The organism is Francisella hispaniensis FSC454, from assembly GCF_001885235.1.
GTDB lineage: Bacteria > Pseudomonadota > Gammaproteobacteria > Francisellales > Francisellaceae > Francisella > Francisella hispaniensis.
In genome coordinates, this window is record NZ_CP018093.1 from 1,326,446 (window position 1) to 1,384,116 (window position 57,671).

Sequence of the window (57,671 nt, forward strand, 5' to 3'; positions counted from 1 at the left end):
CTAAAAAAAATCATAATCTTATCTAATATAACTATTATCCTAACAGGATGTGCTGACTCTTATGAAAAAAACTTATGGAATAACTATCATAGAAAAACATCAACAAGCTCTGAATTACACTCTAAATTAGTGAAAGTACACAACCGTGACAGTCTAGGTTTTATATACTCGCCTTATCAAGCAGATTTTCGCAATAGATTATAAAATTTTTAATTGCCAGACTTACGATTAACCGCAGCGTTAGTAAGATAGACACCTAAAAATACTACTCCACCAAATAGTAAAGATAAGGTTGAAATAGTTTCACCATAGAAAAGAAAACCGATAAGAATAACTAAGAATGGTAGTGTATTTTGAAATACTGCTGTCTTATATACACCAATTTCTTCAAGAGCTCCTAGATACCACACATATGCTACTACAGTTGCAAAAGCTGCTATATAAAGCATACTTCCCCAGAATTTAAAATCGGTATGTGCTAACTGTGAAAAATCAGCCTTAAATAAACTTGTAATAGCAAACATTATCATACCAACTATAGCGCCATAGGTATTTATTGTTATCATATGTACACCTTCTCTAACACAACACTTACCTAAGATTGCATAAGCCGCAAAGCATACAACTGCCAAGACACTTAATACTTCACCTAAATTAATCTGTACGCCATTTAAGCATTCTGCTGCACCATTAGAAAACATAACCACACCAATCGTACCAAGCAATGCTACTAGTATACCGATTTTAGCTTGTTGATTTACTTTGAGATTAAAAATATAACTAGATAAAATTGTTATTAAGCAAGGAGTAAAAGCATAGATAATAGCAACAATATTACCCGAGATTAGTTTCTCAGCCCACAGGAATGCTATGTTATATAAAAACACGCCAAAAAAACCCTACAGCAATTACATATGCCCATTGCTTGAAATTAAGTCGCGGAAAAAAATGTTCTAGTAAAATAGTAATGCACTACAATAAAAATCAACGATGCAAAGGCATAGCGGATAAAGCCAACGAGATATATGTCAACATAACTAAGTGGTAAAGGAGCTATATGGTATAAGCTTGCCCAAAATACCAATGCCAAAACTATCTTTGCGTAGCCTTTTGTTAATGAAGAGTTCATGATTTTTATAGTTATCTATTTTTTATCAGATACTCTACTATATCTGGATTTAATAGTGTAGAGGTATCACCAAAATTTTCGAAATCTTTTGCGGCTATTTTCCTTAAAATTCGACGCATGATTTTACCTGAACGAGTTTTTGGTAATTCTGGAGTAAATTGGATAACTTCTGGAGTTGCAACAGGACCTATCTCTTGTCTGACATATTTTATCAGAGATTTTCTAACTTCATCTAAAGCTTCTTTAGTATCACTTTTACCCTCTTTAAGAATACAGTAAACATAAATAGCCTCGCCTTTAATCTCATGTGGCATACCAACAACTGCACTCTCTGCAACATCTGGATGAGTATTTAGCGCTGCCTCAATCTCTGCTGTTGCCATTCTATGCCCAGAGACATTAATCACATCATCCATACGCCCCTCGATCCAAATATAACCATCCTCATCTCTTCGCGCGGCATCGCCCGAAAAATAATAACCATTAAAACTAGAGAAATAAGTCTGAAGATATCTATCATGATCGCCATAAATTGTTCTTGCCATACCAGGTGTTGCTCTTTTTATACATAAAGCGCCTTTACCAACCCCAGTTATCTCATTACCATCAGTATCAAGCAATACCACTTCTACACCAAAAAAAGGTTTAGAAGCCGAACCAGGCTTAAGTTTATGTGCACCTGGTAATGGAGTTATCATATGTCCACCTGTTTCTGTTTGCCACCAGGTATCTACAAGTGGTGCTTGGTTATTACCAGCTTTCTCAACGAACCAATTCCAAGCTTCTGGGTTTATTGGTTCACCAACTGAACCTAATACTCTTAACGAATTTCTCCGAGTATTAGCTAAGAATTCATCACCAACCTTTAACAAAGATCTTATCAAAGTTGGTGCAGTATATAAGATACTTACATTATGTTGATCGACTTCTTGCCATAATCTTGAAGCATCTGGATAAGTAGGTACTCCCTCAAATATAACTGATGTTGCACCATTAGCAAGAGGTCCATAGACAACATATGTATGTCCTGTTATCCAACCAATATCTGCTGTACACCAGTAGACATCATGATCTTTATAATCAAAAACCAGTTTGTGTGTCATACTTGCATAAACTAAATATCCAGCTGAAGTATGTACTAAACCTTTAGGAGCACCTGTAGAACCAGATGTATACAGCATAAACAAAGGTGTCTCAGCAGCAAAAGCTTGTGGCAGATGCTCATTTGAAACTTTTTTTAGCTCTTGGGTATAGCAGATATCTTTACTATTATTCCAGCTAATATTATCTGCGTTAGTGTTACGCACAACTAAGACCTTTCTGATAAAATCAATTTCAGCAACAACCTTATCAACAGCTGCTTTCATAGCTATTCTTTTGCCTGATCTAACAGCCTCATCAACTGTTATGATAAAATCACTTTTAGCATTAAGAATACGCTGTTTTAGCGACTCTGCTGAGAAACCACCAAAAACCACAGAATGAATCGCACCAATACGTGCACATGCTAGCATAGCATATATCGACTCAGGTACTAATGGCATGTAGATAGTCACAACATTACCTTTTTTAACTCCATTAGCCTCAAGTATATTAGCCATTTCACAAACACGATGATATAACTCTCGGTAGGTTATTTTCTTAGATTTTTTAGGATTATCAGCCTGCCATATAAAAGCAACTTGATTTGTCCTTGCTGGTAGATGTCTATCAACACAGTTATAGCATACATTTAATTCTCCATCTTCAAACCACTTGATATCAACTGGAGCAAAGCTACTATTGTAAGCCTTAGTAAAAGGCTTATGCCAGTGTATACGATTAGCTTGTTTAGACCAGAAATGCTCTGGGTTTTCTAGAGATTCTTTATAAAGTTTTTCATATAGTTCTGAATTAATATGCGCTTGGTCAATAAAATCTTGAGATACTTGAAACTTAGAGTACGACATACGACTTGTCTTTAAATTTTATACTAAATCTCATATTAGCATATTTAGCTAAAATTGTAATATTTTGCTACTAAATAAAGATAGTTAATATTTAACAACAATTATTAATATTTGATAAATACTATCTATTTTGAAGGTATTCTTTGAATTTATGTCCTAACTCTTGATGCTGTAAAGCTATCTCATAATTAGCGATTAAAAAACCTAATTTACTGCCACAATCATAACGAGTGCCCTTAAACTCATAAGACAAAATTTTCTCATCCTGATCTAACAATTTAGCGATAGCATCAGTTAGTTGAATCTCACCACCTGCGCCCTCTGAAGTTGATTCTAAACATCTAAAAATCTTATTTGGTAATAAATATCTACCTACAACTGCATTAGTTGATGGTGCTTTATCTGGGGCTGGCTTCTCTACAATTGCTTTGATCAGATTATCATGATCTTTTGCTACGATACCATAAGAGTTAGTTTCTTGTTTCTTAACTTGTTGAGTTGCAATACAGCCTCTAATATCAGTACCTTCGACTGCCTTAACCATTTGCTTTAGCGTACCAGTACCACAATCATGATTGTAAATTAAATCATCAGGTAATATAACTGCAAAATCCTCAATTCCAACTAGTGGTTTTGCACATAAAACCGCATGCCCTAGTCCTAGCGCCTCTGGTTGACGTACAAAGAAAAAACTTACATCTTTGGGGATTATATTTTTTACTAAATCTAACAATTCATATTTTTGTTTTTTTTCTAGCGAGTATTCTAATTCAAAGTTTCTATCAAAATGATCTTCTAGAGACTTTTTATTTGAGCTAGTAACAAATATTATCTCTTTACAGCCTGCTTCTATAGCTTCTTCGACAGCATATTGGATTAGAGGTTTATCCACAACTGTTAGCATTTCTTTGGGACATGACTTAGTAGCTGGTAAGAATCTAGTTCCCCATCCAGCTACAGGAAAAACAGCTTTTCTTATTTTCATTTTAGTTCCTTGTAGATTAGCTATTAGCTAGATTACAATATAATGTAACACAAATATTATAGTGCTTGTAGGAGAATTTACTCAATTCTTGTGAGAGCCTTTTTAAATCATTAGATCTTTTGACATATAGATCTACCAAGATCTCATCGTCAAAATAATATATCGACATTTTCTTATCCAAAAGAACATTTTCACTGATATTATTTTCAGCAAAAAATTCTTTTATCTTAGTCAATATTTCAGCACGAGATGGTTCAAAATTATCTTGCTTAATAACCCCACTTTCATGATTTGTAACATCTACATGTACAGTTATATCTTTTATGTTATCAATATTGTGATAAATATTACTTTTAACTATTTCTGCAATATAGTGTCCTTCTGATGCAGTACTAAATTTGTCTACTAAAATATGGACATCTAGGACTATTTTTCCTGCCATTTTTCTAGTACGAAGATAATGAAAATCTTCAACTCCTTGAGTTTTTGCAATTATTGCTTTGATTTCTTGACGCGTTTGGTCATCAACACCTTCATCTATAAGCTCAGCAACAGCAGAGTATCCCCACTTGACCCCCATCTTGACTATCATAAAGCAAACTATAAATGCTGCTATAGTATCCATCCAAGCAAAACCTAAAAAAGCTCCAAATAAACCGACTAATACAACTACTGAAGACCACATATCAGAGCGACTATGCCAAGCATTAGCTCTTAGCAAATCAGAATCAATCTTGTTTGCAGCTCTCATAGTATATTGATAGATAAATTCATTACCCAAAATTGAGAAAATAGCCGCATAGACAGTAAATTTATCTGGTATAACATACTCACCACTAACTAAGCTTTCAAGAGAATGATAAACTATCATAAAACCAATAGTTATCAATAAACCTGATAATACTAATGTTGCTAAAGTTTCTAATCGCTCATGCCCATATGGATGATTATGATCCTCTCCTTTATTTGCATACTTAGCCGCAAATAAAACCATGAAATCACTTAAAAGATCAGAAAATGAATGTATACCATCAGCAAATAATGCTGGTGAACGCCCTATCACACCTATTGAAGTTTTAGATATAGCAAGCAAAGCGTTTATAAACATGCCAACAAGAGTAACTTTCTTGGTAATTTGATATCTGTTATCTGACATTTTTAACCTCGTATCGGGTTATAGATAGATTTTTAACAAAATAATAATACTTAGAATGATTAAAGTCTATTGATAATAGTAAAAATATGACTAATCTTTAGCCATTACAAATTTAAATAATAAAATATGTGCAACTATTGAAAATATTATGGTACCCAGCCACCATGCTATAGGATTATCTAACCCATGGACACTAACATAATATGCCGCAAATAGAGATATCACAAATTGTATAGATGCCATTACTAATCCTGGGTTCCAGCTCTTACGCTTAATACCTTCTGCAATATGTGTTAAACAATTAATAATACTAAAAATTATAATCAATAAACCAAAACCTAAATTAATAAAGCTCAAGGCACCAAAAACAGCAAATGCTAGCCATACCATAAGGATATTTATCCAAAATATCTTAATATCTGTAAGCTTCTCCTGACCTTGTGGTAGTGACATAACTGTACGATTCATAAAATCTTTGAAGCCACCGGGTATATAATGCTCTTCTGTCTGATGAAATAAATACAAAGGAATATTAATTAACCCCCAAAAATGTGGATCATATACAGAAAAGTTAGCAAATAATAATACTGTAAAAAATATCCCAGCCCATGGTGCTACTTTTGCCCAATTTTGATTTCTTGCTAAATAATCCACCATCATTACAACCTCTCTTAAATACTTTCATATTGATGATATACTATCGTTTAACAAAGTTGATATAAAAATCTCAAATATCTTTGATTTTTTGACTAAAATTGCCTTGCAAAACTTATAAATATTTGTATAATATACTTCATTAGTTCGGAGAAATGGCTGAGTGGTCGAAAGCGGCGGTCTTGAAAACCGTTGACTGTAACAGGTCCGGGGGTTCGAATCCCTCTTTCTCCGCCATTACTAAAAGCTCACAGCAATGTGTGCTTTTTTTATGTCTAAATGTTCGTTTATATTTATTATTTTTCTTTAGCATTTAGCTAAGAATAAAAACAGTTACTTGAGAAATGGTTCCCAAGTTTTTATACTCTAACAAAGCTAATTTAAACAAAGTTTTTATGACAGTATATAGAGCTAGTTCCTTGGAGTTTAACATCATCAAACCCACTAAACTATTAATCTATTTGAATGTTAGAAATGACTATTCTTGATGCAAATGTAGACTTAAATGGTAAAAATTAATAAGAATAAGACCTTCTCGCCTCTTTCTTAGCTCTACTTATAGCTGCTTTTTTAGCCATTTTTCTCTTCTGTGTTGGTTTTACGTAATGCTGTCTATCTCTAAGCTCTTGTTTGATACCTGCTTTTTCACAAGCCCTTTTGAAGTTTCTTAGACTAATATCAAAAGGTTTTTTAGGGTCAACTATTATTCTTGGCATATTATCCTCTCTTAATTTTAGAGTATTAAGAACTATTAGAGTTCTTTTAAGGTTAAAAATATTATTAGCAAAATAGCAATGAAGTATCTAAAGAAGATTTAGAGGCTTTATTTTATTTATACCTTACTAATAGTAATACAAAGTATCCTCTAAAGATACATATTACGTAACATATATGGATATAACTAAGATTATGCTCTTATTTAAGAGTATAATAATCATCTATTTAATAATGTTGATTTAGAATGATTAATCCAAAAAGTACATTCATTGATTTTGAAAATAATAAAATGTTAGAAATTATTTTTCATGATATAACCAATTTAGTTAAGAAAATAAGAAAATCAAAAAAAATAAGTATAGCTCAAGCAGCAGAAATGAGTATATTAAATACTGAAATTATGGAGCAGTTTATTAATTTGATAAACCATATGACAGATAGAGATTTTAATGATAATAAAGAATCATCGATGGTAGAAAGCTGTTTAGACTTTCAAGATTTATGCTTATATCTAAAAGATCTAGATAAGTATGAAGAAGATTTTGATTTAACTAAAATACCGAAATTTCATTAAAAAACTTTCAATTAACACTTTTATACTATATGATTAGTAACAGTTATTTATATTGTAACTTTATTTGACTACTACGAAACTAATATATCAGAAGTTTATTTCCAATATTCTATCCTTTATAAGTAAATCGTTAAAGTTTGAAACTAAGCCCAATGTGATTTAACTTATATAAACAACAAAACAAAAGGAAATAAAACAATGAGACAAGGTACTGTTAAATTTTTTAATACAGCTAAAGGATTCGGATTCATAGAGCCTCAGGATGGTGGCAAAGATGTATTCGTTCATATCAGTGCAGTTGAAAATGCTGGTTTAAGTTCTCTACGTGAAGGCGAAAAAATAAGCTTTGAACTTGAAGAAAACAGAGGCAAAATGGCTGCTGTTAATATAAAATCTATCTAATCTAATTATCCTTACGATTTATAATTATAAGGATATTCTTTTTCTCTTCTTTGAAATGAAATTATCTTTTTATTCTTAACTAAGCCCTCTTTTATATCTGTGGCATCTGATAATATTTTGCTCTTTGCTTTATTCTCTTTAACCAAAGTAATAGTCGATAAATAATCATTTATTACTTTAGATATAGATTGAGTAGCACTATCCCAAAGATATTTTGATGCATGACTGACTCCATAATAATCTATAGTCTCTACTTTAAACATAGGATTATTAAATGTGGTTGATTTGGCAAAAAAGAATCCCATACCTTCGTTACAACTAAGATCTATAATTAAACATTTAGGATTTATTTTCCCAAGATCTTTTTCTTTCATAAACATTGTTGGTTTTGTTAGATCTTGTGAAATTCCATTTACTACGATATCTGATTTATTAAGAAGCTCTACAAACTTCTTACTATCAGATATATTTTTTGGTGCTGTAATATATTTACATCCCTTAATTACATTCGGTAATGTTGCAATACTATAGCGTGTACATACGGTTATATCTTTATACCCTCTAGATAATAAAGCATGTATAGCTCCTTGGCTGACTGACCCAAAGCCTATTACTAATATTTTCTTTTGACTACCATATCTACCATCTATACCTTTTAAGCCAAGAGCATGTAACACAGCACCATAGCCTGCTAACTCATTTACCTCATGAAATACATTTTTCTTTATTTTTTCTTCATTATCACAGGAAATCATAGATTCAAAAGAAATAAGTGTTAATTTTTTATCAATAGCTAATTGTGCTATTTCTTTATCTCTAACACAATTTGTCCAACCCCAAATCGTACCACTCTCTTTAATTTTAGCTAAATCTTCGAAGGTTGGAGCTAGTAATATTACATTACCAATATTTTCTAATATTTCTTGGCGTGAAGCTACCCCTGCTGTTAAGCTAATAATTTTCTCATCAGAAACACCAAAAGATTCTCCATAACCAGCTTCAAATATAAGAGTATTTCTAATATCTCTAGGTATTTTTAATAATAGTTCTGGATTAATTGGCAATCTCTTTTCATTTTGATCACTTGAAGTTGCTATGACTCCATATAATTGTTTATTCATAACTAGTTCCTTGTATATTTATCAACACTATAAGACCTGTAGAAATATTTTCTCGTATCAGTGTTAAAGGTTTGACAGATCAAAAAAAGCTGATAATTAAAGGTCTAGCTAAGAATGAATTTTATAGAATTATCATCTAATATAATTCCACATACATACAGTATATACTATAAAATGGCTATATAGATAAAAATAGGATGGTCAGTTTTGTTATAAGTATATAGACTCAAACTTATTATAACTTACAAATAAGGATAAAAATTTATCTAAAAATCTAAAGATAAGAATGATTGATTCATTTGTTGTTATAAAATTTTAAAACATCAACACTTTTTTAATTAGCTATGAAAAGACAGCCATTTCTTTGATGGATATCCTGGAATTTCTTTGGTCAACACAGGCACCATAAACCCTGATGAAATTTCTGAGAGCTTTTTCATAATATCTTTAGCATTATCGACATTATAATGCTTAGTTCCCGAGACAGTATCTAATGAATGTATGTAATATGGAATTACTTTGGCTTTTATCAGTTTTGTACTTAAAGCATATAATACATTAGCATCATCATTTATATCTTTAAGTAATGTGCTTTGATTTAGGATAATTATGCCGTATTTATGTATTTCTTTTAGAAGATTAATAATATTATCATCCAATTCATTTGGATGATTAACATGTATCACCAATATAGTATCAAGTCTATGCTCTGAAAGGATCTTTAAAAGTTTTGTAGTCATTCGCTCTGGTAGCACTACAGGTATTCTTGAATGGATCCTAAGCCTTTTGATATGAGGTATTTGCTGGATATTCTCTACAAAAAATTCTAATATCTCATCGTTATTTAAAAGAGGATCTCCTCCGCTTAATATAACCTCCTCGATACTTTGATCATTTGCTATATATTCAAAGGCTTGCAGCCAATCTTTTCTACCAGGAATATTCTCTTTATAGTCAAACTCTTTACGAAAACAATAGCGACAATGAATATTAGCAGAACTCTTCCATGATATTTATGTTTTTTTCATCAAGTGGATCGCTACTATAGGCTTGATCTATCAACTCCTCATTGATAGTTGGCAAAACTTGTTTGAGCAATGGATCATTAATGTTACCTTTTTGCATTCTATCAGCAAAAGATCTAGGCACTATCATCTTAAATTTTTTGGTTATATTTAATGAAACTTTGGCTTCTTCACTATCTATTTCCAAAAACTCTAATAATTCTAAAGGTGAAGAGAAAGATTCTTTAAGAGCTTTTTTCCAATCATTAGTAGACATATATTTATATTTAATTAACTCAGTTTTATAAGATTTTCTAATGTTTGCTAATTCTCTCATAAAGGGTTTAATTGTCAATTTTTTAAATAAGAATAGACAAGAATTGAGCTAGACATTAAACAAATATAATAAATATTGATTTATGATAGTAATATAGCTATTTTAAAATGATATGCAAATGTTTATTGTGAGGTACAAGAATGTTTAAAAACAACAATAAAATAATACTTTTTATAATAATTGTATTGATAATAATGGGAATATTTATATATATAAAGTATAAAGCGAATAATCAGTATCAAATACTTCCTGATAATACTGGATCTAACTTAACCGATACCTCTTGGGTTAAAAGCAAATATCTAAATATACCTTATGCTTCATTGTCAAATGCACAAAAACTAGATATCTATTTACCTAATGATAAAAGTTTTGCTAAACCATATCCTGTTATAATTGCTATACATGGTGGTGCATTCTTAGGTGGAGATAAGGCTGACTATCAACTAAAACCTATGCTAGAGGGCATTAAATATGGCTATGCTGTAGTTTCAGTCAATTATCGCTTAGCTAATGAAGCAAAATTTCCAGCTCAAATCCAAGATATCAAAGCAGCTATTAGATTTATCAAAGCAAATGCTGGCAAATACAATCTAAATCCAAACGCTCTAGCTGTTTGGGGAGATTCTGCTGGGGCTAATTTAGCAGCTCTTGCTGCCACATCTGGAAATAAAATAACCGAGCTAGATGATTTAAGTTTAGGTAATAAAGAATATTCAGCAAATGTACAGGCTTGTGTTGACTGGTTTGGACCTACAAATTTTAGCAAAATGGATGATGAATTTAGACAGTCTGGTTTAGGTAAGCCAATTCATTCACAAGATGATTCACCTGAAAGTTTGTACATTGGTAGTAACGTAGGCAACAGTCCTCAAAAAGTCAAAATGGCTGACCCAGAAACATATATAAGTAAAGATACTCCTCCTTTTCTTATAGAACATGGTAGTGTTGATAATGTCGTGCCTGTCCAACAAAGTATAAATTTATATAATAAATTAGTTAAGACTATTGGAAAAGACAAAGTTGAATTAGTAATTATCGATGGTGCTAAGCATGGTGGAGAAAAATTTGAAAGCAAAAGTAACTTGGAACTTGTATTTAAGTTCCTTGATAAATATCTTAAATAAAAAATACTCTCTAAAGAGTTAGAAAGTTACTCACAAAAGTACTTAATTTTCTAGATTATTTAACTCCTATCTCATCTATAATTTTTGACTTAGTCTTTAATAACTCATTAACATAAAACTCTTTGTTTTTATCAAAGCGATGCTGGGGCGCAAGTATAGCAATCCCAAAGCTTCCTAAAAAAGTTTTTACTGCTACTCCTATAGTAACTACTCCTTTTACAGATTGACTGTAGTCAACATCTATACCCTCAACTCTTATTTTTGCAATTTTTTCAAATAATTCTTTATTATCGGAGATTTGCTCACCTAAAAGTTCAACAATTTTATCATCTGTATGTAAAGCTAGAAGAGCCCTACCTGCAGCTGTATTATGAATAGGTATCAGAGCCCCAATCCTTGGAGTTATTTGTAATTCTCTGTTTACAACAAATCTATGCAATACGAGGAGATTTTTATCGTAAGACTGTGTTAATGATACTGTCTCATGTACTTTTTCACTAAGCTTACTTAATGAATCTTGCGTTAATGTTATAATATCAGCATAACAAGAAGAAATTAACTTAAAGATTCCTTGACCGAGTAAGATTTTTCCTGCACCTTCAATTCTTATAAAACCTTCCATCTCAAGAGCTGCTACTATTCTTTGTACTGTAGAGCGTGGTAGATATATTTGTTTAGCAATCTCACCTAGACTCATACCATCTGGCTTACTACCTATACTTTTCAATACATTAACTGCTCTACTTATTACCTGAATCCTTTTGTCTTCACTCATAAGAATAATTACCCAACAATTTTTTTATATTTTAATGCTTATAATAACTTTTTTAAATGTAAAATGCCAAAAGATTATTGTATAATCTTACGGAAAAATTAAAAAATACTTAAATAAGAAGCCTATTTCATAAAAGTAAAAAATATTCTTATATCTCTAGTAATTATTTATTTTTTATTTGATATCAAGGAGCTTAAATATGCCAGTACTTACGTTTGATGGTTTACTATTCTCACCATTATTGTTATTTGTTACAATAGCGCTTATATTAACCATATTGACAAACTTAATTGCTCCTAAACTCATGTCAAAATACACTAATCTAAAGCTTTCTTGGCTGAATTTAGCTCTGTTTCTCTGTTACCTTGGGCTAGTTATACTTATATTTGGAGATTAATCAATATGCCAAACAAAAATACCAAATCTATAGTCAGTATAGCAATTGTTTTATTAGCTCTTTTTTCACTGTATGCGATGTGGCAATATTACCTTTATTCCCCTTGGACAAGAGATGGTAGAATCCGTGCAAAAATTATCACAATAGCACCTGATGTCTCAGGATTTGTAACCAAAATGTATGTCAGCGATAACCAAAAAGTTAAAAAAGGACAGTTAATTTTTACAATAGATGACCAAAGATATGCCGCGACCCTAGAAGGTAAAGAAGCAGAATTAAAGCATGCTATGATTGAATGGCATCTTGCTGAAAAGCAGTATTCAAGAAGAATAAGACTAGGCAGAGATGACTCAATAAGTAGAGAAGAGCTAGATGATTATGCAATGCAAGAAAAACTGAGAAAAGCTGATCTTGAGAAAGCCAAAGCTGAAGCTGAATTAGCTAAGATTAACCTAGACAGAACAAAGGTATATGCTCCTGCTGATGGAACTATCAACAACATTGACCTAAGACAAGGTAATTATGTTGTATCTTCTAAACCAGTGATGTCTTTAGTAAAAGCTGGTTCATTTTATGTCACTGGATATTTTGAGGAAACTAAACTACCACATATCAAAATAGATGACAAAGCCAAAATAATACTTATGAGTGGCGGATCGCCATTATATGGACATGTAATAAGTATAGGTAAGGCAGTCGCTGACAATAATACTGATGTAAATAATCAACTTTTACCTAAAGTACAAGAAACCTATGACTGGGTTAGACTATCTAAGAGAATACCTGTTGATATTGCTCTAGATAAAGTACCAAGCAATATAGAACTTGTATCAGGAATGAATGCAACGGTAACTATAAAATGATAAAAGAATTGATAGATGATATACCAACGATCTTCAATACACAAAACGCTTTACATACTTTTAAGGCATGTATAGCTATTACTCTAGCACTTGGAATATCAATGAGTCTAGACTTAGACAAACCAATGTGGGCAATGATTGCAGCACTATTTCTACAAACTCGACCTGAAACTGGTTTTATAATAGAAAAAGCTCTGGTTCTAATCTGCGGATCAATTATCGGAGTGGGTGTTGGATTTTTGATAGTAAATTTTTTCTTGCCTTATCCAGTACTAGCTTTATTAGCTTTATGTCTTTTTATAGCTGTAACAATGTTTTTCTCTGTTAATATGTCTCATCCAAATTTTATGTATGCGTTAGCTATAGCAAATACAACTTGTAATATCGTTGTTTTTTATGCTATTGCCGATCCTACATCTACTACAAGTGAAAGTGTTTTTCATACAGGATATTCTAGAGTTACAGAAATGGCAATCGGTAGCTTATGCTCATGTTTTGTAAACTATTATATTTTACCTTTTAAGGTTGAAAAAGCTTTGAAAAACAATGCAACCCAAGGATTTGATTTAACTGTAGCTTATATTAAAGAAATGTTCTCTACTCAAGACTTTAACAATAATAAAAAATATTATCTAAAAGTAGAAAATATTCTTAACAATCTTGTTACTCTTGATAATGATTTAAGTGCCGCAAAATATGAAAATATAGCTAAAACAAACTATGTCACCTTTTCAAATAAAGTAGTCGAACTAATCCAAACTGTTCATTTTTTGAGAAAAAACCTAGCAAAAAAAGACGATGATTCAGCTATCAAAAAAGATCTAGAAAACATAGTAACTAATCTAGACAAAATTGACTTAACTCAACACGCTTTAGTTAGTGATTCAAATAACTATCTGCTAAAAAAAGTTATTAAAAAAATCAACAGTTTAATTTATAGTTATCAAAAGTTGCTCTCTAACTCTAACAATATTGACAATACAGAATCATCCTACACCTTCATAAATTACACAAATCCAGCTGTTACTTTTATTGCTATTTCTAGGACAATTCTTCTATTACTGTGTATGTATTTAATTTGGATACACGTTAATGGTAACTCAAGTATACTGATGATGATGATATGTCCATGTTTATTATCACAATTATTTACTGCGGTTCCAAATCCAGCGGATATGGTAAGAAATGTCGTAATTGGTCTATTTCTGTCAATACCTATTAGTATCTTTATAACTTTGAATCTATTATCACAAGTAGTTGGTTACTTTGAGCTATTGATATTAGTTTTACTTGGGACTTTATCATTAGGAATAGCTATTTTGGCATTACCTAAATACCAAACATACAGCCTAGGATTCTGTATAGGCTTTATCTCGATAGTACAACCTAGCAACCATATGGATTTTGAAGTAGCAAAATCTATTACTATTGGAATGAGCACTATAGTTGGCTCTATCGGACTTTGGCTAGCATTTAAGTTATACCCTCAATCACCTTATATGATTAGTAGAAAAATCGCGATTAAATCAATAATTAAAGATATCCAAAAACTAAAAAAACGACAAATCTCAAAAGAACATTACCAAGCTGGTCTAATCAAAAAAATATTAAGTGTATATAGAAATAGAAAAAATGATCAAGCATCAGAGAAAGACATAGAATTTGCCCTACAAAGTCTAACACAAACTATTTAAAACCAAAAATCTCCTATATGTATATCTTCAAATTCAAGTTTGTAATTAGTTATAAAAAAGTTGAAACCATATCTGTAAATCTCATATAGTTTAAATCTATGCTGATAAGTTACACTTATAGCCACTAAATTTGCGGATATTTATCACACCACTATCAAAAATCAGATATTGCCCTTTTATACCAATAAGTTTTGCATCAATTAGACGATCTTTATCTAGATTGAAAGATTTTAATTTGGTTGGATATTTAAGGATAGGATAATTTATATTTTGTATCTCAGCTTCTACTGGCTCAATACTATTTTGACCATATTTAGTTCTTATCTCAGTTATTTTTTCATTAGACTTTTCGATAAGTTGGTCTCTTAAAGTCACAAAATCAATATTATTATCAGGCTCGCCTTGGAGCATTTTACGCCAATTTGTTTTATCTGATATATACTCTTTGATAGCAACCTCAACTAGACCTGATACTAGCCTACTTTCGACAGCAAAAATTGGAATAGCCTGGCTAGCGCCCTGATCTATCCAACGCGATGGGATATTTTTAAGCTTAGTAATACCAACTTTGATATCACCTGTATTTGCTAAATATACTATATGAGTTTTCATACAATTTTGCTCACCCCAGCTTGAATCTCTACATGTACCTGCGGCAAAGTGACACAACTCTGGCTTAACGATACAAATATCACATTCAGGTAATCTTCGCATACACATAAAGCAATAGCCTTGTGAGTAGCTTTTTTTAGTTTTAACTCCACAGGCGACACAATTAATTTCATCAAGAAACTCAAGTTTCAGCTGCTGACCAATATAATCATTAAGACAAATATCTTCTAATTCATAGCGAGCATTATTTGCTGCATCTAGAGAAGTTTTCATTTTATGTAAATTTATAGTTTTATTCATTTTTTTACTTTTCTAAAACATATTAAACTGCCTTTTAGGATAACAGACTTTAAAACTAGTTAAAATGCTAGATGTTATTAGTTATAATCAAAACTATCTTTTATATCAATATTTACAAAGATGAGTGTAAGACTAGATAAATGGTTATGGGCTGCTAGATTCTACAAAACCAGAGCCTTAGCAAAAAAAGCTATCGAAGGTGGCAAAATACACTTTCAAGGACAAAAAACAAAAGTAAGTAAAACTGTAAATATTGGCGATATCTATGAAATTCAACAAGGTTATATAAAAAAAACAATAATTGTTGAAGCTTTAGATGAGATTAGAAAGTCTGCAACAGAAGCACAAAAGCTCTATATAGAAACTCTACAAAGTATCGAAAAAAGAGAAAAAGAAGCTATTCTTAGAAAAACTGCTAACTTACTAAGTCATGAGAAACCCACAAAAAAACAGCGTAGACAAATAATTGATTTTAAGAGAAAAGATTAAGGTCATTATGAAAATTTATATGTATAGTATATTTTCTATCTGAATAAATTCAATACTTCACAAATCTCCTCAGCCACTATACTTGGCAACACACCAACATAGCCACCTAATTTTTTAGCAATACTATCACCAGCTAAACCATGCACATATACAGCTAATCTAGCAGCTGATAAAGTATCTAAACCTTGTGCTAAAAATGCTCCAATAATCCCAGATAATACATCGCCTTGCCCTGCTACTGCCATACCTTGATTACCTGTAGCATTTATATAGATTTCATCACCTTTGCAAATTAGACTTCCTGCTCCCTTTAGTACTACTGTAGCATTATATTTTTTAGCTAAAGCTCCAACTGCAGCAAATCTATCATCTTGAATTTCTTGGGTAGTACAGCCTAGTAGTCTTGCTGCTTCTGCTGGATGTGGAGTTATTATTTTGTTTTCTAACTGGATAAATTTTTCTCTAATTTGCTGATTAGTTGAGATTATATTTAAAGCATCTGCATCAAAAACTGCTGGTTGAGTTATATTATCTATTATCAACTCTAAGGTTTGTTGAGAGTCATTAGTTATATCAAAACCAACTCCAACAGCTAGAGCTGAAAAACTATTTGAGTTTTTTGAGATAGTATCTAATGATTTAGTCATTAATTCAGGTACGGATATATCAGTCCGAAAACCTCTATCTAGAGGAATCAACGAGACTTTACCACAACCACTGTATAAAGCACTTTTACCTGCTAGTTGTAGCGCACCATTCATGCCAACATTACCGCCGATTATAGCTAGATTGCCATAAGTGCCTTTACTAGTATTTTTCTTTTTTCTTAGGATATTGTCTAGATTTATGCTTTGAATATTATTTTTATAGACTTGATATTTAGACTTACTAAGTTTGATATTATCACGGCTAATAAGCTTAGCAACTATTACCTCACCAGCATAATCTAAACCCTCTCCGCTATGCAAACCTTGCTTATCTGCTAAGAATGTAATTGTCTCATTTGCTTGGATTGCCTCACCGTATACTTTAGCATTAAAAGCACCTAATCCACTTGGTACATCTATTGCTAGAATGTACTTAGCATTTTTATTTATAGTTTTGATAATTTCTAAAATATCTCCCTCTATATTTCTATCTAAGCCTATGCCAAATATTCCATCAATTACAACATCATAATTATTAATATCTGGTAATTTATCTAAAGGCGTCTTTAACTTTAAAAACTCTTGATAATAATTTTGATTATCTGGATTACCTTTTGGAAAAATTCGGTAAACATCAATATTATAACCTTTATTATAAAGCTTGATAGCTGCAGCAATACCATCACTACCATTATTACCAGCACCAACTACTACTAAAACTTTACTTTGTTTATCAAACTTAGTACAAATAAGTTTAACAATCTCATCAGAAGCATTTTCTATAAGGTTTAATAGTTGGGAAGTAGCATATTCTTCAATTTGACGATTTTGTTTTAATGTTAGAAAGTTCATGATAACTCAACTTATATCACTGAATATATCTATAATAAAATAAAACAATCTTCACTCTCAATATAAATCAGCTATAAAACTTCAAATTATATAAATTAAATTGATATATATTATAAAAATCATTAGGTTTACATATATAAAAATCAATGTGATAATAGCCACATAAACTCAAAGACTAAAAAATCAAAAGGTAATAAAATGAAAAAATTAACAGTAGCAGCAACTTTTATAATCAGCATAGTTTCAACAAGCTTCGCTACTTTTGCTCATCAAATAAACTCAAGAAATAATACTTCATTCCCAACACAAGATTTTATTTTAGCTTAATTGTATTTGATTGAATTTAAAATTTACCAGTTTCTAAAAAACAAGCTACTCTATTTAATGTATCATCATCATGATGAATCTCTCTGTGATTTTTGTTTAAGATAATTCTATCAGCACTATTTACCGCAAAAACAGATGCTACTTCAACCAAACCATCATGATCATTTTTTAGACAAAATTTAGCTAATAGATTAAATCGTGAATGTTTATTGCCAGCAATTAGACCTATTGGAATCCTAGCAGCAATTTTGTTACAAATCTCAAGATAATTATTAGTTACTTTTAGTTCTTTGTTTGGTTTGAGTACTCTAGAATAAAAGGGAATCCTATCGCCAAAATCAGCAACCTTTGAGCCTGCAAACGGTGTTGCTATAAATATACATTTTTCAACACTGGTAAGCTGTAACTTATCAATGGTCATACATGTTATTATACCGCCCATACTATGAGCTATAAAGATGATAGACTTTGTCTTTGGGATATTTTGTATAACTTGGCAAAGTTTGTTAACTGCGACATCTATAGTTACAAATGTAGTTGGCAAATCTACAGCTAAAATATCATCATAACCATCTTTCAAAAAATTAGCTAAAGATGACATGTCTTTACTATTTTTAATAAAACCATGTACTAAAACTATGACTTTTTCTGTTTTCATTTATAAATATTTCTAGAAACTAAAACCAAATCCTTTTAGATTATCTTTTAGGATAATATCAGGTTCATTAAATGTAATATAATCACTATACAAATCTTTAGCAACCCAATCTAACGGATCAAGATCAGCTACTGTGATACCCTCTGCTAATGCGAAACTTGCTGTAGCTAAGATACCTGCTGGCGACTCCATCATACAGCCAACCATACATGATATACCTGCGCTATCAGCTAGTTTTTTAATTTTCTGTGCCTCTAGGATACCACCACTTTTAGCAAGCTTAATATTTATCATATTACATGCTTGCTCATCTATAACTCGTTCTGCATCTTTGGCATCAAATACAGACTCATCTGCTACTACAGGAATATTACTAAATTTAGTAATCTCAGCCATTGCTTTTATATCATAATATTTAACAGGTTGTTCGATTATCTCTACATCTAAATTATATTTACTGATTTCTTCAATGAATTGTTTTGTTTGTGTTATATTCCAACCTTGATTAGCATCAAACCTAAATTTGATATTTTTGCTAAACTCACTATCAAGAGCTTTAAGCAACTGGACATCTCTATTAAAATCAGCTCCAGTTTTGACTTTGATAGTTGTAAAATTAGCCTCAACCCCATTTTGGATATTTTGTATAGTTTCTGCAACACTACCACAACTTATAGAAATATCTGTTTCGATAATATTATCTTTTGTGCCAAGTAGTTTGGCTACTGAGATATTTTGCTCTTTAGCCAATAAATCATGACATGCCAAATCTATAGCCATTTTTGCCGCAGAATTAAACATCACTTTTTTAAAAGCCCATTCTAAAATATCTTTGTAGTCAGATAAGTATGAGCCAACTATAACTGGAGAAAATATCTCACTAATAATATATTGCATGCCTTGTAAAGTATCACCAGTGATAGCAGTTGTAGCTGGCGCAACACCATAACCTTTAATTCCATTATCTAGAGTTAATTCAACAACTAAAGAATCAATATGATTTGTACTTCGCACCGCTGTTACAAATGTTCTCTTAAGAGGTATTTTAATGATAGATGTTTTTATATCAATTATCTTACTCATAATGCAAATCCTGAAAGTATCTTAGCTACAATTAGGCCACCTTGTGTACCTACCAAAAAACCAAGTAATGCCATAACCACAGCAATAGAAACCAAACTTCTAGTATACGCACTTGCCAAAATTGGCGCACCTGCTATCCCGCCAATATTAGCTAATGAAGCGATCGAACACATTGCTAAATTTAATCTAAAAATCTTGGCTATTATCACCATAAGTATAGCATGGATAACAAGTACCATAAGTCCACAAACTAGATATATTGGTGCTTGAGAGAAACCTTTGAAACTTGATCCTGAGGCTATAAGCGCTACTAAAAAGTACAAGAATATACTAGCAATAATACTATCACTCCTAATTTTAGCAATTGGTGTCATCGCTCCTAAAAAGCCAAATAATGTTACTAAAAGTATAGTCCATGTCTTAGCTGAAATTAGCTCCGTTGCTGGTAGGTAGTTAGAGAGTATCGTAGCAATATCTGTAGCGGTAAATGCCATTGCAATCAATAAAAATATTCCAACAAAATTAATTTCACCCTTAAGATGATAAGGATCGTGAATATTAACATTACTAATATGCTCTTGGATACAACCTGCTTTTGTCCATTTATCAAAGATATTTGCCCGTGATATCAGCGCAAATAAAAATGCAAACCAAATAGTATAACTAATCGAGTCTGTTAAAAGTATATAACCCATTTGATTATCAGGAGTAGCTAAAGCCTGTTTGACAGCAATCATATTACCAGTACCACCCATCCAACTAGCTGATAGTGCTGAGAAACCTTTCCAAGCATCTGGGGATATATATCTACCAATAACTAGATACATTATTACAAACGCAATAATTATACTTATACTTGCACCAAAAAATGCAATAAGTAGCTTACGTCCAAGCCTAATCACCATACGAATGTCACAGCGGATTAGCATCAAAAATAACATAATTGGTAATATTAAATCTTGTAGTTGTGATCTTGTCTGAATTATCTCTGGGGATTTGGTATCCCAAAAGCCACAAGCTGACAGTAATACAATTACAAAATAAATAATCACAATAGCTGGAAAATATTCAAATATTTTTGACTTAGATTTACTTGAAATTAATACAATTACACTACATAACAAAAGTAGCGATGAAATATAAGATAGTGAAGTAGTTATCATATTGCTTATTTCTTAAAAAATGAAATTTGTTTGATTATATTAGTTTTAGTCTTTTAGAAAGTTATCAATATCTGGTATTAAATCTTCAGGTATAGTTTTAGGTGCATACCTTACAACAGTCTCACCATCTTTCGATACTAAAAACTTAGTAAAATTCCACTTTATAGCTTCAGTTCCTAAGACTCCTTTTGCTCTTTCTTTGAGATACTCAAACAATGGTTCAGCATCTTTACCATTTACTTTGGTTTTTTTCATAATTGGAAATGTGACGTTATAATTAGTTTCACAGAAGTTCTTGATCTCTTCGTCACTACCTGGCTCCTGTCCACCAAATGAATTACAAGGGAATGCAACAATTTCCAAAGCTGGATATATTTTATGCAAATGCTGCAAACCTCGATACTGCTTAGTAAAACCACACTTACTTGCAACATTAACTATCAAAAGTACTTTATTTTTAGGTAGATGATATTCTGAACCATCATTAGCAATTAGCTTAAAGTCATAAATAGACATGTTATTTTTACCTCTTATATACTTGTTATTAAAAGCTTTGATCTGCTGGTTGCAAATTTTTATTATTTAAAATATCAAAAACTTCAGCGACCAACTTTGGAGAAACATCATACTGTATCGCAAATGATGTACGTGTATTAGTTAATGATTGATCTTTAAATGGATCATAACTTGGTAAATTTTGCTTTTTCTCAAGCTTTAACATTTTATCTCTCCAACCACGACGCTCAGCAATTAATTGTACAATTTGCTGATCAATATTCATAATCTTAGTCTTATAGTTCTCAACCGAAGGCTTAGCCACATTGTTTTGTGCCATCGCAAATGATGAACTGTATAAAGCAAACCAAACAGCTATTATGAGGTATTTTTTCATATTCAAACTTTATTATGCTGTAATTTTAATACTATAATGTTTTACAAAAATTTTTAAAACCCCATAATAGTATAAAAAATAAATAAATCTAACATATGTTGTTTAAAAGCAAAAAATCCGCTAACACATTCGAACTTGAAAATAATGACGAAGATACCACTAACACTATTATTAAACCTAAGTTATGGAAATTATTTAACTGGCTAATATTTTGTGCTTTCATATTGGTTTTAAGCTCTTATCTAAATGCGCGAATATTTTTATTAGCATTTATTTTTGTGATTTTAACAGCCTTAGCTATTAAAATGTATCTACTAAATAAACTACCACCATTAAACTTTAGAATTTATATTGTGGTTTTTCTACTAATTTTTGTTTTATGTGAATATAACCATCTAGAGATTGTCTACTTTAAATCATTTAAAATTAGCAATATAGACTATCAACATTTACTCACAAATCCAGGAATTTTTATTGGTGCATTATGCAATATTGTCTTTACTACAAAAATCCAAGTTGCGCCACAACTGTTTTTTAGCGAAGATTTTATTCAATGGGTTGCTAGCTACATTGATAAAACACCACAAAAAGCTCTAATCTATCTTGATGGAGTATATTTTGTAATATTTGGCTATATTGTACCAGTAATTATTAATTTTATCTATGCAATGCTGATTGGCGTAATCGCTGTAAGAATCAAACAACTTATAATAAGATCATAGAACTTCAACCTTAACAAAAGATTCTGACATAGCTTGTGGTTATAAGTAACTCAATTAACTTATCTTATGTTTATATGAACCTAATATACTTTTCTCTTCAAAACTATCCCTAGATAATTTAGTGATCTAGAATAGTCCCAAACATTTATTTAAAACTATGCTTGTACTCTGCCAAAGCTTTAAAAATCTCTTGTTCATGCTCCAACTGATTTAACTTCATGCGAAACTCTTTTGAGCCTGGTAAATCAGCAAGATAAAAACTTGCATGAGTACGAATTTCTTTTACAGCTACTTTGGCAGTTTTTAGTTTAATGAGTCTTCTTAGATGTTCTCCTAATACTTCAACACGCTCAACTGGTGTTGGTGGCGGTATTAGTTCTCCTGTATTCAGATATTCAGCAATTTGCCTAAAAATCCAAGGGTTACCACGAGATGCACGCCCCACCATCACAGCATCTACTCCTGTATGCTCTATCATAGCCTTAGCACTATGTGGACAAAACACATCACCATTGCCAATTACTACCGTGTCTACCGCTTTTCTAACATCACGGATAATATCCCAATTTGCCTTACCAGTGTACATCTGCTCACGTGTACGCCCATGTATAGCAATAGCACTTACACCTGCATCTTGACATGCTTTAGCCACCTCAATAGCATTGATATTTTGATCATCCCAACCAATACGCATTTTTACAGTTACTGGTTTATGTACTGCTTTAACAACCGCTGTAAGTATCTCATGGATTCTATTGACATCTTTTAGAAGTGCCGCTCCAGCTTGTAACTTCTTAGCAACTTTTGGCATAGGACAACCCATATTTATATCCAGAAAATCACATTCAGTATTCTCTGCGATATATTTTGTAGCACCAACAAAGCTATCAATATCTGTACCAAATATCTGTATACCTAATGGTTTTTCACTATTTTCCATATAGAGCATTTCCATGGTCTCCCAATTACGCTCTACTACAGCCTTATTACTAACCATCTCAGTATATATCAGCCCTGCCCCATGCTCTTTGCATATAGTACGAAACGCACTATCACAAAAACCAGCCATTGGTGCAAGTACAACATTATTTTCAATTTCTATATCTGCTATTTTAAAGCCCATATTTTACACCATCTAATAGAAACCATTGTCCCATTTGTTTGGATTTATCAAATTTTATACCGTATTTTTTAAACTCTTGTTGAACCTCATCTACTTGATTCTCTATAATTCCCGATAAAGCTAACCTACCACCCTGTTTTAGGCTAGTTGTAATGTTTTCAACTAAACTTATTAGCACATTTGAGAAAATATTAGCCACTACCAAATCAAACTGCTGTGTAGGAGAGTTATCACTAAAGTGAGTTTTATCAGCTACGCTATTTTCTTGAGCATTTTTAATAGATGATTCTATTGAGTTTGGATCGATATCTATACCTTCAGCATACTTTGCCCCTAGCTTAACAGCTCCAATAGCTAGCACTCCAGTACCACAACCATAGTCTAGCACTGTTGAATATTTGCTAACATGCTGCTCTAACCATTCAAGACACATTTTAGTTGTCTCATGATTACCACAGCCAAAAGCAATACTTGGATCAACTATTATATATGTATGCTTATTATCTTGTGGAGGCTGACGCCAATTTGGATAAACAACTATATTCTTACCGATCTCTATAGGTTCATAATCATATAACCAAGCTGCTTCCCATTGCTGATCTTTGATTATTTCGTAATTTATTTCACTTTCTATTATATTTTCAAACTTTTTTTGAATATTTTTAATAGTCGTATCTATATTATTATGATTCTCATACAATACTGTAACACTAATAATATCATCAGACTTTTCTATCCTTGTTACAGAACCTGCATCATTATCAAAAAGATAATTCTCAACTATATCAAAATATTTAGATTTTAGCGTAAACTCTAACTGGTGCCATTGTTGCATTTTATAAAAAACTTAAAAACTTATATAAATTAAAATAATACTAGATATAAACTGAGTTCGAAATAAAATTATGTGAAATTTTCTAAAGCATAGTTTTTTCATTTTTAGATAAATTTAAAGAAAACATAAGAAACTATAAGAATGAAGAATGTTCTTAACTTTATTACTTGTAGTCTCTATAATCTCTATCTTTATGAATTTAGCGATTTCAAATCATGAAGATTTAAATGAGGCTAGAAAATCTACAAAAAAGTATAAAATCTTATCAATTTATTAACCTACGATAAACAAAATAGATAAATAGTGGGCTTTAAAAGAAATGACTAATAATTAATTACAATATCAGTTGAAATGTTATTTAAATTTGAGATTCCTGCTAATGCCATAGTATTATCTATCTCTTTTTTGATTATATCATAAACTTTTTCTACACCTTTTTGACCAAATGCTGACAATCCATACAAAAACGGTCTACCAACTAAAGTGAAATCTGCACCTAAAGCTAAAGCTTTTATGACATCTTGTCCTGATCTAATACCACTGTCTAAAATTATTTTTGTATTGCCTTTTACTTTCTCAGCTATTGCTGGCAAAGCTTCTATAGTTGGTAACACACCATCAAGTTGTCTTCCTCCATGATTAGATACTACAATACCATCAGCCCCTATCTTTACTGCATTTTCAGCGCATTGTGTATTCAAGAGACCTTTTATTACCAAATTACCATCCCAAATACTTCTTAGCCACTCTATATCCTTCCAGGTAACACTTTGATCAAATTGTGAATCCATAAAATCTATGACACTTTTCATCCCTTTAGCACCAGTTGGAATATGACTACTTAAATTACCAAACTGTTTATTTTTACTTAATAAATATCCCCAATTCCAATTTTGTTTCGTGATAATATTAATTAGATCTCTAATGCCAAATTTAGGAGGAATTGATAAGCCATTACGCATATCACTATACCTAATACCACTTACTGGTAAATCTGCGTTAACAAAAATTGTCTTACAACCACTTACTTTTGCTCTTTCAAGTAGCGATTTAGTAAAACCTCTATCTTTCATAAGATAAACTTGAAACCAAAAAGGATTATTAACTTCATTTCTTACAGTTTCTAAAGAACAAATAGCCATAGTGCTCATAGTATATGCAATACCAAGCTTTTCAGCAGCTTGTGCTAATGCTATTTCACCTTTAGGCCAAAACATCCCAGCCAGACCTGTTGGTGCTATTGCAAATGGTACACTAGATTTGAAACCAAATATCTCTATAGCTTGATTTCTATGACTACAATCTTTAAATGCACTTTGATTTATTCTAATCTTTCTAAATGCTTGCTCATTCTCATATACTGTTTGTTGTTGATATGAACCACTATCAATATAGTCTAAAAAAACTCTAGGTAATCTTTTTTTGGCTGCTTTATGCATATCTGTAATATCGTAAATATTATTTATTTTCATAGCAGTTCTTCCTATATTTCAAGCCAAATAAAAATAGCAACTCATATCAGAATACAAAAAATAAATAACTAAGTGAAATACTTGTTACTGATTTTTTTATGATACTCGATTATCAATACTTGCTGATAAATAAAATTAGAGACTCATAGAAGCTATAAAATCTTAAATTCTCTACTTTTGGAATAACAAAAAACTATTTTAGTTATTGAGTTATTTAAATATATTTAAATTTAAATAATCTAATTACTAAACTTCTCAATCATTTTAAGTACTACATAAATTACTGCACTAATAATAGCTGAAATAACACATACTTTTATAGCTATAGGAAATAGGTGAATAAATATAGTTACAATAGTTACTATGATTAATACGCCAACAAATATTGATAAAAACTTATCCATCTTACACAACCCCTTATTTTATAATAATTTTCGCAAATTTACGCTTTCCTACTTGGAAAACATTATTTGTTCCTTTAGCAAAAACAATCTTACCATCACTAAACTTTTCACCATCAATTTTGACTGCACCTTGCTGAATCATACGGTTAGCTTCAGAAGTACTTGCAACTAAGCCTGCTTCTTTTAATAAGTTTGCTATCGGTAGCTCCTGGCTTAATTCTACAACATTTATATCATCAGGTATCTGATTTTTTTGGAATCTTTGGATAAAATCTTGATGAGCACTTTCAGCATCAACTTTAGAATGAAACCTCTCAATTAGTTCTTTAGCAAGCTCTATCTTAATATCGCGCGGATTAGCTCCAGCTGCAACATCTCGTTTTAATTTAGCAATAGTTTCTAAAGAATTGAAACTTAGTAATTCATAGTAGCGCCACATAAGTTCATCTGAAATTGACATTATCTTACCAAAGATTTCATTTGCTGGTTCTTCGATACCAATATAGTTTTGGCTTGATTTAGACATTTTTTTGACACCATCTAAACCTTCTAAAAGTGGCATTGTTATAATAACTTGTGGTTCTTGACCCTGCTGCTTTTGTAACTCTCTACCCATTAGTAGATTAAATTTTTGATCTGTACCGCCAAGCTCAATATCAGCATTCATAGCTACAGAATCATATCCTTGTACTAATGGATACAAAAACTCATGTATTGAGATAGACTGACCACCTTTGTATCTTTTTGAGAAATCATCTCTTTCAAGCATTCTAGCAACTGTTGATTTAGATGCTAGTTTGATCATATCGCTTGCAGACATTTTATCAAACCAATCGCCATTACGACGAATAACTGTTTTTTCTTTATCTAAGATTTTAAAGACTTGTTTAGTATATGTTTCAGCATTTGCAGCAACTTCTTCTGCAGTCAATGGAGGTCTTGTTGCATTTTTACCAGTAGGATCGCCTATCTGAGCTGTAAAATCACCGATCAAAAAGTGAATTTCATGTCCTAAGTCTTGTAATTGTTTTAACTTATTAATAACCACAGTATGCCCTAAATGAATATCTGGGGCAGTTGGATCGCAACCAAATTTAATTATTAATGGCTTATTTTTTTGTAATTTTTTGATTAGCTCTTCTTCGATTAGGACTTCATCCGTCCCTCTTTTGATAATTTCTAAAGTCTCTTTTATACTCGACATTATATTTATAATATTAAAAATTTCTCTCAATAAAGCAAAATTATAACACAAAACTCTTTTATAGAACCAATAAAACCTTATACTTATTAGAAAGTAAAAACATTTAATATCCCATGCATATATATATATCACAAAGTAATGATATTTATTTTAATTTAGCTTTCGAAAACTGGTTATTCCTGGAGAAGCTACATCAAGAAAAAATTTTATTTTTATGGCAAAATTCTCCTTGTGTTGTAATTGGCAGAGCACAAAATCCTTGGCTTGAGTGTAATCTTGAAGCTATGGATAATGATAAAATACCGATGGTGCGTCGTCAAAGTGGTGGTGGTACGGTTTATCATGACTATGGTAATCTTAACTACACGATTATCAGTACTAAAAAAGATCATGACATCAAAGCAAATTTAGAACTAGTTTGTAATGCTGTTAAAAAACTAGGTATAGATGTATATGCTAATCAAAGAAATGATATTGTCCTTGATCATCACAACTATACATATAAAGTATCAGGTAGTGCCTTTAGAGAAAAAAAAGATCGAGCTTTTCATCATGGTACTTTATTGATTAATGCAAATACAAAAAAGCTTTATGACTACCTTCATCAACCAATAGATAAATCTCTCGATACTAAAGGAGTTAAATCTCACCGTTCAAAAGTAATCAATCTATCTGAAATAAAGCATGATATACAAACTCAGGATATAACTAGATCTTTTATCAAAAGTTTTAGAAGTATTGACCTAAGTTTGATTAATGAGGAAACTCCTCTAGAAAATAGAGAGCTTATAGACAAAGAAATTGAAATCTTAAAAGACTGGAAATGGCGTTTTGGTAAAACTCTACCATTCACTAAGTCATATGTTAAAGGTAGTGAAGAAATTAAAATCAAAATTGAGTCTGGAATTGTTACAGAAGTTAGGAATGTTTATAAAAATACAAATCTTGCTGATAAAAATATTCGCTTTGAAAATAAATATGATTTTGATTTTTTAAAAAAAATCTTAGAACAACAAGGTATCAACCAGTTATAGATTTTATAATTTCAAGTCTTCAACAAAAACTATATTTGTTGATAGTCTTTTTATTTTAGGTTATTTTATTTTGAACTTGTTGCAAAAAATGTCGCAACACTAATAGCAAAAATAAAAGGTAAGATAAAAGCATCAACAACTGTCACGATAATATTCTGGATAGACATTTCAAATGAACTCATCTCTAAGCCAAAATTTTTCAATAAATATATTAATCCAAATGTCACTAATGGTTTAATTATCATAAGAGCCAATACAACTATAGATATTCTAAACATATAGAAAAAGTTATTTCTTATTATACTAAAATTGTTAGATATAGACTCAAATACTCCTTTTTGAGCTAGTAATACTGCCGGCATAACTGTCAAGAATAGTAATATTCCGAGAAAAATACCTAAATATTGTAAAAACATAGTAAATAGTGTCATAGCAATCATTGAAAGCAAGAATGCCCCAAGAAATACAAATACCCTTTTTGAAAATATCTGTAGAGCTATCTTTAGTGCATCAGATACGTTTAGTTCATGCTTAACCATAATACCTTGTAGAATTACTATCATTGCATAAACAAATATCGTAGCAACTACAATTACCAAAAACATAATTGCTATTATATTTCCTGATGGTAACTGAGAGATATCAGCTTCATTACCACTTTGAATATAATCAGCCATGCCATGATTCATCAAATATACAAAGCAAAACTCAGATACAAATGACAGCATAAAAGCCAATACAAACGTTATTTTAAAAGCTCTCTTATACATAGTTGCTGCTAAGGAAATAGTTTCTTTAAAATTTAAATTACTCATATTTAAAACACTCAGTTAATAAATAAAACAAGCTAAAATATAACATAAAAATTAGCGTTTTTGTGTTATAAAATCTAATCTAATATTTAAAGATATAAAAAATCATAATAAAAACTTGTAAAATTTGATATCAATACCATTTAATAATATTACATAGATTATTTTAACAACGCCTAATAAAGGAATAATTATGGAAGCAATCAAAGGAACTACTATTCTATGTGTTAGAAAAGGTGACAAAGTAGTAATTGGAGGTGATGGTCAAGCTACTCTTGGACATACAGTCGCAAAAGATAATATAGTAAAAGTTAGAAAATTAAATAATGGAAAAGTACTTACAGGATTTGCCGGTTCAACTGCTGATGCATTTACATTATTTGAAAAATTTGAACAGAAGTTAGAATTCTATCAGGGTAATCTTGAAAGAGCAGCTGTTGAAATGGTACGTGAATGGCGCCTAGATAGAATGTTAAGTAAACTTGAAGCTATGATTATTGTCGCTGATGAGAAGCTTTCTCTTTTAATATCAGGTGCTGGTGATGTAATGGCGGCTGATAAAAATGATATTATCTCCATAGGTTCAGGCTCAACTTATGCTCGTTCTGCAGCAACTGCGCTTGTTGAAAACACTGATTTATCAGCTGAAGAAATCGTTAGAAAAAGCCTTACAATAGCCGCTGATACTTGTATTTATACAAATCATAACTTCACAATAGAAAGTTTAGAAAATAAAAAAGGATAGTTATACAATGACACAAATAATGACTCCAAAAACAATTGTACACGAATTAGAAAGACACATAATTGGTCAAAATGATGCTAAAAAAGCAGTTGCTATTGCTTTGCGTAACAGATGGCGTAGAATGCAACTGGATAATGAAATGCGTCAAGAAGTGACTCCTAAGAATATTCTTATGATTGGTCCAACTGGTGTAGGTAAGACTGAAATCGCACGTAGACTAGCAAAATTAGCTGATGCTCCGTTTATCAAAGTTGAGGCAACTAAATTTACTGAAGTTGGTTATGTTGGTAAGGATGTCGAATCTATTATTCGTGATTTAGTTGAAACTGCTGTAAAAATGAAGCGTGAAGAAGCAAAACAAAAAGTCACAGAAAAAGCTGCTAAATTAGCAGAAGATAGAATCCTAGATGTGTTAATCCCTCCTGCAAGAGCTTCTGAATCAAAAGTTGGCTTTGCAAATGAACCAGCAGAAGATGCTGCAACTAAAAAAGAAAAAGAAAATAAGACTCGCGAAATTTTTAGAAAGAAAATCCAGAATGGTGAGCTTGATGATAAAGAAATTGAGATTGAAGTAGCTGTAGCTCCAAAAACTATAGGTGTAATGGGCCCTCCAGGAATGGAAGATATGACAAGTCAATTGCAAGATCTTTTCTCTAGCTTAAGTACTGATAAGAAAAAAAACAAGAAAATGCGTATTAAAGATGCAATCAAACTCGCTCAAGATGAAGAAGCTGCAAAACTAGTTAATGAAGAAGATATTAAAGCTCGTGCTCTAGAAGCTGTTGAGCAAAATGGTATTGTATTTTTAGATGAGATTGATAAGGTATGTAGAAAATCAAGTAACTCAGGGGCTGATGTGTCGCGCGAAGGTGTACAGCGTGATTTATTACCATTAGTTGAAGGCTCTACAGTATCTACAAAATATGGTATGATCAAAACAGACCATATACTATTTATTGCATCTGGCGCATTTCATGTCGCTAAGCCTTCTGACCTTATACCAGAGCTCCAAGGTAGATTACCAATTAGAGTTGAACTAAAATCTTTAGAAATAGAAGATTTTGTAAGAATTTTAAGAGAACCTGACTGCTCTATTCTTAAACAATACATTGCTTTGATGAAAACTGAAGGTGTTGATTTAAACTTTGAAGAAGATGCAATTAGAAAAATTGCTGAAATTGCTTATAGAGTTAATGAAGAAGTTGAAAATATTGGTGCTAGAAGACTTCACACTGTTATGGAAAGACTTCTTGAGGAAATCTCTTTTGATGCTCCAGAGCTAGCAGACGAAAATATCAATATAACTACAGACTATGTCAATCAAAAACTAGGAAACCTAGTCAAAAATAAAGATTTAAGTCAATATATCCTGTAATAACTAAGCTGATTTTATATTTTTTTACGTTTAAAATATATATTTTCTTGCGTTGTATCGATAAAATCTTGTTTACTATTTGATCAAACTTAAAATGCCTATGAGTATTACTTTATTTAAAAAAGCTTCAAGACTTTTACTCGTAACACAACTATTCTCGACTGTTAGTTTCGCTGTTTTATATTCAACCTTAGTATTATTTATGACTCAGGCTCTTGGCTTTACTGTTACTAAAGCTAGTGCTGTTATGGGGGTGTTTGTCGCCTTTAACTATGGTCTACATATTCTAGGTGGATATATTGGCGGTCGCTTGATAAGTTATAGAGTACTATTTTTATTAGGAATGGTGTTACAAATATTTGCTTGTTTATTTTTAGCATTTCCGTCAACAGAACATCTTTATATAGCTTTAGCACTATTTTTAACGGGTTGCGGTTTAAATGTTCCTTGTATAAATATGATGTTAACTCAGCAATTTGAGAATAATGATGGTGATAGAGAAAGCGCATTTTTCTGGAATTATGCTGGTATGAATATCGGCTTTTTTATCGGTTTTACAATTGCCGGAATATATCAAGGTAAACAAAGTTACAACACGTTATTTCTTATAACAACAATCACAAATATTATTGCTTTTATACTTTTAGCCACAAGCTGGAAGACAGTAGCTGATAGAACTACACCTCTAGTCAAAAAAATTCAACAAAAAGGCAACAATATATTGCTCAAAAATAATTTTTTTGCTTTCTTGATAATCTTTATTACCATATTAATATTATTTATTGCTCTGCAATACCCACTTAATACCAACTATATTGCCCTTGTAGTTGGAATATTATTATTATTAATGTTTATTCCTATAGCTAGAGCTCAAAATATCAAAGAGCAAAAAGATAAAGTTTACGCTTATGTAATATTAGCAACTTTTGGCTTAGTCTTTTGGTCAGCATATCAACTTGCACCAATGGCTCTGACAGTGTTTGCTGAAGCAAATGTAGATAAACATCTATTAGGTTTCACAATTCAAACACAATGGTTTCAAAATGTAAATACAGTAGTAATAGCTGTCGGAGGTATGTTGCTTCCAAGTATATTATTAATTATACGCAAGCGTTTTATCTTTTCATTTCCAATGCAATTCTGTTTTAGCCTTATTTTTATAGCAATTGGTTTTGCAATGCTAATTATTGGTATATTATGTGCTAATAGTTATGGCTACACTGCTGCTATTTGGCTTATCTTAAGCTATATATTTCAATCTATAGGAGAGCTACTAATAGGTCCTACTGGCTATGCCATGGTTGGTAAACTTGCTAAACCAAAACTTCAAGGTTTAATGATGGGATCTTGGATGGTTGTCACGGGAAGTACTTCTGGAGTTATTGCTAGCTTATTATCAATACTAGTAGCATCACCAGATATTAATGCAGCACCTGTTGAAACAAATTCTAGCTATTTGACATTATTTATTAGTCTAACACTAGTTGCTGCTATCGCTGCATTTATTATGTATCTGATAATACCTAAAATTAGAAAACTTGCATATATCTAGTTAAATAATAACTATATTTTCTTTAGCATATATCTTATAATCTTTGCATTCTCAGCCATTATATTAATATCATTTATCAATGACTATTAGAGAAAAGTACTCGAATTATATACCTCTTTTTATATCTATTACAATGACACTTAATGGTATTATTACTATACTAGCTGTTGCAATACCAATTATTAATAAAATCTTTTCGATAAATATTAATGCTGAGATACCTTCTGATGTTTACAACATAAGTATGAAATATAACTCTGGGCTTGGAGTTATAATACCTTTAGTACTTGGTTACTTTATGATAATAATCGCTAAAGGTATCTATCAACGCAAAAGAACATTCTGGTTTTTAGCAGTGATATTTATTAGTTTATCTATGATTGGTGATTATATCCAAGATAAACATATTGCCTACAAGATAACATTTCTAACACATGCTGTAGAAATTATTTTGTTGTTTTATTTCAGAAAAACTTTTAACAAAAAAAATAGTAAAAACCTTAGCTTTTATCAGTTTGTTGTTGTTATTACGTTTTTGTTAGCAATTAGCTACAGCGTATTAGGCTTATATTACTTAAGAGATGAGTTTGATGGTATCAAAAATATCTCTGATGCTGTTTACTTTACTATCGTAACTTTTAGCACTGTTGGCTATGGCGATATTCATCCTATTACAGAAGAGGCAAAACTCTTTACAATATCAATTATGATTGTTGGTATTGGTCTATTTGCAACGATTATTACTGTATTAGCTGGTAGTATCATAAATAAAGTTACTGATAAATTTAAACAAAAAAACGGAGTTTCGTATATGAAAGATCATATGATAATTTGTGGCTATACAGAAATTACTAAATGTCTAATCAAAGAATACCTAAATTCTCATATTGATAATCTTATTGTTATCGAGAAAAATTACCAGCAAAAATTTATAAACATTGATGAAGAACAAAAAAAGCACTTCATTGATGCTGAATCACATGATTATGATGCACTTATTAAAGCAAATATCAGTAAAGCAAAAAGTATTTTCATACTTAATGAAAAAGATTCTGATAATATTTTGACTCTTTTAGCAATTAAAGAAGTACTTAAAAAAGATAACCCAAATACTAATCAACCAAAAATTTCTATTAAACTTGATAAAGATGAAAGTATAAACATAGCTAATAATATTGGTGTTGATCAAATCGTCTCACCTACCAAAAAAATTGCTGAAATGCTTATAAAGTATGAATAATTTGACTAAAACTAGTCAATATAAACTTATACTATGTTATTATTTTGAAAATATGTTTGCCGATTTTTTTAAGAAAATAGAGTGTGGAGTAAAACAAAACCATGGAATATAATTACGATATTATTATTATAGGCAGTGGCCCTGGCGGTGAAGGGGCTGCGATGAAAGCAACTAGAAACGGACAAAAAGTAGCTATAATCGAAGATGATGCTATTGGTGGTGGTTGTAATAACTGGGGAACAATTCCAAGCAAAGCTCTCAGACAGCTATCACGCGAAGTTTGGTATAATAAGAAAAGCTTTGATTTTCCAGAAATGCTTGATACTGCTTATGAAATAGTTATCAAACAAAGAGAGATAAAGAAAAATCGTTTCGCTAATAATGAGATCGATGTTTTCTATGGTTTTGCTAGCTTTATTGATAAGCATAAAATAAAAATCTCACGTAAAAATGGCTCAACTGAAATCATTACTGCGAAAAAATTCATTCTCTCTACAGGATCTCGTCCATATCACCCTAACGATATTGATTTTACTCATCCTAGAATTTTAGATAGTGATAAACTTCTAGAGTTAAAAGACAAAAATATCAAATCGATTACTATTTATGGTGCTGGGGTAATTGGTTGTGAATATGCTTCTATACTTGGAACACTTGATATTCAGGTAAATCTTATCAACACTAGAAATAAACTAATGTCGTTCCTTGATGATGAAATTATCGAAACGCTAACAAATCACTTTACAGTTAACCAAAGAATTAATCTAATACATAATGAAACTTATAAAAGTATCAAAGCAAGAGGAGACAAAGTAGTTACTACTCTTAACTCAGGTAGAATTATCGAATCTGATTATGTCCTATTTGCGCTTGGCCGATCCGGTAATACAAATGGTCTTAATTTAGATAAGATTGGAATTGAGTATGATCCACAAAGAGGTCTTGTCAAAGTTAATGACAATTATCAAACTACTCAAGAAAATATCTATGCTGTAGGCGATGTTATAGGCTTTCCTTCACTTGCATCATCAGCCTTTAACCAAGGCAGGTTTGCAGCTACGCATATTATAGACGGATCTTGTAATGATAAGTTAGTTGAGGACATCCCAACGGGTATCTACACCCGCCCTGAGATTAGTTGTATTGGGAAAACAGAAGAACAACTAACTGCTGAGAATATTCCTTATGAAGTTGGTAGAGCTTATTTTAAAGATTTAGCTCGTGCACAAATTTCAGGAAGTGAAACAGGTATGCTAAAAATACTTTTCCATAAAGAGACTCTAGAAATCCTTGGTATTCATTGCTTTGGTCATAGGGTATCTGAAATTATTCATATTGGTCAAGCTATTAAGTCGATGCCAGGTAAACATAATACCATCAGATACTTTTTAAACACTACTTTTAACTACCCTACTATGGCTGAAGCTTATCGTATTGCTGGTATTGATGGTCTTAATAAGCTTAAACCTAAAAACAAACAATTTGTACCAGAACATAAATAATCTATGTACTACGATATCTATATAATTTTTTTGTTTATATTTTTATTTGGTGCGGCTATTGGTAGTTTTTTAAATGTTGTTATATATCGTGTACCCAATAAACTTTTTGCTGATGAACAAGCTATTGCTCAAGAAGTACTGGGACTTGATAAACAGCAACCTTTACAGAGTTTTAGTTTATTAACACCTTCAAAATGTCCAAAATGTCATAATAGGCTAAAATATCGTCACAATATTCCTATAATTGGCTGGTTTTTACTTAAGGGTAAATGCTTCTTTTGTAAAGAAAAAATATCTTTTGAATACCCGCTAATAGAATTTATCACGGCTAGCTTATTTGTAGCTATTTTCTATTATTTTGGTTTTACAATTCAAAGTTTAGCTCTAATAACTTTATCTAGCTTTTTTATACCATTATTCTTTATTGATGCTAAACATCAAATCCTTCCTGATTCTTTAACACTACCATTACTATGGCTTGGGATAATACTTAATTACTACCATGTGTTTACTAATCTGGAGCAATCTGTTTGGGGAGCTATAATTGGCTATCTTTCACTTTGGTTGGTTTTTTGGATATACAAAATTTTTACAGGTAAAGAAGGCTTCGGTTATGGTGATTTTAAACTCTTAGCTGCGGTAGGTGCTTGGTTTGGCTACCCAATGTTACTTTATACGATTTTTGTCAGTTGTATATTTGGGATTGTGATTGCTATTATTATAAATATTATTGCTAAACGCACTAATGTCATACCTTTTGGGCCAGCAATAATTCTAGCGACATTTTTTTATCTACTGACTAAAGATAATATCTATATATGGTATAATCACGTTATGCTAATTCAATTTTAATCATAACTAATGCAAAAAAAAAGTTTTTCTATTCTAATTTTATTTGTAGTTATACTATTAGTTGTGCTATATATTTTTAGCACAACTAATCTTAATAAAATCTCACCAGATAACAAACAAGGCTTATATCTTGTTGAACATGCCTTTCCGCAATATAAAGTTATAAAGACTTTTGATACAGGTATTCATCTACAAGCATATATTCTAGAAGATAAAAAAGATCCGACAAAACATAGTGTAACTTTTACAAGTGAAGATGGAGGCGTAATTGTTAATGGCGAGCTCTTAGCTTGGGATAGCAACCAAAACAAACTAACTAGTTTAAATAATATCTATGCAAACTATTTCACTTCATCACCTAAGGCAAATAATCTTTATCTAAACATCAAAAAGTATGCTACATACATCCAGCAAGGCAGTGATGAAGCTCCGCATAAATTTTATGCTATTATAGATCCTAGTTGTAGTTATTGTAACCGTCTATTCGACGCAACTCAACCAGCGATTAACTCCGGAGAACTTGCAGTTCGCTGGATTCTTTTAGGTGCACTTCGTAATAGCCCTGAGATTGTTAGAAGTATTTTTAACTCAAAAGATCCTCTTGAAGCATTGATTAAATATCATAAGACAAAAATATATGACCAAAATTTGACTCAACAAAATGAAAAAGCTGAAAATAATTTAAGGTTATCAAGTGATATTGAAGGTTTCCCTACAATCGTTTATAAAACACCTCAAGGAGCTTTAAAAATCTCAGGTGGTAACAAGCTTCCACTTACAGATGCTAGTATAGCAGCAAAAAGATAATATCAATAAAATTAATGAATTTTTGCTTTTAACCTCAAATAGTTTCTAAGTTAGAATATGAAAAAAATAATTACACTGATAATTGGTATAATATTTATAACTTTTAATTTTGCTACTACAAGAATAGATACCCAAATTACCAATGATATTCAAAACATAGAAAAAAAATATGGCGGTAAAATTGGTGTCTATACTATAAATCGAAATGACTGGAGTAATTTTGCAGTTAATGCTAGTTTCTACTTTCCAATATGTAGTACCTATAAATTTCTTGTAGTTGGTGCGATACTTAAACAAAGTATGACTAATAGTAAACTACTTAATCAAAAAATAAAAATCTCTAAAAATCAAATTGTTGACTACTCACCTATTACAAAAAACCACATCAACCAAAAAATGACTATCAAACAACTTTGCAAAGCATCTATGCAAGGCGATAATACTGCTACAAATATCCTAATCGAAAAACTAGGTGGTTTGAAAAACCTCAATAAATTTATCTTATCACTTGCAGATCATGCAACAAAAGTTGCTAATTTAGAACCTAAAGTCAATCATGTCAGCCTAACGACAAACGAAAATAAAACCACTCCAAAAATTATGGCAAGAGATATTAATAAGCTTGCTTTTAGTGATGATATACTTGATAAAAAACATCGCTTAATGTTTAAACAATGGCTTATAGCCAGCAATACTGGTAGTAGTCGCATTGCTGCTGAAATACCTAATGAATGGGAGGTTGGTGATAAAACTGGCACTTGTCAATATGGTACAACAAATGATGTTGCTATTATTTGGCCTGATGATAATAGAGCTGTTATTATAGCAATTTTTTATACCCAATCGCAAAAAAATGCTAAGCCAAATAGTAAAATTCTTAGAGAAGTAACTAAAATACTTCTAGATAAACTTCAATTAAATAATACTACGAAAAATGCCTAAAATAAAAATGATTGTTGGCCTAGGTAATATAGGCAAAGAATATCAAGATACGCGCCATAACGTTGGTGAATGGTTTATTGCTAAAATAGCTCAAGATAACAATCAAAGTTTCAGTTCTAATCCTAAGCTTAATTGTAATCTAGCTAAAGTTAGCATTGATTATAATAATGTAATACTAGTATTTCCTACTACGTATATGAATAACAGTGGTTTAGCTGTTGGCAAAGTTGCTAATTTTTATAAAATCGAACCAGAAGAAATACTTGTAGTACATGATGAGCTAGATATAGATTCTGGAGAAATACGTCTTAAAAAAGGCGGTGGTCACGGTGGTCACAACGGTCTAAGAAGTATTAACCAGCACTTAGGCAATAATGACTACCTACGCCTTCGAATTGGTATTGGCCATCCAGGTCATAAATCAAAAGTAGCTAACTATGTATTATCAAATCCATCTATAGCTCAGAAAAAAGATATAGATAATGCTATTGATAATGGTATCTGTTTTTTAGATGATATAATAAACTACAAATTAGAACCTGTAATGCAAAAGCTACATACAAAATAATATATAAGGAATAGAATAATGGGATTTAAATGTGGTATCGTAGGTTTACCAAATGTTGGTAAATCAACTCTTTTTAATGCTCTTACAGAAGCAGGAATTGATGCAGAAAACTACCCTTTTTGTACAATTGATCCAAATGTTGGGATCGTTTCAGTACCAGATCAAAGACTTAATGAATTAGCAAAAATTGTTAAGCCAGAAAGAATAATAACAACAACAATGGAGTTTGTAGATATTGCTGGACTTGTTGCTGGAGCAAGTAAAGGCGAAGGCTTAGGTAATAAATTCCTTGCAAATATTCGTGAAACAGATGCTATAGCTCATGTTGTAAGATGCTTTGAAGATGACAATATAATCCATGTTAGTGGTAAGGTTGATCCTATAGATGATATTAATACTATCAATATGGAACTAATCCTAGCTGATATCGAATCTTGTGATAAAGCCGTACAAAGGTTCGCAAAAATGAAAAAATCCGGTGATAAAGAAGCTTTAGCCAAAGCAGATTTTTATACTAGACTAAAAGAGCATTTAGAATCAGAAAAGCCTGCAAGAACCTTTGAGATGAATGAAGATGAGACTAAATGGCTAAAACAAACACCTCTATTAACTAGTAAGCCTGTTTTATATATTGCAAATGTTAATGAAGATGGTTTTGAAAATAATCCTCTTCTAGATAAAGTTGTAGAATATGCTAAAGCTGAAAATTCAAATGTTGTGCCAGTTTGTGCTGCTATGGAACAAGAAATTTCTCAGCTAGAAGCTGATGAAAAACTAGAATTTTTGGCTGATATGGGTTTATCAGAAACTGGTTTAGATAGAGTTATCAAAGCTGGCTACGCTCTTTTGAATCTTCATACATATCTCACTGCAGGTGTCAAAGAAGTAAGAGCATGGACAATCCCTGTAGGAGCAACTGCACCACAAGCAGCTGGAGTAATCCATACTGACTTTGAACGTGGTTTTATCAGAGCTGAAGTTATCGCATACGATGATTACATTAAATATAATGGTGAAAAAGGTGCCAAAGAAGCAGGTAAAGCTCGCCTTGAAGGTAAAGAATACGTCATGAAAGATGGTGATGTAGTTAACTTTAGATTTAATGTATAACTAAACTCTCAAAAATGTCTAATAAAATAATTAATAATTGTCTTATATGGCTATCAGTGGTAAGTATAGTTGGTTGTAATACTTCATTTACTTATCCTAATTATCAACTAAATGGTACATACTATAATCCCGACTATAATAAAGACGACTTAATTCATAGCTACTTTCAACAAAGTGTTGAGCAAATGGAAACTAGCCCATACACATATCAAGGTCAGTACTATGAAGAAACTGGTTTTACTCAACCAAGTCCATTTATGCAAAATATTAACTGGAATAGAATGAATGTTTAAGAAAAATTTTGATAAACTTTATTAAAATATCACTAAACTTTTGTAATAATAGTTAATTTTATAGAAACTATTTTATTATCCCTAATATTTGTTATCTCTAATAAAGTATTATTATATTTGATACAGCAAGGTCCTGATGGCAGATTCTCTATCTCTTCAATTATAAGGCCAGATAATGTCTTAGCATCTTCACTTTCAAATTCTATGCCTATATGACGATTAATCTCTCTTAAAGTAGCACTACCACCTATGAGATAGCTATTATCTGCAAGTTTATGGATATTATTATTGACATCAAACCTATCAGAAAATTCGCCTACTATCTCTTCCATAATATCTTCAATTGTAATTGTTCCACATACATCACCATACTCATCAACAACAATTGCAAAGCGTTTACTTTTTTGTTGAAAATTTATAAGTTGTGTCTGTAATGAGACAGTTTCCGGAATAAAATATGCTTCTTGAGCAATTTTACGTAATGCTGCTTTGGTTATATGACCTTTTTTTGAAGAAATTAATAGATTAGTTATCTCTTTTAACCTAATAACCCCAATAACATTATTTACACCATTCTCACATAGGATAATGTTTAATGATCTCATCTTTGCAATTCTAGCTAAAATTTTGTCAATTGAATTACTTAAATCAATATATTCAATTTTATTAAAATGGGTCATTACTTCTTGAACTAAAACTTTATCTAGCTCCAAAACTCCCAAGAGCATATTTTTATTTTTAGCTCCAAGCTTTGCATTTGATTCATTAACAACAGTCTGAATTTCTTCCTTATCCAAAGACTCATTATTAACAGCTTCTATTTTGACACCAAAAAGTTTTAATGTTACTTTTGAAACCATACTTAAAAATATTACTGCTGGATATAAAATTAGCATGATTATTTTTAATGGTAAAGAAAAAGGAAAAGCTAACCTTTGTGGATAAATAGCTGCAAAAGATTTAGGAATTATCTCACCAAAAACCAAAACTAATATAGTTACGACTATAGTTGCAATAAGTAATCCTAAATCACCAAAATGATCCTCAGAATATGATGAAATGACTGTTCCAGCAAAGATATTTGCAAATGTATTACCAATAAGAATAGCAACTAACAATCTTTCAGGATTACGTACTAAAGCTAGACTTCTCTTTGCAGCACGATGATTTTTTTTAGCCAAGTGCTTAAGTTTATATTTATTCAATGCCATCATCGCCGTCTCAGAGCTAGAGAAAAAAGCAGACGTACAAATAAGTATAAATATAATAATAACTACAGTGTAAGTACTCATTTAATTAGTGTATGGTTATAACTAAGTTACTAGTTTAACACAAGAGTTTTATTTAAATAGAAAAAATATATGGAAATAGATATAAAGATAAAATAATTATACTCTCATAAAGTCAGCATGAATAAGCTTAACTTTATATGGATGTCTTTGTAACGCTTTGATGATTACTTTTTCTTCTTTACCATCGATATCCAAAGTTATCTCACTTGAGAAAAACGCTTTGTCTTCTGTTGAGTGTAGTACTTTATCATGATCAAGTAATACAGATACCGCTTCTTTTTCACCACCATATATAACAGCTGGGATTTTACCAGCTCTTCTTAGACGGCGGCTCGCACCAGTACCTAAGTCTTCTCTCTTTTCAGCTTTAAGAACAAAATTTGCCATTGTTAGATTCCTTATTAAATTTTAAACAAATAAACTTAATCTATGCGACCCTAGATTAACTGTTGTATTGTAGTGGATTATATTTATTAATGCAAGTAATTAATCGACTAAGCCATCCGTACGGAAAATATCACTAACTGATTCTTCTCCATTAGTTTTTTCAACTATTTGAGCAAGTAATGGCGCTAACGTTATAACTTTAATTTTGCTACACGCTTCAGCATGAGGTTTAAGAGGTATAGAATCAGTAACAATAAGTTCATCAATCGCTGAATCCTCGATATTCTTAATCGCATCGCCAGAAAGTAATGGATGCACACAGAATGCTGTTACTTTAGCAGCACCACCCTTCTCTATCAAGGCTTTTGCTGCTTGACACATTGTGCCACCAGTATCCATAATATCATCAACTAGTATACAATGTTTGCCATCAACCTCACCAATTATGTTCATAACCTCTGCAACATTTGGTTTTGGTCTTCTTTTATCAACTACAGCAATCTCAACACCTAAGTTTTTAGCTACAGATCTAGCTCTTACTACACCACCCATATCAGGTGATACTATTTTAATATTTTCATACTTTTCGGGATTCTTACGGACATGCTCTAAAAATATCTTTGTTGCAAATGCATTATCAAATGGTATATCAAAAAATCCTTGAATTTGCTCAGCATGGATATCAACTGATAAAATCCTATCTAAGCCAACTGCTTGAAGAAGATTTGCTACAACTTTAGCAGATATCGGCACCCTTGCTGATTTTGATCTTCTATCTTGTCTAGCATAGCCAAAATATGGTAATACCGCTGTTACTCTCTCAGCTGATGATCTTTTAAGCGCATCTATTAATAGAATAAGTTCCATTAAATTATCAGCTGGTGGACAAGTTGATTGGATAACAAATACATCCTTACCACGCACATTCTCGTTTAATACAACATGTATTTCGCCATCTTTGAACCTATCAACTGTTGCATTACCAAGAGTTGCACCTAGCTCTTTAGCTACTTCACTAGCAAGCTTTTTAGAAGCATTACCGCTAAAAATCATCAAATCTTCTGACATTTCATAACCTTAAAAATTCACACACCTTACAAAATAATAATTCTAATGTTTTTTTTAATTTTTAAAAAGCCCAAATAGAATATTTCGATAATTATTTTATTGTTTACACAGACAGTACTCAGACTATAGAGCTTTTTGAATTAATATTTTCGCTTTGTTATACTATGGGTTATCTTTAAATCAGATAAATTAAATCTAATATAAAAACTTATGAAATTTAAAATTTTTGACAATACCTTTCAGCCTGGAGAAATGGCTACATTAGCAATGCCATTACCTAGCCAATATTCTTGTGCTCCAATGTATCTACCCATAAAGATTCTTAATGGTGTTAATGAAGGACCTTGTATTTTGATTTTTGGTATGGTTAATGGTGATGAATTTAATAGTATCGAAATTATTAACTCTCTTTTAGAAAAAACTAATCCTAAACAACTAAACGGTACGATTGTAGCAATCCCTGTACTAAATGTTTTTGGTTTAGTGCATAGTATTAAACACGCTCCTAGCTTAGAACAAGCTTTTCCAGGTGACGAAAATGGCTCATATATGCACCGTTATGCTTATAGAATTACTCAAGAGATTATAAAAAAAGCTAACTATTCTATCCAAATTAAAACAGGAGCTATAAATCATGAAATACTTCCACAAGTATATTTCAATGGTGAAGATGAAGAATCTATAAAAATGGCTAGAGCTTTTCAAGCTCCTGTAATTACTGCAGTAAATATGAATCAGTCTAGTATTCGTAGAATTCATCAAGACTTAGATATCCCTTTTATCTGTTATGAAGCTGGTGAAGCAAATAAGTTTGATGAAGAAGCTATCAATGTAGGTATTGCTGGAATACAAAATGTTATGCGTAAAATAGATCTACTAAAAGATCAAGAATTTATCCAACAAGTTAAACCATTAGTATCAGAAGATACTGAATGGACAATCTCTGACAAGCCAGGAATACTTAGAACAGAAATAGAACTCGGTACAAGAGTCAAAGAGGGTCAAAAAATAGGTAAACTAATAGATCCATTTGGTAACGCTGACAGTATTTATCTAAAGTCACCAATTGATGGGATCATACTTGGTATAAATAACTATCCAATGATTAAAGAAGGTGACTTGGTATTCAAAGTTTCATCTTTCCAAGATGATGAAAAAGCAGAAGCAAAAATAGAAGATTGGGAAGAAATAACAAAAGAAAACTTTAGTGATGAATAATAGAATATCTTTTTTGGCAATAATTATATGGTTTACATGTGCCATATTTTTTATGTACGAGTTCCTACTTCGAACAATATTAGGAACATTTGAGCATCAGATAATAACTGATTTAGACTTGACTATTTTAACATTTAGTATTTTAAGCTCTACAGCATATCAACTCACTTATGGAGTTATGCAAATCCCTGTTGGTATAATCACTGATAAACTAGGGCTAAAAAAAGCTCTTACACTAGCAATATTAGTTTGTGCTTTAGCAGTTGGTTTATTTGGCTTATGTAATAGTTTTGCTGCTGCACTGATTTATAGAATAATGATAGGCTTTGGCGCTTCTTTTGGCTTTTTATGTCTACTAATTGCTGTTTATGACTGGTTACCAAATCAACATATAGGATTATTTATTGGACTTTCACAGTTTATTGGAGTACTAGGTCCAATGCTAGCAGCAGGCCCACTAGAATCACTATCTCAAGCTGGCGGTATAGACTGGCGTTATGTCTTTGTTATCTTAGCAATCATAGGTATAGTTCTTGCTGTTATAACTATATTAATAGTTAAAAATAATGATCAGTCAAGTAGTTGTGGTAAAACCAGATTTATTATTCTACAAACGCCAAAGTCACTATTAACTGAAATAAAGAGTATATTTGCTAATAAACAAGTTTGGTTAATCGCAACTTTTTCAGCAACAACTTATTTAGCAATTGAATACTTATCAGAAAACGCTACTAAAAGTTTTTTAGAGCTAAATGGCTTTGATGTAAAATTTAGCTCATATCTGATAACTCTAGCTTGGCTTGGGTATGGTATTGGCTGTCCTAGTCTGGGTGCAATATCTGATCGTATAAAAAGAAGAAAACCCGTGATGATATTCGCGATTTGTCTAACTTTTGTATCATTACTAACGATAATATTTTTACCAATCAACCAAGGCATACTTTATCTAGCTTTTATCTGTCTAGGCTTAGGTGCTAGTGGCCAAAGTATTGGTTTTGCCATAATCGCTGAGCAATCTAAATCTAACTGTAGAGCTGCTGCACTTGGAGTTAATAATTTCTTGATTATGTTATCCGTAGGTATTGGTTCACCAATAATTAGTAGTGTTTTTGACTTGGTATCAAATCAAGGTAAAAATCCAACAATTGCCGGTTATCAAATTAGCCTAAGTATCCTTCTAGGATTCACAGCACTAGGTGTGTTAATTAGTGTATTTTTGATTAAAGAAACTTTCTGTCGTTCAACAAAAGAGGTTATATTTTTAGATAAGATATAATAGATTTTAGAACTTACTTAGACTATTAAAACTAATTTCTCTAGTTCTATATTTCTGTAATACAATAACAAAGATTATAATAGTGCTTAATAAAAGTGGGATTATTAGATATATAAAAGCACGATCAAAAACATTAGTATTTATCTCCCCAGTCAAAGGTCCACCATTTAAATAAACACTAATATAACTGATCAGGTATTGAAAAACAGCTCCACACAGACCTATAACCATATTAACTATAGCTAATGCTGTTGCTTTAATCTGTGGTGGAAATATTTCCTCAACTACTGAAAACACTAAAAGCATACTCGATACACTAAAACCTATAACAAAGAAAATTATGTATAAATTATCTGCTGAAATAAAATCAGCAAAAATTATAACTACTGAAAATGCTAGAATTGTAATAACATTACAAACTAGCATCCATATCCTTTTCTCACCAAATAAGCTAGCAATAAAACCATGAGATGGACCTCCAACTGCTATACCTATAAACATCATCACACTTACTTTAGCCGCTAAATGCTGCGATAAGCCATAAGCTTGCTCTAAAAATAGAACATCATATAATTCAGAAAATGAATTAACTACTATACCAACCATTAAACCAGCATAAAGTGCTAAAAACCAAAGTTTTTTATTTAATAATAATTTTAAACTCTGAGTAAAGCTTAGATACTTAAACTTATAGTTATTACTGTTAATAACACCAATACTAGGAGACCTTAACAAAGCAATAATTACAATGCTCCAAAGTATACCGAAATATCCTATTAATTCTAAAGCTAACTGCCAACCATGCAGCATAACAAGATAATTCAAAAACAGCTGGCCAAATATTCCACCTAAAACTCCTATAGTATTTGTAAGACCAACAGCGATTGGGAATACTCTCTCAGGTAAAATATCTGCGGCTACTTTTAACGTACCAATAAAAGCTACCGCCGATCCAATCGCTATTAGAATTCTACCTATAAGCATTGTAAGTAAAGTTGGATCATAGCTAAAAAGTAATATCCCTAAACTCATCACTAAGCATGATATCGATAACATTATTCTTGAGCCATACTTATCAAGTAAAATACCCGCAGGAACTTGCGATAATGCATAAATAGGAAAATATATACTCATAACATAAGCAATATCTTCTATTCCCACCTGCATAGTTGCAGCTATTGGCTTAACTAAAACACTTGGTGCAGTATGTTGAAAATAATCTAAACCATAAAAAATTGCAGCAATACACCAAATACCCCAACCTATGACTAGACTATATTTTGTAGTCTTCATGTTGTATTAATATATAAAATAATATCTAATCAGTAATATATAGGATATAGAAAATTACTTTAATTTGCGATTAAATATCAGATTTTTCAGATATAAATCAACTCAATTAGTAAAAAATAGTTGTGTGATATCTTGATTTACCAATTTATAGAACAAATTTTTAGTAAATTAGCAGAAAAACTTCAAATTTTGATCTTAATCAATAATTAAGCAAATACCAAACTATAAGAGCTAGTAGTTATATTTTAAGCTATAATGTAACTAAATAGTAATCTATGATTTTGAAATTGTATATGCCTTTATATAATGAAATGCTTTTCAACATAATATCAACGTTTATCAATATAGTATTAATAACTATATTTGCTAGCTTAGCTTTTTACTTACTAAAAAAACGTGCAACATCAATTAAACAAATCAAAAAAATAAAATCGCGTGTAATTTATCTAAGTATAATTATTTTTTTCTTAGTTGTTATAAAAATCTGGCTTGGTGGAATAACTAACTTATTTACGATGTTAAGTTTAGTTGCCGCTGGTTTAATAATCGTTAATAAAGAAACTGTTATGAACTTTGTTGGTTGGATTATCATCAACTGGCGCAGCCTATTTTCTGAGGGTGATTATATTGAGGTACAAAATTATCACGGCTATGTTAGCGAGATAAAAGTATTTTATTTTAGAATGTATGAAACTATTGAACATGGCGATAAAAGAACAACAGGGAAACTCTTAAAACTTCCTAACTCAATAGTAATTACAAGTATTATTAAAACTTTTAGCAGTGATGAAAATATTGCTTTGCATAAAGTCCCTTGGCTTATTAGTATAGAGAAGGATCCTCTTCAAGTTGCTCAAAAGCTTGAGCAATTGATCAAAAGAATCATTGCTGATAAATATTTTTTTAGTAGTGATTTTTCAAAAAGTTCAGTTATTAATAAAAATAAACTCAAAAATTATGGTATTAATGATTTCTCGCCATACATAGAGATAAAAACTTTTAACGATAAAGAGAATATTATAAATATCCAAGCTAATTTCTACTGCTATGTTGAGCATAGAAAAGAGATTGAACAAGTCTATACACGAGAACTTATTAACATAATTAATTCTGGGGCTTTTTCTTAATATACTTTTTAATATAGAGATTAACACCACTAATCCATAATGGACTAAATAATAACGATAAAGATATCAACGTAATACAATAATGATATATTGTTAAACTTAGAATTCCTGATGCAAAACCCATAGAAATCAATACAAAGCTAAACTCTCCTATTTGTGATAACATCGCTCCACCGATCAATGCTTCTTCTGTTCTCTGCTTAAGTGCTTTAAATATCAAAGCATTAATAGTTGTATTTAAAAAATATATCAATAACAAAAGTGTTATAAATAAAAAAATATGTTCCCAGAATAATTTTAGATCTATTAACATCCCTATAGAAATAAAAAATAATGCCATAAATACTGTCTTAACAGTTGAGAGACTATGACCAACCCATTCGGTCTCTTCAAGAGTAGAAACTATCATTCCGCCTACAAAAGCGCCAAGTGCAGATGATAATTCTAATGACTCAGTAAGAGCTGCCATCCCAAAACAAATTACTAGAGCAGCAAAAACTCTCATTTCTTCATCTTTTCCTAAAACAGAAATAAAAGATATTTTGATATTCTTTTTAACTGCCATAATGGCTGCTATAGATATTACAAGAATACCACCTGAAATTTGAGTTACTATTTGACTAATCGATAACTCCTCACCACCAATTAATCTCACAATAATAAGCATTGGAACTACTGCTAGATCTTGGATTAGAAGGATTCCTAGTACATTTTGACCTAGACGAGTTTTCATACTACCACTATCGTTTAATAGTTTAAGCACAACAGCAGTACTACTTAAGCTAATAACTGCACCAAAAAGTAGTATTTTTGCAATACTCCAGCCTAATGCAACTCCGATTATAGAGACTATGAGACTTGTTATGAGCATTTGTAGCATTGTTCCGATAGTTGGAACTTGCCAGTTTTCAGCAAACTTACGTGGTGAAATCTCCATTCCTGCAAAAAATAATAATAAAATAACCCCTATTTCACCTAATCTAGCAAGATTTTCTTGATCTTGGATCAATTTTAAACCATATGGTCCTAGCAATATTCCTGTTAGTAAATATGCAACCACGTAAGGTTGCTTCAATTTTTTTAAGACAATTGTAACTACCAGAATACCTAGCATTACAAAAACAAAAATTGGAATTAGAGGTTCGTTATGCATATTTGTATATTCTGGAAATAATTAGATTAATGATACTGTATATGTGCAATAAATTACACTAAGATAATTAGTTTTTTCTAAAGTATTTTGATTATATATTGCTGACTTATTTTGATTATACGTATCTAAGTTTTTTATACTCTTTCAATAAAAAAACAGATAAGTTTAAAACTAGTCACCATGAACAAAAAGCTAGCTAATTCAAATAAATGTGCTTGCTGATATAATAAATTCAAGAACTACAGAGTAAGTCTTATAAAATCTAGAACAAACTTTCTAACTTACTATTTAATTTTAGAGAAAAAGTTCTTGAGATGTTACAATATCATCAAGATTACTAATCGCTATTGTAAATTTAATAGGGTTGGTTTCGTAAGGCATCTCTGAGAGTATTTAGCTTAGTTATTAAACCGCCAACATTTCTAGATAATTAAACTTATTACCATTTATTCCATAGCAACTAAGCATATGTTTTTAATAATAATCAATTTAAAATATATAGCCTAATCTCATTGATTTGTTTAAAGTTTTGCTCATAGAAACTAATAAATTTAGAAGACTTTAAAATAATGGTTAATACTTTTTATCTAATAATAATTTGATAGTTCAATTAAATTAGAATCAGGATCTCTAATATAAATTGATTTTATCTTTCCAATAGCTCCTGTTCTTTCTACTATTCCTTCTTCTATGTTTATATTTAGCTTATTAAGTTGTTTTATAACTTGATCCAAATCAGTATCCACAATAAAACATAAATCAGCACTACCTTCTTTTATATTTTGTGCTTTAGGCTCAAATTCACTGCCTAGTAAATGTAAATTAATTTTCTGCACACCAAATTTTAGTGCTACACGATTTTGTTTAAATACTTGTTTTTTCATGCCAATTTTTGTATAGAACTCAACCGTTTTATCAATGTCTTTGACCGTCAATACTAAATGATCTAATCTATTTATTTTAATCATCTTATAATTTAAATATTATTTTTCACTTAATTATAACAAATATAATCCTGGTATATTTAGATAGCTAACTTAAATAATGTTTATTTTGTTTATAATCACGTAACCATTCTTTATAACCTAGATAAACTAATATCAAGAATATTGCATATTGTAAAGCTGTGACATTATAACCTTTATAAATGAATAAAGGTACCGAAATAATATCTGCTATAGCCCACAAGTACCAGTTCTCTATTGCTCTTTTTATGAGCAAATAAGCTCCAGCAAAAGATATTGCCGTAACAAACGCATCGATAAATGAATATATAGGTAAATCTATAATATAAGTTTGTTTTTGTAGTGCGTAAATAAATGGAGTAATAACAAAAGTAATTATAAATATATACAAAGAAATTTTTTCTGATGATTGTTTGCTTTTGTTACATAAACATGAATCTTACTATCGCCTTCAAAGTGCTTTATCCAAGCAAAAAAACCGATAACATTTATTACTAAATAATAAAAATTCAGTAACATATCACCAAAAAGTTCCCAATCATACAATAAACACACATATATTGCTGATGATATAAAACTAACAATATATACTAAAATATTTCTCTTATATGAAAAATACACTCCAGCTACACCAGTTACAGCAGCGACTAACTCAAAGTATGATTGGTAGTCATAAAATGATGATACTATTGATTGATATATATTCTCCATTATCCTATCTCTCTAGTAGATATTATATGATCAGCTCCTATAACCATTTTCATAGTTGCAAAAGCAACGTCATTAACACCATCCCCATGTGGTGAAGCACTTAAATCTTTGATAACATAAGGAACAATTCCATCATCAAACATATCCATAACCGTTTTTAATAAGCACACATCAGAAAATAGACCACATAAATATAACTTAGTTGGTTTGATTTTTTGTAGTAGCTCTTTAAGCTTTTGATTATAGACGGTATAAGTTGAATGCCAAACGAAACTTGCTCTTTGTGGTACTTGTATACTATCAATTAGAGCTTTATCATCCTCATTCTGAAAACCAAACCATTTTAATTGTTTTTCAAATAAGGAATTTTCTTTGTTTTCAAACATTAAAAAACAGATACTATCAAAAACTTCACTAGATTTGTTAAACCTTTCAATGACCTTTCTTGCTTGTGGGCAGTCAAAGCCCTTTTGCATATCAATAACAATCAATAAATTAGACATCTATATTTTAACTTAGATTTAGATATGAAAACTTAACAAGGATACTACTTGATAATTTAGTTTTATTCAATATAGATACAGCTTAATAACATAAATAACATCATTTAAGGTCATTTGTTGTTAGTATACGATCAGCTCCTAAACCTTCTTTCATAGCCGCAAATGCTACTTCATGTGCGATATCACCATGTGGTGAGCAACTTAGATCTTTGATAATATAAGGGACAATCCCATCATCAAACATATCCATAGCTGTTTTTAACAAACAAACATCTGAGAATAGTCCTGAAAGATAAACTTTTGTTGGTTTAAGCTTTTTTATTAGATCTTTAAGCTCATCATTGTATACCGTATAGTTATGATGATGGGTAAAATGAACATTGTCTGGTACTTCTATACTATCTATTAGCTTTCTATCTTCTTCATTTTGAAAATCAATCCATTTTAGCTGAGTTTCAAAAAGGGAGTTTTTTCTATTTTCGAACATCGCAAAACTAACGCTATCAAAATAAGTATAAGATTTATTAAGTTTTGTTATTACAGTTCTAGCTTCAGAACAATCAAAACCCTTTTGCATGTTGATAACAACTAATAATTTAGACATCTATAAATACTCACGATTATTTAGCTATAACTTTATAGATACTATCTAATCATTGCAGCTTAATCAATATAATATCTTTGCATTTTGCTAAAATTGTAATAATTAAATGATATTAATTTGAAAGTATGAACAACTTAGAAGCAATTCTTAAACTAAAAACTATTGATGTTGCAAATAAGTTATTAGGACATTTTTTAGTTAGTAAATATGATAATAAGTTACTAATAGGAAAAATAGTTGAGACAGAAGCATATTTATATAATGATCCCGCCTGTCACTCATATAACAATAGGACAAAGAGAAATTCAATGATGTACGCACAAGCAGGTACTAGTTATGTATATTTTACTTATGGAATGCATTATTGTTTTAATGTGGTAACAGCAGATGTCGGTGTAGGTGAGGCTGTACTTATAAGAGCATTAGAGCCAATAGCTGGGATTGAACAAATGCAGTTTAACAGATCAAAAACTAAGTTAATAGACTTATGTTCAGGTCCAGCAAAATTAACCCAATCACTCAATATTACCTTAAATGATAATGGTATTAACTTACTTGATAAAGATAGTCCTATCCATCTTAGATATAATAATGATCTAATTAATGATGTTGATATAATTCAAACTCAAAGGATCGGTATATCAAAAGCAAAAGATATGCCTTATAGATTTTATATCAAAGATAATATTTTTGTATCTAAAAAATAATCTTTAGCCAGATAATCATTAAAAACTAGGTTAAATTTATAAGTAAGTGATAAAATTTAAAATATTGCAAGTTATATAAGTGAGCTACTGAAATATGTCTACGGAAAAAATTCTCAGAAAAAAATTAGCAATTTGTCATCATGTAATACATTATTATGGTTGGGATGACTTACTAGCGACACATATATCAGCAAGACTTCCAAATGGGAATATAATTATTACACCACACAATGTAACCTTTGATAAAGTTACTAAAAAGAATATTGTCACAATAAAACCTAATGGAGAAATACTCTCAGAAAATGCTTATAAAGTGATGCCACAAGCTGCTAATATTCATTTAGAAACATATAATGCTAGAAAGGATATTAATGCTATTATCCATACACATAGCAAATATGCTGTAATAATATCTTCATTAGAATGTGGTATGCAATTTACTAACCAACAGTCGCTAAGATTTTATGATGATGTATCTTATCACCACTATGATGGACTAGCTCTAGATAATGAAGGTAAAGCAATCGCAGCTAGTCTAGGTACAAAAAATAGCATGATGATATTAGATAATCATGGAATTATTACAACTGCAGAATCGATTGAAAAAGCAATTTATAAGCACTATTATTTTGAAAAAGCTATTGAAATTGAAGTAAAAACTCTAGCTACAGGTCAAAAAATTAGACAAATTCCTCAAGAGATATGTAAAAAGACTGCAGCGCAGTTTGCTAAGATAAATACTTGCCATTTGGAATTTGAAGTATTTAAAACACTAACAAAAAAATATAGATAATTGATTTCATATAAATGAAGAATATTGAAGATTTAAAACACAGGTTAACTCATAACAAAAAAGTTTATGTCGGCTACCCTACTGCTACAGATTTTGATTATGATAACTGTAAAGAGCTAATATCCGAGCATTTTAACAATATTGGCAATCCATATAGTAAAGGCTCACCTTTTAGTACATTAGGTCACGAGAGAGCTGTGATAGACTTTTTTCTTAAACTGTATATGTCTAATACAAATGATTCTTGGGGATATATAGCAAGCTGTAGTTCAGAAGCTATACTTTATGCTGTTTGGAATGCTAGGAACTACTTCAAGGCTTATGATGTAACTTTGATATATAGCGATTATGCTCATTATTGCGTAAGTAAAACTGCAAATATATTAGCAATCAAAAATAAAATTATAGCTTCTCGTAAGAATGGAGAGATTGATTTAGAATCACTAAAGAGTTTCTTAAAAGAAAATTATAATAAAAATCAAGCATATATTTTTATTGCCACAATTGGTTCAACTATAACATCCTCAATAGATAATTATAAAGAAGCTAGAAATATTTTTAAAAAGTATACAGATAACTTCTATATACATCTAGATGGTGCATTTGATGGTGCTTTTCTACCGCTAAAAAACGATTATATTCTTGGAGAAGATTTTGAATCAGTAAATATTAGTGGACATAAATTCTTAGGTAATCCGATGCCTTCAGGAATATTGCTAATACAAAAAAAATATATTTCTCAAAACTATGTCGAATATATTGACAATGATGATATGACGATAGGAGGCAGCAGAAATGGTTTATCCGCTGTATTGTTATATAATAGAATTTTATCTTTAGGATCCAAAAAAGGGCTTATACAAAGATATCAAGAATGTTTAGATAAAAGTGAAAGCTTTCTAACAATTCTAAAAAACAACAACATAAGAGCATGGAAAAATCCTCAAGCTATTACTATAGTCCTAGAGGACATTGATAAAAGAATATTTGATAAATGGCATATGCCCAAATATAAAAATCAAGCCACAATAACTTGCCTACCCAAGCTAAACAAACAAATGCTTATGGAATTAATTTTCGACATAAGAAATCCAGATAAAATAGATTTTTCTAACGCTAAAAAATTTGCTGAAGATATTAGTCCTCTTTGAAGTAAATCCTCCGAGCTACATTTTTAAATACATGTTTAGATATTTCATCATTATTGATATATTTATACAAAAATTTCTGCCAAAAATTATAATCATCATGATTTGAAACAGGAAAGTTTGAACCATAACATAATTGATGAAATGAAATATTCTCAAAAACAAAGTTTAGTGCTTTTTCTACATTTGACATTTCATTGTTCAAATCAAAACCTGAAAGCTTGAGATTCCAATTAGTATTTTGACCACATTCTTTTATAAATCTATGCCATTCTGCTAAATTATTATTACGCCCAAATAAAGGTAAGCCAAAATGTTCTACAACCATTTTTACGTCAGAGTTATTAATTTTTTCTAAAATAGGTAAAAACTGCTCTGGATACATTTGCGCTTCAAAAATAAGTTTATGATCTTTTAGAATTTTTAACTTTTGCTCCAAATCTTTTGGTATAAATTTTTCGAATGGACTATATTTCGATTTATACGTTTTTGACATAATTTGACGTATGCCAACAATATCATCATATCCAGCTAAGTATGTAATCTTTTTTTCAAACTGAGAAATTTCTAAAGTAAAATCAACAAAAGCTACTACTTTTATATTTACATTATTAAATTTAGATTTTAGCCAATTATATTCACATAAAGGATCAAATTTCTCACTATGAGCTTCTATATGCACAAAAGCACTAGCCTCTAGATTTTCTGGTATTACTAGTTTCGGTAAATTCGTATCTTTAATCCAGTCATTATAACCATTTCTTATATCCCAGAAATGAATATGTGAATCTATTATGCTCATAGCTTAATTAATATTTTTGTATATATGTAATAGATTATCTAACTTAACAAAATTTTTTAAAAGATTTTTGATATAAAAACTTTACAAATACATTTTTATGAAATAAAATACATGAACTTTAATACATATAATATAATTCATAGTTTAAGAGAGGAGAAAAATATGAATAAACAAGATATAGATAAGGCATTAGCTAAGTGGAAAAATGGCTTATTAAAGATTTCTAAAACTTATAGGGAAGGAGGAGACTATAAGCAATTAGCTCATGATTTTATCAAAGACATGTATGCTTATGATAATAGTGAGGTTCTTTTTAAGCCAACTTTAGCATCTAAAAAAATGTTTAGAGGCGACTTAGAAGGTGCGGTATCTTATTTTGTTGCAGGCAATGATAAATACCCAGAAGATAATGGTTTTGCTATCGGACCATGGGCAGATCTAGAATTTGAAAATGCTGGCTATATTGTTGAGGATAATATTGGTATAGTTATGGGTAACAAGCATTTAACTCAAACTAATGGTAACAAAGTAGTTGCAAACTATACAATGGGTTTCAAACCTAATGCTAATGGTGAACTACAAATCGTACTTCACCATTCATCTTTACCTTATACTCCAGTATAATTGATAGATAAAATAAAACTTTAAAATAATACATAATGCCTACAAAAAAACAACAAAGTTGGACTTTCTTAACAAATCATTCGCATGTGTTATGTCTCATTAATAGTGACCCAAACATTACTATTAGAGATATGGCTATCAAGGTTGGGATCACTGAACGAGCAGTCCTAAATATTCTAAGTGACCTAACCGAGACAGCCTATCTAACTGTAACAAAGATTGGTAGAAATAATCATTATACTATCAACAAAGACAAAAAGCTTAGACACCCTATTGAAAGTCACTGTAATATTGATGATTTCTTGAAACCTCTAGCAATAAAGAAACCTTAATATACCCTCATATTGGTAATTTTAATTATCAAGATTACCAATAATCTACAAAAGTATCTTTGTACAAAATAATGTACTATACCCATAATACCATCAACATAGATATAAAATTCTATTAAACAAACTAGAGTTTTATGTAGGTTTTTTAAATTTTGAGTATAAAAGACTGTTGATTTAATCACTACGTACCATAAAAAAAGTAGTCATCCTCACGGTCACTGAGCTTGTCGACGTGGACACGGGGATCTCTTGAGTATTGGGGAGATTCTCACCTTCGCCAGAATGACTCTAAGAAAGAATATATTTTTCTAAAAAACTGTATTTGATTATACTTTCAAAATTTAATAACTCCGATGATATAAATATAATTTAACTATCGGTTTCAGCATTTTTAACTAGATTATTATCTAGTTCTTTTTTAGGTTTTATATTTGAAACCTGTTTCAGCTTCTCAACTTGACCTATAAGATTACCACTACCAGTCTTTAATTTATTAAAAGCATTTTCATAAGTCTTATTAGCATCATTTATAGATTTACCAACTTTCTCTAAATCATCTACAAAACCTACAAACTTACTATAAAGCCTTTCTGCCCTACTATAGATATCTGTGATACTTTGAGCTTGTTTTTCATATCGCCAAGTATTTTCAACAGCGCGTAATGCTACTAATAAAGTTGTAGGACTAACTAATATTATCTTTTGCTTAAATGCCTCATCATACAAGCTTGTGTCATTATCAAGAGCAAGTAGCAAAGCCCCCTCTACAGGTATAAACATAAAGATAAAATCTAAAGAGTTTATTCCTTTTAGACACTCATAGTTTTTATTAGCTAGCCCTTTGATATGTTCTCTGATTGATCTAATATGAGCTTTCAGGTGAGAATGCTTGTGATCGTCATCAGCCACCATATAGTCATTATAAGCAAACAGTGAAGTTTTAGCATCTATGATAATATCACGATTATCAGGTAGCTTAACGACCACATCAGGACGATATACTTTACCCTCCTCATTTGTAGTCTGCATCTCTCTGAAATACTCAAAACCTTCTCTAAGTCCAGATTTTTCAAGAACATTTTCAAGTACCATCTCACCCCATATACCTTGCTGTTTAGTACTGCTTCTCAAAGCATTTGTGAGATTATGCGCTTCTGTAGTCATTTTTT

Annotated in this window: 59 protein-coding genes, 1 tRNA gene and 5 pseudogenes (2 of these 65 running past the window's edge); 31 read left to right on the top strand and 34 right to left on the bottom strand. The window is 30.8% G+C overall.

Features of this window, described 5'->3' with window-relative positions; genetic code table 11:
- On the top strand, nt 1-204 hold the 3' portion of the coding sequence (locus FSC454_RS06515; protein WP_014548046.1) for a hypothetical protein. 3 nt of this gene lie to the left of the window's left edge; only the last 204 of its 207 coding nucleotides appear in the window; its start codon lies beyond the left edge, outside the window; it ends in the stop codon at nt 202-204.
- A gap of 5 nt (nt 205-209) precedes the next feature.
- Here the strand turns inward: FSC454_RS06515 and FSC454_RS06520 are convergent.
- From FSC454_RS06520 to FSC454_RS06540, 5 genes and pseudogenes are all read right to left on the bottom strand, one after another.
- Nucleotides 210-1,129: pseudogene (locus FSC454_RS06520) on the bottom strand (DMT family transporter).
- Nucleotides 1,130-1,140: 11 nt separating this feature from the next.
- Complete coding sequence (gene acs / locus FSC454_RS06525) at nt 1,141-3,078, bottom strand: acetate--CoA ligase (RefSeq protein WP_066046416.1); 1,938 nt, start codon at nt 3,076-3,078, stop codon at nt 1,141-1,143.
- 121 nt (nt 3,079-3,199) lie between these two features.
- On the bottom strand, nt 3,200-4,063 hold the full coding sequence (galU, locus tag FSC454_RS06530) for a UTP--glucose-1-phosphate uridylyltransferase GalU (protein ID WP_066046415.1): 864 nt from the start codon (nt 4,061-4,063) through the stop codon (nt 3,200-3,202).
- 16 nt (nt 4,064-4,079) lie between these two features.
- Complete coding sequence (locus tag FSC454_RS06535; RefSeq protein WP_066046414.1) at nt 4,080-5,219, bottom strand: cation diffusion facilitator family transporter; 1,140 nt, start codon at nt 5,217-5,219, stop codon at nt 4,080-4,082.
- A 90-nt stretch (nt 5,220-5,309) separates the two neighbouring features.
- The gene (locus FSC454_RS06540) at nt 5,310-5,879 is read right to left on the bottom strand and encodes an HXXEE domain-containing protein (RefSeq protein ID WP_156470900.1); all 570 of its coding nucleotides are present in this window, start codon (nt 5,877-5,879) and stop codon (nt 5,310-5,312) included.
- 143 nt (nt 5,880-6,022) lie between these two features.
- On the opposite strand from FSC454_RS06540, the gene FSC454_RS06545 reads away from it, so the two are divergent.
- Nucleotides 6,023-6,110: transfer RNA gene (locus FSC454_RS06545), tRNA-Ser, on the top strand.
- A gap of 278 nt (nt 6,111-6,388) precedes the next feature.
- On the opposite strand, the gene rpsU is transcribed toward FSC454_RS06545, so the two are convergent.
- Nucleotides 6,389-6,589: a 30S ribosomal protein S21 gene (rpsU, locus tag FSC454_RS06550; RefSeq protein WP_014715333.1), complete on the bottom strand. Its 201-nt coding sequence runs from the start codon at nt 6,587-6,589 to the stop codon at nt 6,389-6,391.
- A 245-nt stretch (nt 6,590-6,834) separates the two neighbouring features.
- On the opposite strand from rpsU, the gene FSC454_RS06555 reads away from it, so the two are divergent.
- Nucleotides 6,835-7,164, top strand: coding sequence for a hypothetical protein (locus tag FSC454_RS06555; RefSeq protein ID WP_066046412.1), 330 nt, complete (start codon nt 6,835-6,837; stop codon nt 7,162-7,164).
- A 198-nt stretch (nt 7,165-7,362) separates the two neighbouring features.
- Nucleotides 7,363-7,566 carry a cold-shock protein gene (locus tag FSC454_RS06560; protein ID WP_066046411.1) on the top strand — a complete coding sequence of 68 codons (204 nt, stop codon included), beginning with the start codon at nt 7,363-7,365 and terminating at the stop codon, nt 7,564-7,566.
- Between the two features lie 11 nt (nt 7,567-7,577).
- Here the strand turns inward: FSC454_RS06560 and FSC454_RS06565 are convergent, their stop codons facing one another.
- Nucleotides 7,578-8,687 carry a N(5)-(carboxyethyl)ornithine synthase gene (locus FSC454_RS06565; protein ID WP_066046410.1) on the bottom strand — a complete coding sequence of 370 codons (1,110 nt, stop codon included), beginning with the start codon at nt 8,685-8,687 and terminating at the stop codon, nt 7,578-7,580.
- Nucleotides 8,688-9,025: 338 nt separating this feature from the next.
- Nucleotides 9,026-9,968: pseudogene (locus FSC454_RS06570) on the bottom strand (KamA family radical SAM protein).
- Between the two features lie 200 nt (nt 9,969-10,168).
- On the opposite strand from FSC454_RS06570, the gene FSC454_RS06575 reads away from it, so the two are divergent.
- Complete coding sequence (locus FSC454_RS06575) at nt 10,169-11,155, top strand: alpha/beta hydrolase (RefSeq protein ID WP_066046408.1); 987 nt, start codon at nt 10,169-10,171, stop codon at nt 11,153-11,155.
- A 55-nt stretch (nt 11,156-11,210) separates the two neighbouring features.
- Here FSC454_RS06575 and FSC454_RS06580 read toward each other — a convergent pair whose 3' ends face one another.
- Nucleotides 11,211-11,930 (bottom strand): IclR family transcriptional regulator, encoded by a 720-nt coding sequence (locus FSC454_RS06580; RefSeq protein WP_066046407.1) that lies wholly within the window; start codon nt 11,928-11,930, stop codon nt 11,211-11,213.
- Between the two features lie 199 nt (nt 11,931-12,129).
- On the opposite strand from FSC454_RS06580, the gene FSC454_RS10005 reads away from it, so the two are divergent.
- The 3 genes from FSC454_RS10005 to FSC454_RS06595 are packed head-to-tail and all read left to right on the top strand — an operon-like array spanning nt 12,130 to nt 14,884.
- A complete protein-coding gene (locus FSC454_RS10005) occupies nt 12,130-12,327 on the top strand; it encodes a hypothetical protein (RefSeq protein WP_071794816.1) in 198 nt (65 codons plus the stop codon).
- A gap of 5 nt (nt 12,328-12,332) precedes the next feature.
- Nucleotides 12,333-13,190, top strand: a complete 858-nt coding sequence (locus FSC454_RS06590) for an efflux RND transporter periplasmic adaptor subunit (RefSeq protein WP_066046406.1) — start codon at nt 12,333-12,335, stop codon at nt 13,188-13,190.
- The gene (locus FSC454_RS06595) at nt 13,187-14,884 is read left to right on the top strand and encodes an FUSC family protein (RefSeq protein ID WP_066046405.1); all 1,698 of its coding nucleotides are present in this window, start codon (nt 13,187-13,189) and stop codon (nt 14,882-14,884) included. The genes FSC454_RS06590 and FSC454_RS06595 overlap by 4 nt, the downstream gene beginning before the upstream one ends.
- 96 nt (nt 14,885-14,980) lie before the next feature.
- Here FSC454_RS06595 and FSC454_RS06600 read toward each other — a convergent pair whose 3' ends face one another.
- Complete coding sequence (locus tag FSC454_RS06600) at nt 14,981-15,796, bottom strand: DUF2797 domain-containing protein (protein WP_066046404.1); 816 nt, start codon at nt 15,794-15,796, stop codon at nt 14,981-14,983.
- A gap of 120 nt (nt 15,797-15,916) precedes the next feature.
- On the opposite strand from FSC454_RS06600, the gene FSC454_RS06605 reads away from it, so the two are divergent.
- Complete coding sequence (locus tag FSC454_RS06605; RefSeq protein ID WP_066046403.1) at nt 15,917-16,285, top strand: RNA-binding S4 domain-containing protein; 369 nt, start codon at nt 15,917-15,919, stop codon at nt 16,283-16,285.
- A gap of 35 nt (nt 16,286-16,320) precedes the next feature.
- Here FSC454_RS06605 and FSC454_RS06610 read toward each other — a convergent pair whose 3' ends face one another.
- Nucleotides 16,321-17,784: an NAD(P)H-hydrate dehydratase gene (locus FSC454_RS06610; RefSeq protein ID WP_066046402.1), complete on the bottom strand. Its 1,464-nt coding sequence runs from the start codon at nt 17,782-17,784 to the stop codon at nt 16,321-16,323.
- A gap of 198 nt (nt 17,785-17,982) precedes the next feature.
- On the opposite strand from FSC454_RS06610, the gene FSC454_RS10115 reads away from it, so the two are divergent.
- On the top strand, nt 17,983-18,111 hold the full coding sequence (locus tag FSC454_RS10115) for a hypothetical protein (protein ID WP_014548000.1): 129 nt from the start codon (nt 17,983-17,985) through the stop codon (nt 18,109-18,111).
- 16 nt (nt 18,112-18,127) lie between these two features.
- Here FSC454_RS10115 and FSC454_RS06615 read toward each other — a convergent pair whose 3' ends face one another.
- Genes FSC454_RS06615 through FSC454_RS06635 form a run of 5 tightly spaced genes read right to left on the bottom strand, consistent with a single transcriptional unit; the run spans nt 18,128 to nt 21,907 of the window.
- Complete coding sequence (locus FSC454_RS06615) at nt 18,128-18,769, bottom strand: alpha/beta fold hydrolase (protein WP_066046401.1); 642 nt, start codon at nt 18,767-18,769, stop codon at nt 18,128-18,130.
- Nucleotides 18,770-18,781: 12 nt separating this feature from the next.
- Nucleotides 18,782-19,852, bottom strand: a complete 1,071-nt coding sequence (locus FSC454_RS06620) for a dipeptide epimerase (RefSeq protein ID WP_066046400.1) — start codon at nt 19,850-19,852, stop codon at nt 18,782-18,784.
- Nucleotides 19,849-21,015, bottom strand: coding sequence for a DUF819 family protein (locus tag FSC454_RS06625; protein ID WP_066046399.1), 1,167 nt, complete (start codon nt 21,013-21,015; stop codon nt 19,849-19,851). Before FSC454_RS06625 ends, FSC454_RS06620 begins: the two co-directional genes overlap by 4 nt.
- A gap of 45 nt (nt 21,016-21,060) precedes the next feature.
- A complete protein-coding gene (locus FSC454_RS06630) occupies nt 21,061-21,531 on the bottom strand; it encodes a glutathione peroxidase (protein ID WP_066046398.1) in 471 nt (156 codons plus the stop codon).
- Nucleotides 21,532-21,559: 28 nt separating this feature from the next.
- Nucleotides 21,560-21,907, bottom strand: a complete 348-nt coding sequence (locus tag FSC454_RS06635; RefSeq protein WP_066046397.1) for a chorismate mutase — start codon at nt 21,905-21,907, stop codon at nt 21,560-21,562.
- Between the two features lie 95 nt (nt 21,908-22,002).
- On the opposite strand from FSC454_RS06635, the gene FSC454_RS06640 reads away from it, so the two are divergent.
- Nucleotides 22,003-22,629, top strand: coding sequence for a hypothetical protein (locus FSC454_RS06640; RefSeq protein ID WP_066046396.1), 627 nt, complete (start codon nt 22,003-22,005; stop codon nt 22,627-22,629).
- A 145-nt stretch (nt 22,630-22,774) separates the two neighbouring features.
- Here FSC454_RS06640 and dusB read toward each other — a convergent pair whose 3' ends face one another.
- The 5 genes from dusB to tyrS form a co-directional block, all read right to left on the bottom strand.
- Nucleotides 22,775-23,752: a tRNA dihydrouridine synthase DusB gene (gene dusB, locus FSC454_RS06645; RefSeq protein WP_066046395.1), complete on the bottom strand. Its 978-nt coding sequence runs from the start codon at nt 23,750-23,752 to the stop codon at nt 22,775-22,777.
- Nucleotides 23,742-24,587, bottom strand: coding sequence for a 50S ribosomal protein L11 methyltransferase (gene prmA / locus FSC454_RS06650; RefSeq protein ID WP_066046394.1), 846 nt, complete (start codon nt 24,585-24,587; stop codon nt 23,742-23,744). The genes dusB and prmA overlap by 11 nt, the downstream gene beginning before the upstream one ends.
- Before the next feature lie 323 nt (nt 24,588-24,910).
- Complete coding sequence (locus tag FSC454_RS06655) at nt 24,911-26,059, bottom strand: alpha-hydroxy acid oxidase (protein WP_066046393.1); 1,149 nt, start codon at nt 26,057-26,059, stop codon at nt 24,911-24,913.
- A gap of 239 nt (nt 26,060-26,298) precedes the next feature.
- Nucleotides 26,299-26,463, bottom strand: coding sequence for a hypothetical protein (locus tag FSC454_RS09805; RefSeq protein WP_014547990.1), 165 nt, complete (start codon nt 26,461-26,463; stop codon nt 26,299-26,301).
- A 13-nt stretch (nt 26,464-26,476) separates the two neighbouring features.
- Nucleotides 26,477-27,667 (bottom strand): tyrosine--tRNA ligase, encoded by a 1,191-nt coding sequence (gene tyrS, locus FSC454_RS06660; RefSeq protein ID WP_066046755.1) that lies wholly within the window; start codon nt 27,665-27,667, stop codon nt 26,477-26,479.
- 113 nt (nt 27,668-27,780) lie between these two features.
- On the opposite strand from tyrS, the gene FSC454_RS06665 reads away from it, so the two are divergent.
- Nucleotides 27,781-28,701 carry a lipoyl protein ligase domain-containing protein gene (locus FSC454_RS06665; protein ID WP_066046740.1) on the top strand — a complete coding sequence of 307 codons (921 nt, stop codon included), beginning with the start codon at nt 27,781-27,783 and terminating at the stop codon, nt 28,699-28,701.
- A gap of 65 nt (nt 28,702-28,766) precedes the next feature.
- Here the strand turns inward: FSC454_RS06665 and FSC454_RS06670 are convergent, their stop codons facing one another.
- Nucleotides 28,767-29,516, bottom strand: a complete 750-nt coding sequence (locus FSC454_RS06670) for a hypothetical protein (RefSeq protein WP_066046743.1) — start codon at nt 29,514-29,516, stop codon at nt 28,767-28,769.
- Nucleotides 29,517-29,706: 190 nt separating this feature from the next.
- Here FSC454_RS06670 and hslV point away from each other — a divergent pair, with 190 nt between their 5' ends.
- The 11 genes and pseudogenes from hslV to FSC454_RS06725 all read left to right on the top strand — a co-directional run bounded on the left by hslV (nt 29,707) and on the right by FSC454_RS06725 (nt 40,499).
- Nucleotides 29,707-30,258 carry an ATP-dependent protease subunit HslV gene (gene hslV / locus FSC454_RS06675; protein ID WP_066046745.1) on the top strand — a complete coding sequence of 184 codons (552 nt, stop codon included), beginning with the start codon at nt 29,707-29,709 and terminating at the stop codon, nt 30,256-30,258.
- Between the two features lie 7 nt (nt 30,259-30,265).
- Complete coding sequence (hslU, locus tag FSC454_RS06680) at nt 30,266-31,633, top strand: ATP-dependent protease ATPase subunit HslU (protein ID WP_066046747.1); 1,368 nt, start codon at nt 30,266-30,268, stop codon at nt 31,631-31,633.
- A gap of 100 nt (nt 31,634-31,733) precedes the next feature.
- Nucleotides 31,734-33,185, top strand: a complete 1,452-nt coding sequence (locus FSC454_RS06685) for a peptide MFS transporter (protein ID WP_066046757.1) — start codon at nt 31,734-31,736, stop codon at nt 33,183-33,185.
- A gap of 79 nt (nt 33,186-33,264) precedes the next feature.
- Nucleotides 33,265-34,425, top strand: a complete 1,161-nt coding sequence (locus FSC454_RS06690; RefSeq protein WP_044247289.1) for an ion channel — start codon at nt 33,265-33,267, stop codon at nt 34,423-34,425.
- A 101-nt stretch (nt 34,426-34,526) separates the two neighbouring features.
- On the top strand, nt 34,527-35,927 hold the full coding sequence (gene sthA, locus FSC454_RS06695) for a Si-specific NAD(P)(+) transhydrogenase (protein ID WP_014547982.1): 1,401 nt from the start codon (nt 34,527-34,529) through the stop codon (nt 35,925-35,927).
- A 3-nt stretch (nt 35,928-35,930) separates the two neighbouring features.
- Complete coding sequence (locus FSC454_RS06700) at nt 35,931-36,779, top strand: prepilin peptidase (protein ID WP_014547981.1); 849 nt, start codon at nt 35,931-35,933, stop codon at nt 36,777-36,779.
- A 9-nt stretch (nt 36,780-36,788) separates the two neighbouring features.
- A pseudogene (locus FSC454_RS06705) lies at nt 36,789-37,635 on the top strand (DsbC family protein).
- An 8-nt stretch (nt 37,636-37,643) separates the two neighbouring features.
- The gene (gene bla, locus FSC454_RS06710; protein WP_066046749.1) at nt 37,644-38,528 is read left to right on the top strand and encodes a class A beta-lactamase; all 885 of its coding nucleotides are present in this window, start codon (nt 37,644-37,646) and stop codon (nt 38,526-38,528) included.
- Nucleotides 38,521-39,096 carry an aminoacyl-tRNA hydrolase gene (pth, locus tag FSC454_RS06715; RefSeq protein WP_014547978.1) on the top strand — a complete coding sequence of 192 codons (576 nt, stop codon included), beginning with the start codon at nt 38,521-38,523 and terminating at the stop codon, nt 39,094-39,096. Before bla ends, pth begins: the two co-directional genes overlap by 8 nt.
- An 18-nt stretch (nt 39,097-39,114) precedes the next feature.
- Nucleotides 39,115-40,206, top strand: a complete 1,092-nt coding sequence (ychF, locus tag FSC454_RS06720) for a redox-regulated ATPase YchF (protein ID WP_003034020.1) — start codon at nt 39,115-39,117, stop codon at nt 40,204-40,206.
- A 14-nt stretch (nt 40,207-40,220) separates the two neighbouring features.
- On the top strand, nt 40,221-40,499 hold the full coding sequence (locus FSC454_RS06725; RefSeq protein ID WP_066046751.1) for a hypothetical protein: 279 nt from the start codon (nt 40,221-40,223) through the stop codon (nt 40,497-40,499).
- 32 nt (nt 40,500-40,531) lie between these two features.
- On the opposite strand, the gene FSC454_RS06730 is transcribed toward FSC454_RS06725, so the two are convergent.
- The 3 genes from FSC454_RS06730 to FSC454_RS06740 form a co-directional block, all read right to left on the bottom strand.
- Nucleotides 40,532-41,791: an HlyC/CorC family transporter gene (locus FSC454_RS06730; RefSeq protein WP_044247283.1), complete on the bottom strand. Its 1,260-nt coding sequence runs from the start codon at nt 41,789-41,791 to the stop codon at nt 40,532-40,534.
- A gap of 96 nt (nt 41,792-41,887) precedes the next feature.
- Complete coding sequence (gene rplY / locus FSC454_RS06735) at nt 41,888-42,178, bottom strand: 50S ribosomal protein L25 (RefSeq protein ID WP_014547974.1); 291 nt, start codon at nt 42,176-42,178, stop codon at nt 41,888-41,890.
- A 99-nt stretch (nt 42,179-42,277) separates the two neighbouring features.
- A complete protein-coding gene (locus FSC454_RS06740) occupies nt 42,278-43,246 on the bottom strand; it encodes a ribose-phosphate pyrophosphokinase (protein WP_014547973.1) in 969 nt (322 codons plus the stop codon).
- Nucleotides 43,247-43,456: 210 nt separating this feature from the next.
- On the opposite strand from FSC454_RS06740, the gene FSC454_RS06745 reads away from it, so the two are divergent.
- Both FSC454_RS06745 and FSC454_RS06750 read left to right on the top strand, forming a co-directional pair.
- Complete coding sequence (locus FSC454_RS06745) at nt 43,457-44,464, top strand: succinylglutamate desuccinylase/aspartoacylase family protein (RefSeq protein ID WP_044247281.1); 1,008 nt, start codon at nt 43,457-43,459, stop codon at nt 44,462-44,464.
- Nucleotides 44,457-45,740 (top strand): MFS transporter, encoded by a 1,284-nt coding sequence (locus FSC454_RS06750; RefSeq protein WP_044247279.1) that lies wholly within the window; start codon nt 44,457-44,459, stop codon nt 45,738-45,740. The genes FSC454_RS06745 and FSC454_RS06750 overlap by 8 nt, the downstream gene beginning before the upstream one ends.
- Nucleotides 45,741-45,746: 6 nt before the next feature.
- Here FSC454_RS06750 and FSC454_RS06755 read toward each other — a convergent pair whose 3' ends face one another.
- Entirely contained in the window at nt 45,747-47,033 is a 1,287-nt protein-coding gene (locus tag FSC454_RS06755) for an MFS transporter (RefSeq protein ID WP_066046753.1), read from the bottom strand.
- A 293-nt stretch (nt 47,034-47,326) separates the two neighbouring features.
- On the opposite strand from FSC454_RS06755, the gene FSC454_RS06760 reads away from it, so the two are divergent.
- Nucleotides 47,327-48,160, top strand: a complete 834-nt coding sequence (locus FSC454_RS06760; RefSeq protein WP_044247277.1) for a mechanosensitive ion channel domain-containing protein — start codon at nt 47,327-47,329, stop codon at nt 48,158-48,160.
- On the opposite strand, the gene FSC454_RS06765 is transcribed toward FSC454_RS06760, so the two are convergent.
- From FSC454_RS06765 to FSC454_RS06785, 5 genes and pseudogenes are all read right to left on the bottom strand, one after another.
- The gene (locus FSC454_RS06765) at nt 48,138-49,313 is read right to left on the bottom strand and encodes a cation:proton antiporter (RefSeq protein WP_044247275.1); all 1,176 of its coding nucleotides are present in this window, start codon (nt 49,311-49,313) and stop codon (nt 48,138-48,140) included. The genes FSC454_RS06760 and FSC454_RS06765 overlap by 23 nt on opposite strands.
- 587 nt (nt 49,314-49,900) lie before the next feature.
- Nucleotides 49,901-50,281: a VOC family protein gene (locus FSC454_RS06770; RefSeq protein ID WP_066047217.1), complete on the bottom strand. Its 381-nt coding sequence runs from the start codon at nt 50,279-50,281 to the stop codon at nt 49,901-49,903.
- Nucleotides 50,282-50,345: 64 nt separating this feature from the next.
- Nucleotides 50,346-50,989: pseudogene (gene pnuC / locus FSC454_RS06775) on the bottom strand (nicotinamide riboside transporter PnuC).
- Nucleotides 50,989-51,492: an isochorismatase family protein gene (locus FSC454_RS06780; protein ID WP_066047211.1), complete on the bottom strand. Its 504-nt coding sequence runs from the start codon at nt 51,490-51,492 to the stop codon at nt 50,989-50,991. Before FSC454_RS06780 ends, pnuC begins: the two are co-directional and overlap by 1 nt.
- A 100-nt stretch (nt 51,493-51,592) precedes the next feature.
- Nucleotides 51,593-52,096, bottom strand: coding sequence for an isochorismatase family protein (locus FSC454_RS06785; protein WP_066047208.1), 504 nt, complete (start codon nt 52,094-52,096; stop codon nt 51,593-51,595).
- A gap of 125 nt (nt 52,097-52,221) precedes the next feature.
- Here FSC454_RS06785 and FSC454_RS06790 point away from each other — a divergent pair, with 125 nt between their 5' ends.
- From FSC454_RS06790 to FSC454_RS06800, 3 genes are all read left to right on the top strand, one after another.
- On the top strand, nt 52,222-52,803 hold the full coding sequence (locus tag FSC454_RS06790) for a DNA-3-methyladenine glycosylase (protein ID WP_066047205.1): 582 nt from the start codon (nt 52,222-52,224) through the stop codon (nt 52,801-52,803).
- 94 nt (nt 52,804-52,897) lie between these two features.
- Complete coding sequence (locus tag FSC454_RS06795; RefSeq protein WP_066047202.1) at nt 52,898-53,596, top strand: class II aldolase/adducin family protein; 699 nt, start codon at nt 52,898-52,900, stop codon at nt 53,594-53,596.
- Between the two features lie 14 nt (nt 53,597-53,610).
- Nucleotides 53,611-54,747 carry a histidine decarboxylase gene (locus FSC454_RS06800; RefSeq protein ID WP_066047200.1) on the top strand — a complete coding sequence of 379 codons (1,137 nt, stop codon included), beginning with the start codon at nt 53,611-53,613 and terminating at the stop codon, nt 54,745-54,747.
- Here FSC454_RS06800 and FSC454_RS06805 read toward each other — a convergent pair.
- Nucleotides 54,734-55,546 carry an amidohydrolase family protein gene (locus FSC454_RS06805; RefSeq protein WP_066047197.1) on the bottom strand — a complete coding sequence of 271 codons (813 nt, stop codon included), beginning with the start codon at nt 55,544-55,546 and terminating at the stop codon, nt 54,734-54,736. The two genes, FSC454_RS06800 and FSC454_RS06805, sit on opposite strands and share 14 nt — an antisense overlap.
- A gap of 162 nt (nt 55,547-55,708) precedes the next feature.
- Between FSC454_RS06805 and FSC454_RS06810 the strand changes: the two genes are divergently transcribed.
- Nucleotides 55,709-56,170, top strand: a complete 462-nt coding sequence (locus tag FSC454_RS06810; RefSeq protein WP_066047194.1) for a phosphoribosyl-AMP cyclohydrolase — start codon at nt 55,709-55,711, stop codon at nt 56,168-56,170.
- 35 nt (nt 56,171-56,205) lie between these two features.
- Entirely contained in the window at nt 56,206-56,502 is a 297-nt protein-coding gene (locus FSC454_RS06815; protein WP_066047191.1) for a helix-turn-helix transcriptional regulator, read from the top strand.
- Nucleotides 56,503-56,523: 21 nt separating this feature from the next.
- Here FSC454_RS06815 and FSC454_RS10245 read toward each other — a convergent pair.
- Together FSC454_RS10245 and FSC454_RS06825 are read right to left on the bottom strand one after the other, a co-directional pair.
- A pseudogene (locus FSC454_RS10245) lies at nt 56,524-56,666 on the bottom strand (cytochrome b/b6 domain-containing protein); the annotation flags it as partial.
- A 205-nt stretch (nt 56,667-56,871) separates the two neighbouring features.
- Nucleotides 56,872-57,671: the 3' portion of a DNA recombination protein RmuC gene (locus FSC454_RS06825; RefSeq protein ID WP_066047188.1), read on the bottom strand. The gene runs 616 nt beyond the window's last position; only the last 800 of its 1,416 coding nucleotides appear in the window; its start codon lies beyond the right edge, outside the window; it ends in the stop codon at nt 56,872-56,874.

What these genes read in the sequence shown, in the direction of transcription:
- FSC454_RS06760 (WP_044247277.1), top strand. Translation starts at nt 47,327, where the DNA reads ATGCCTTTATATAATGAAATGCTTTTCAACATAATATCAACGTTTATC.
- galU (WP_066046415.1), bottom strand. Translation starts at nt 4,063, where the DNA reads ATGAAAATAAGAAAAGCTGTTTTTCCTGTAGCTGGATGGGGAACTAGA.
- FSC454_RS06640 (WP_066046396.1), top strand. Translation starts at nt 22,003, where the DNA reads ATGTTGTTTAAAAGCAAAAAATCCGCTAACACATTCGAACTTGAAAAT.
- hslU (WP_066046747.1), top strand. Translation starts at nt 30,266, where the DNA reads ATGACACAAATAATGACTCCAAAAACAATTGTACACGAATTAGAAAGA.
- FSC454_RS06610 (WP_066046402.1), bottom strand. Translation starts at nt 17,784, where the DNA reads ATGAACTTTCTAACATTAAAACAAAATCGTCAAATTGAAGAATATGCT.
- FSC454_RS06655 (WP_066046393.1), bottom strand. Translation starts at nt 26,059, where the DNA reads ATGAAAATAAATAATATTTACGATATTACAGATATGCATAAAGCAGCC.
- FSC454_RS06665 (WP_066046740.1), top strand. Translation starts at nt 27,781, where the DNA reads ATGCATATATATATATCACAAAGTAATGATATTTATTTTAATTTAGCT.
- ychF (WP_003034020.1), top strand. Translation starts at nt 39,115, where the DNA reads ATGGGATTTAAATGTGGTATCGTAGGTTTACCAAATGTTGGTAAATCA.
- hslV (WP_066046745.1), top strand. Translation starts at nt 29,707, where the DNA reads ATGGAAGCAATCAAAGGAACTACTATTCTATGTGTTAGAAAAGGTGAC.
- FSC454_RS06795 (WP_066047202.1), top strand. Translation starts at nt 52,898, where the DNA reads ATGTCTACGGAAAAAATTCTCAGAAAAAAATTAGCAATTTGTCATCAT.
- bla (WP_066046749.1), top strand. Translation starts at nt 37,644, where the DNA reads ATGAAAAAAATAATTACACTGATAATTGGTATAATATTTATAACTTTT.
- FSC454_RS10005 (WP_071794816.1), top strand. Translation starts at nt 12,130, where the DNA reads ATGCCAGTACTTACGTTTGATGGTTTACTATTCTCACCATTATTGTTA.
- FSC454_RS06755 (WP_066046753.1), bottom strand. Translation starts at nt 47,033, where the DNA reads ATGAAGACTACAAAATATAGTCTAGTCATAGGTTGGGGTATTTGGTGT.
- FSC454_RS06565 (WP_066046410.1), bottom strand. Translation starts at nt 8,687, where the DNA reads ATGAATAAACAATTATATGGAGTCATAGCAACTTCAAGTGATCAAAAT.
- FSC454_RS06800 (WP_066047200.1), top strand. Translation starts at nt 53,611, where the DNA reads ATGAAGAATATTGAAGATTTAAAACACAGGTTAACTCATAACAAAAAA.
- FSC454_RS06740 (WP_014547973.1), bottom strand. Translation starts at nt 43,246, where the DNA reads ATGTCAGAAGATTTGATGATTTTTAGCGGTAATGCTTCTAAAAAGCTT.
- rplY (WP_014547974.1), bottom strand. Translation starts at nt 42,178, where the DNA reads ATGGCAAATTTTGTTCTTAAAGCTGAAAAGAGAGAAGACTTAGGTACT.
- FSC454_RS06600 (WP_066046404.1), bottom strand. Translation starts at nt 15,796, where the DNA reads ATGAATAAAACTATAAATTTACATAAAATGAAAACTTCTCTAGATGCA.
- FSC454_RS06620 (WP_066046400.1), bottom strand. Translation starts at nt 19,852, where the DNA reads ATGAGTAAGATAATTGATATAAAAACATCTATCATTAAAATACCTCTT.
- FSC454_RS06750 (WP_044247279.1), top strand. Translation starts at nt 44,457, where the DNA reads ATGAATAATAGAATATCTTTTTTGGCAATAATTATATGGTTTACATGT.
- FSC454_RS06670 (WP_066046743.1), bottom strand. Translation starts at nt 29,516, where the DNA reads ATGAGTAATTTAAATTTTAAAGAAACTATTTCCTTAGCAGCAACTATG.
- FSC454_RS06725 (WP_066046751.1), top strand. Translation starts at nt 40,221, where the DNA reads ATGTCTAATAAAATAATTAATAATTGTCTTATATGGCTATCAGTGGTA.
- prmA (WP_066046394.1), bottom strand. Translation starts at nt 24,587, where the DNA reads ATGCAACAATGGCACCAGTTAGAGTTTACGCTAAAATCTAAATATTTT.
- FSC454_RS06595 (WP_066046405.1), top strand. Translation starts at nt 13,187, where the DNA reads ATGATAAAAGAATTGATAGATGATATACCAACGATCTTCAATACACAA.
- FSC454_RS06770 (WP_066047217.1), bottom strand. Translation starts at nt 50,281, where the DNA reads ATGATTAAAATAAATAGATTAGATCATTTAGTATTGACGGTCAAAGAC.
- FSC454_RS06555 (WP_066046412.1), top strand. Translation starts at nt 6,835, where the DNA reads ATGATTAATCCAAAAAGTACATTCATTGATTTTGAAAATAATAAAATG.
- FSC454_RS06635 (WP_066046397.1), bottom strand. Translation starts at nt 21,907, where the DNA reads ATGAAAAAATACCTCATAATAGCTGTTTGGTTTGCTTTATACAGTTCA.
- FSC454_RS06605 (WP_066046403.1), top strand. Translation starts at nt 15,917, where the DNA reads ATGAGTGTAAGACTAGATAAATGGTTATGGGCTGCTAGATTCTACAAA.
- FSC454_RS06700 (WP_014547981.1), top strand. Translation starts at nt 35,931, where the DNA reads ATGTACTACGATATCTATATAATTTTTTTGTTTATATTTTTATTTGGT.
- FSC454_RS06535 (WP_066046414.1), bottom strand. Translation starts at nt 5,219, where the DNA reads ATGTCAGATAACAGATATCAAATTACCAAGAAAGTTACTCTTGTTGGC.
- FSC454_RS06590 (WP_066046406.1), top strand. Translation starts at nt 12,333, where the DNA reads ATGCCAAACAAAAATACCAAATCTATAGTCAGTATAGCAATTGTTTTA.
- FSC454_RS06810 (WP_066047194.1), top strand. Translation starts at nt 55,709, where the DNA reads ATGAATAAACAAGATATAGATAAGGCATTAGCTAAGTGGAAAAATGGC.
- dusB (WP_066046395.1), bottom strand. Translation starts at nt 23,752, where the DNA reads ATGGGCTTTAAAATAGCAGATATAGAAATTGAAAATAATGTTGTACTT.
- FSC454_RS09805 (WP_014547990.1), bottom strand. Translation starts at nt 26,463, where the DNA reads ATGGATAAGTTTTTATCAATATTTGTTGGCGTATTAATCATAGTAACT.
- FSC454_RS10115 (WP_014548000.1), top strand. Translation starts at nt 17,983, where the DNA reads ATGAAAAAATTAACAGTAGCAGCAACTTTTATAATCAGCATAGTTTCA.
- FSC454_RS06625 (WP_066046399.1), bottom strand. Translation starts at nt 21,015, where the DNA reads ATGATAACTACTTCACTATCTTATATTTCATCGCTACTTTTGTTATGT.
- FSC454_RS06540 (WP_156470900.1), bottom strand. Translation starts at nt 5,879, where the DNA reads ATGATGGTGGATTATTTAGCAAGAAATCAAAATTGGGCAAAAGTAGCA.
- FSC454_RS06690 (WP_044247289.1), top strand. Translation starts at nt 33,265, where the DNA reads ATGACTATTAGAGAAAAGTACTCGAATTATATACCTCTTTTTATATCT.
- FSC454_RS06560 (WP_066046411.1), top strand. Translation starts at nt 7,363, where the DNA reads ATGAGACAAGGTACTGTTAAATTTTTTAATACAGCTAAAGGATTCGGA.
- FSC454_RS06575 (WP_066046408.1), top strand. Translation starts at nt 10,169, where the DNA reads ATGTTTAAAAACAACAATAAAATAATACTTTTTATAATAATTGTATTG.
- FSC454_RS06815 (WP_066047191.1), top strand. Translation starts at nt 56,206, where the DNA reads ATGCCTACAAAAAAACAACAAAGTTGGACTTTCTTAACAAATCATTCG.
- FSC454_RS06765 (WP_044247275.1), bottom strand. Translation starts at nt 49,313, where the DNA reads ATGCATAACGAACCTCTAATTCCAATTTTTGTTTTTGTAATGCTAGGT.
- FSC454_RS06615 (WP_066046401.1), bottom strand. Translation starts at nt 18,769, where the DNA reads ATGAAAACAGAAAAAGTCATAGTTTTAGTACATGGTTTTATTAAAAAT.
- FSC454_RS06745 (WP_044247281.1), top strand. Translation starts at nt 43,457, where the DNA reads ATGAAATTTAAAATTTTTGACAATACCTTTCAGCCTGGAGAAATGGCT.
- FSC454_RS06805 (WP_066047197.1), bottom strand. Translation starts at nt 55,546, where the DNA reads ATGAGCATAATAGATTCACATATTCATTTCTGGGATATAAGAAATGGT.
- FSC454_RS06730 (WP_044247283.1), bottom strand. Translation starts at nt 41,791, where the DNA reads ATGAGTACTTACACTGTAGTTATTATTATATTTATACTTATTTGTACG.
- FSC454_RS06580 (WP_066046407.1), bottom strand. Translation starts at nt 11,930, where the DNA reads ATGAGTGAAGACAAAAGGATTCAGGTAATAAGTAGAGCAGTTAATGTA.
- FSC454_RS06780 (WP_066047211.1), bottom strand. Translation starts at nt 51,492, where the DNA reads ATGTCTAATTTATTGATTGTTATTGATATGCAAAAGGGCTTTGACTGC.
- acs (WP_066046416.1), bottom strand. Translation starts at nt 3,078, where the DNA reads ATGTCGTACTCTAAGTTTCAAGTATCTCAAGATTTTATTGACCAAGCG.
- pth (WP_014547978.1), top strand. Translation starts at nt 38,521, where the DNA reads ATGCCTAAAATAAAAATGATTGTTGGCCTAGGTAATATAGGCAAAGAA.
- sthA (WP_014547982.1), top strand. Translation starts at nt 34,527, where the DNA reads ATGGAATATAATTACGATATTATTATTATAGGCAGTGGCCCTGGCGGT.
- FSC454_RS06785 (WP_066047208.1), bottom strand. Translation starts at nt 52,096, where the DNA reads ATGTCTAAATTATTAGTTGTTATCAACATGCAAAAGGGTTTTGATTGT.
- FSC454_RS06685 (WP_066046757.1), top strand. Translation starts at nt 31,734, where the DNA reads ATGAGTATTACTTTATTTAAAAAAGCTTCAAGACTTTTACTCGTAACA.
- FSC454_RS06790 (WP_066047205.1), top strand. Translation starts at nt 52,222, where the DNA reads ATGAACAACTTAGAAGCAATTCTTAAACTAAAAACTATTGATGTTGCA.
- rpsU (WP_014715333.1), bottom strand. Translation starts at nt 6,589, where the DNA reads ATGCCAAGAATAATAGTTGACCCTAAAAAACCTTTTGATATTAGTCTA.
- FSC454_RS06630 (WP_066046398.1), bottom strand. Translation starts at nt 21,531, where the DNA reads ATGTCTATTTATGACTTTAAGCTAATTGCTAATGATGGTTCAGAATAT.
- tyrS (WP_066046755.1), bottom strand. Translation starts at nt 27,667, where the DNA reads ATGTCGAGTATAAAAGAGACTTTAGAAATTATCAAAAGAGGGACGGAT.